Raw genomic sequence first — 57,671 nt, 5'->3', positions numbered from 1 at the left:
TAAATGGGACTTAATGCTTAAGTCCTATTACATTGCCGTCGTGAAGTGGGAAAGATGCGTCACTTCTAGTTTTATTACCGATAGCAACTGAAAAAGCCTGTCGATTGCGGTCCGGTGAAAGATTGTTTTGTAGTCATCCCTCACCGTTGAATGCAGTGTAGGCTTTCCGGTTTCAACAATAAAGTAGTAAATTAGGAATATACTATTGTGGAATGCGAAACAATAAGGGGCTTGAAAAATGGATAGGCTGCAATCAATGCGACTTTTTTCCAAGGTCGTGGAACTGGGCAACTTCGCCAAGGCAGCACAGGCAATGGAGATGTCCAATGCCGTGGTGACCCGCTATATCGCTGACCTCGAAGGCCATTTGGGTACGCGTTTGCTCAACCGTTCCACCCGTAAATTGTCGCTGACAGAAACTGGCCAGATCTATCTGGAGCGGGTACGCCAGATATTGGCCGACATTGATGACGCCGATGCCGTGGCCTCATACGCGGCCAAAAAACCCAGCGGCACCTTGCGTATTTATTCTGTACCACATTTCGGCAAAGCGCAACTGGCACCGCTGATACCCCAATATGCGCAAGAATTCCCAGATGTGGTGCTGGACATTAAAATCACCGATCACCATGTTGACCTGGTGGAAGAGGGGATTGATGTCGGCTTCTTTCTGGATTTGCAAAAAATCGATGGCAACATGATTTCACGCAAGCTGGCCACATCCGAAGTAGTCTTGTGTGCTTCGCCCGATTATCTGAAGAAGCACGGTACACCCAAGACACCGGATGATATCTCCAAACATCGGTGCCTGAATTTCAGTTATGAATTTTTGCGTGACAACTGGATGGTGCGTAATTCTTGTGATGGCCCAGAGCTTGGCAGACATATCCCTATCCACAGCACGGTCATTTCCAACAATGCCGATGTGCTGCGTGTGTGTGCATTGGCTGGTATGGGCCTGGCCTTGCGTACCTCATTTCAGTTGACCGATGATGTGGTCAGTGGCCGTCTGGTCAGGCTGTTTCCTGATCAATGTTTTGGCCGGGTATCGATTTCCATGGTCTACCCCAGCCGCCGCCTGCTGTCGGCCAAGGTACGCAGTTTTGTTGATTTTATCCTGGCGAAATACCCTAATCCAGAAAGTGATATCTGGCTGGGTTGAAGCACTGGTGTGTGCAGATATGTTTCCTCGGCTTAATCAGGTGGTGTTGAGATAGAATAGCGATACAGCCCACCAGATAGATAAGGATAGATGGATGTCCCGCAAGAATGAAATCACTGTCATCATGGCCAAGGTCTTGCTCGCCCTGATGACAGCGTCCAGACAGGAATGGGATCAGGTGATGTGCCGCTTCCAGGCTGCAGACAAAATACAAAATAATTTCCAGTTCATCAGCCGCAAGGGCAAACAGTTAAGTCCGCAGCACGCCAGTGCAGAATACACCGACTTGCTGGGGCCGCTCATGCACAGCCTGTTTGACGAACTGGAAAAAGAAGGCAAAACCCGCCCGCTGGTGGCTGTGCTGGCTGTCGATACGACCAAAAATTATCACCTCAAACTCGATTTCAATGACCTGCACGCCCACGACATCAGTTTGGCTGGGGTGGGCACGGATGGGTCCTATTTTGTGAATCATGAAGTTGATTTGCCGGGATGATACTGGCGATAATCTGTAGGGTGCGCCGTGCGCCCCGCCTCCAGAAAAATGGGTGTGAAGTGTTTGACGACGGTGCGCGGCGCACCCTACTGCTTTTGCATATTGTCTTCCAATCGCCAGGAAACCTGCCATGAGATTTGATGTCCAGTTGCGAAAACTACCCTTGCTTGTTCTTGCCGGTGTCTTGTCCTTGTGTCTTTCAGCGCAGGCGCAGGTGCCACGATCCAATAACAAGCTCGACGACGTACTGATGCAAAGGGATCGGGACGAACACCCGGATCTGCGCAGTGTCCTCGTCATGCAAAAGGGTGAGATCGTCGCTGAACGCTATTACAACGGCGAAACGGCAGAATCCCTGCATGATGCACGCTCGGTCGGTAAAAGCATCACGTCCTTGCTGGTGGGGGCCGCGATTGATCGTGGTCGCATACAAAAAACCAGCGACCCGGTATGGCGTTATTGGCCCGCCAGCAAAGGCAGCGCGGCAGGCGATCCGACCATCGCACAAGTGTTGAGCATGCGTTCTGGCTTGGCGGCCTTTGATGAAGACCCGGCATCCCCCGGCCATGAAGACAAACTGGATGCGGCACCGGGCCCGTTGGCCTTTATCCTGTCTTTGCCGCATGAAACTAGCCCGGGCACGCTATATCACTACAATTCTGTCACCGCCTATCTGGCTGGCCTGGTAGTAGAAAAATCGACCGGTCAGGATTTGGAAGCTTTCGCCCGTAGCGCCTTGTTCCAGCCATTGGGCATCACCCACTGGCAGTGGGGCCGTGATCTGGAAGGGCACCCCAAAGGGCAGGGAAACCTGTCGCTGACTACCCGTGACTTTGCCAAAATCGGCCAGCTGGTGCTGGACAAAGGTGTGTACCAAGGCCAACGCGTCATCAGTGCCGCCTGGATTGATGCCATGCTGACGCCACAAGTAACGATTGCGGATGTGGATACCTATGCCGACACTTATGCCTATTTTTGGTATGCAAAAACGCAGACAATCAACGGGCAGGCTGTCCCGGTCTTTTTTGCATCTGGCAATGGTGGTAATAAAATCTATGTCATTCCATCTCTTCAAGCAGTCGTCGTCATTACCTCCAGCGCCTATGGAAAAGGTTATGGCCAGCGTCGATCCGAAAATATATTGAAATCGATTTTGGTAACAGAAATGAACCAATGATGTGGATGGCAGTCCACTAGTTGACTAAAATCAGCTAGAGGCAGCCCATGCAACACTGGAACAGACGACACTTCATGATAGCCAGCGCCGCTGCGCTCATGGGCAGACACGCCTTTGCCGACAACAATACAGATGCGGTTGGTGCTGACAACCCTGTTGTCAATGCCTTTGTCAAAGCCCAGCCATTCTATGGCGTGGTCATGCTGGGTAAGCGTGGCAAACCGACTTATGTACGTACCTTCGGTATGGCCAATATCGAAGAACAAAAGCCATTGCACTCAGATACGCCATTTGCCATTGCCTCCATTTCCAAATGGCTGACATCCGTCACCGTCTTGCGGCTGGTCGAAATGGGCAAGCTCGATCTTGATACGCCAATCAAGCGCTACCTGCCGTCGCAGCGCGCCGATACTGGCAGCAAGGTCACGCTGCGGCATTTGCTGTCTAACAGTAGCGGTATTCCCAATCAGTTTACCAACATGATCAAGGCGGATCGTTCCTTGTTCACCGCCAGCATGAGCACCGCACAAGCCATGCAACAGTTTTGTCAGGGCGAATTGATTTTTCAGCCCGGCAGCAAATTTGATTACGCCATGACCAACTGGATCATCGTGATTGGTATTGTGGAAGCCGTCACCGGTCAGCCTTTCCAACAAGCCATGCGCGACATCACACTTGGCCCGCTCAAGCTGTCAGCCACCCGTGCTGACCAGAGCTATGCCGACGATGCTGCCACTGCTGTACCCTATGCCACCATCAAGCCGCCAGCTCGCAAAACCGATGTACGCCAACCCTATATGGCTGCCGCTGGTGGTTATTACAGCACCGCAGACGATTTGATGAGGGCGGCACAGACCGTATTCAATCACAACTTCCTCACATCCAAATCACTGGACCAACTGACGCATATCGAAGTAGAAAGTGAAAGCTATGCCCTGGGTGGTCGTGTCAAAACCCTGCAAATCGCTGACCAGACGCACCACTTCGCTTGGGAAACTGGCCGCACCACGGGCTACCGCTCCGTACTTGGGCATAGACTCGATGGTGAAGACACCGTCGTCATCCTCAACAACACCGACATATCACAAAAGACGATGGATGAATTTGCGTATAGCCTGTTGGGGGCGAGTCTGGTGCCCGCGGCATAGTAAAATGGCAGATGAGCTTTCGTTTGAACGCCACAATTTACCAGAACCAAAGTATGAAACGTCCATTCGCAGCCGTGCCCCTGTATCGATTTTGTGTATATAGCCTGACTTTTGCAGGTATTCTGTTTTCCTTGAATGCTTGTACTGTCGCCAAAGTTGCTCGCGCTTACGTCCAGCCAACTTCTTCATTTTATAAATGTACTGCCGATGCAAGAATTGAATGCCAGCCCGGATCAGAAAACCTGGCTGCAGCGATTCTGCCCGTCATCGATCAGGCGCAAAAAACGGTAGAGGAAAAGCAGTACTGCCAATTTACAAAACCCGTTGTCATTCGCACGTATGTTTCGCGTGATGAATTTTCTCTGTTCAGTGGTGCCGCCAACTATGCCGAAGGGGCGGTGTCGTTTGGCGTTCTCCATTTGTCACCAAAACTGCTGACCACGCCAGAGCGTATTTCCGGGATTGTCACCCACGAGCTTTCTCACCTCAATCTTGCCTTAAAGCTTGGTACGTGGCCATGGGCCAAGCTACCCGGGTGGTTTCATGAAGGTCTGGCGACCTGGGTTTCTGGCGGTGGCGGGGCAGAGACCGTGACCAGAGAAGATGCCTTGAAAAGCATCAAGACTGGACACAGCTTTTTACCTGAAGACCACGGTTCCCCACTCAGCCCAAAAACTGCGGGTTCATATGGTCTTCATCCCCATATGTATTATCGCCAGGCCGAGATTTTTGTTGGCTATCTGCATGATACAAACCCGACGGCGTTTGAGAAAATGCTGCTGGCAATTGAGCGGGGAGACAGTTTTGCGCTAGCCTTGGAAGGCGCTTACGGCGAAAGTCTTGATATTTTGTGGCATCGCTTTTCCGCTGATCCGAAACCTGGTTCAACTTGAATTGGTTTATTCGCTGCGTGCACCCATGTCAAATTTAAAAAACAGGTCGTGATACGATTAGCGAAGCGTAATCGTACACATGTCCGCCACGACTTGTTATCTTCGACCGCTGATTTGCCGAAGAAAATACGAAAAGTGAAATTCTTCCGGCGGCATAAAAGACAAGAAAATGTGAAGCATCGTCGTCATTGCCCGGCACAACATACGTACGATTACGCTTCGCTAATCGTATCTACGCAGAGCTACGTGCTATTAAAAACCGTAAGGTTCAATCCATCTGGTTCAGACAGAGACTACTGAAATATCATCAGCAGCCTATGCATTGGCAGCTTAAACACCAGCACGGAAGGAATTCTGTCCGGTAGCGTAGCAAATATACATGAAAGTTTTCATTTTAATACTATAATGATGTCGTGACATTTTTATAATCGCGTAGCATTTTGTCTTGAAATGGAGCAGCACATGCCTGACATCAATCGCACTACCTGGGATTTTCTGACCGACACCTACTGGTACGTCACTTCCCCTGATCTGCCCGCTTTGGGGTTTGCAGCGAGCGACAATTTGCTGAGCTGGAAAGTCGATCAAACCGTCTGGCATATCTCTGGCTATAAAAACGGCTATTTCTGGGGCGTATCATCCGCCCTGATTGTGGATGCTGACCAAGGCCGCAGCGCATCTGGCAGCCCACAACAGCGCAGCATGGTCGGTACCGTTACCGCCAATGGACAAGTACAAATCAGCTTTATCCGTGGCAGCGGCCTGCGCGAATCCATCGTCACCGGCTTTGGCCACATGAGCAAGCTTGACCAGCAATGGGTATTCCAGATGCAAATGGCCACTTCAGGCGGCGGCGAAGAAACCCTGCATTGGGCCAACATGGTGGAAACCAAACCGGGCGACCCCAGCTGGAACAGCCTGCCAGGTGTGAACTGTTCAGTGCAGTCGATGCTGGAAGGGGCGAGTTATCCGCAGTTTGGACAAGAGTAAATGGTGCTGGTGTTCCCGATGTGCGTTTCTTCGGGAACACGACTTATTTTTTTACGAGTATTGGTAGTAGAACGAAACGTTATCTTCGCTAGCCGCAGAGCGGAACGAACCTGAACTGGACATACCGACGGAGATCACGCGACGCGAAGAGCGTCTGAAGGTGATCCAGGCCGCACGTGAGCGCCCGATCGATGGCCAGAAGGAGGTCGACCTGGCCAAGGGGCGGAGCGAGGGTGACCGTCATTGACAGTACACCTCAGTACAAAACCACGGATTTTATTGAACACTTGACAGGTCAATACGTATCAGCGCTTCGATTGAGGGAATTTAAAGGGTTAGCCTATTTGAGTCATTCCACTTGCTTGGGGATGGGCACTTGTTAGCAGGGAATGAGTAGCAGAATCGAACGTGCCACTGGGTTGGCGGCGGATGAAGCCATGTTGTTCAAGGGCCTTATTCATTGATGTGGACGCTGCTGCATAGCCTTCGAACTGATAGGTCAGCTTCCTACTCGCTACGCAGCGCTTGTCACTCCGAAGTGCCGTTCAGGCGCCAGGTATTGCGCCCGGCCTCCTTGGCCTTGTACAGCGCCAGGTCGGCCGCTTTGTAAAGGGTGTCGACACTCTCCTGACCGGCGAAGTTGGCGCCGCCGATACTGGCGCTCACGTGCATCTCGATCTCGCGGAGCATGACTGGCCGCGCCATGTCGTCGACAATGCGCTGGCAGATCATGCCGATGACTATCTCATCAATGCCGGGCGCAAGCAGCACGGCAAATTCGTCGCCGCCAAGTCGTGCCACGCGGTCCGCCTGACGCACCGCCTGACGCAACCGATCGGCCGCTTCGACCAGTAAGGCGTCGCCGGCGTCGTGGCCGAATGTATCGTTGATCTCCTTGAAATGATCCAGGTCAATCAGCAGCAAGGTGAACGGCACGCCGTCGCGTTGGGCCTGGGCCACCATACGTTGGATTTCGTCGGTAAACAGGCGACGGTTGGGCAGCCCGGTAAGCGGGTCGGCGTAGGCCATGGTTTCGAGGTACCTCTGGGCGTCGCGCAGTTCGGTGGTGCGCTCAGCCACCATAGCTTCCAGTTCGCGTTTGTGGCGCAGCAGCAGTACGGTACGCATTTGTATAAGGCCTGCGACACAGGCCACTAGCGCCAGCGCCGCCAGCCCACGTACCCAGCCCTGTTGGTGCCAGGCGGGTAGCACGCGTACCGGCACGTCGAGCTGTACCGGTGCCCCGCCATCCGGACCGCTTTTGCGCAACTGCAGCGTGTAGTCGCCGGGCGCGAGGTTGGTGTAGCTGATTGGGCGCGATGCGTTCTCGGTGTCGATCCAGTCGCGATCGAAGCCAGCCAGGCGGTAGCTGTGGCGCTGTTGGCCGGGCGCGGCGAAATCGAGCGTGTTGTATTCAAGCGAGAAACCGCGTTCGCGGTCGTCCGACGCGAGCGTCAGGATGGCCGGTGCTTTCGCGCCCGGATTGAAGGGGGCTTCGGGCAGCTTGCGCCCACCCAGCACGATGTCGGTGACGGCAAGCGGCGCGATGTCGTGGCGCTGAAGCAGGCTGGCCGGCCGCACGACGGTGATGCCGGTCAGACCGCCGAACAGGATGTCGCCATTGGCGGCCAGCGCGCGTGAGCCGAACCAGTAAGTCGGGATGTGCATGCCGTCGGCCGCCCCCAGCTTGCGTACCGCCAGCGTGTCCAGGGCGATGCGCGCCAGACCATTGTCGGTGCTGACCCAGATGGCGCCGTCGCGCTCGGCCACGAGCGCGTTGACGCCGTTGTCCGGCAATCCCTCGGACACTCCGAAGCGGCGGAACCAGCGCCGCCCGTCAGCGTCGGTGCGCAAAAGCATGGCAACGCCGGTACCGTACGTGGACATCCATAGCCGCCCCTGGCTGTCCAGCGCGAGCGAGGAGATGTAGCCGGGTGCAACGCGGGTGGGGTCGCGCGCGTCGGTGGGCAGCAGTTCGACTGGACCGCCGTTGGGCGGCAGGCGCGCCAGGCTGCCGCGGGAGCCGATCCATGCGGAGCCATCGGCCAGCGGCAGGATAGCGCTCATGCGCGTGTCGCCCAGCAGCGTGTCTTCGTGGCGGAGCAGTGCGGTGGTGCCGACGCAGTCCAGCGACAGGACCCAGACGCCATCGAGGCCGCCTACCCATAGGACGCCCTCGCGGTAGGCCAGTGCCCCGGTCGGCGCATCGGCGGCGCGCTTGGGCACGGCGACGCGCCTTACGTGGCGGCCGTCGCCATCGCTGCGGAACAGCCCTTGTTGGGTGCCGATGTAGACGCTGTCGCACGGACCGTTGACCATCGACAGCACCCGGCCTTTGGGCAGGCCGCCACCGCTGATGTTGGCCTGCGGAACGATCTCGCCGACTTGGCCGCGCAAGGGGTCGACGATTTTGATGGCCCCACCAATCGTACCTATCCAGACCCGCCCGTCGGGCCGCACTAGCAGATGGTGCGCGCTCAATTTCGCGCGATCGGCACTGGTGAAACTAATGGTAAGGAAACCTTGCGGGCGTGGGTCGTGAACGCTCATGGCCTGCGAAGTGGCCACGAATATCTGCCCGCCCCGCTCGCGGAACATGGCGATTACTTCGTCGTCGTACAGGCTGTCGGGGGCATCGGGCTGATGGCGGATGCGGCGGATCTTGCCGTGCGCCGGATCGAGTTCGAGGATGCCGCCGCCCTCGGTTCCGAACCAGATGATGCCGGGGGATTTTTCAACCATCGAGAAAATCGGCTCGCCTTGCAGGGCAGGCCTGCCGTCGGCGGTCAGTACTCGTTGTGGGTGCGCCTGGGCATCGAGCGCGAAGGCGCCATGGGCACGGGTGCCAATCCAGATGCGCCCTTCGTCGTCCTGATACAGCGAGCTTATCGTGGGTTCCGGCGCGCCGGGCGCGACCAACGGTACGGCCTCCAGCGGCAGTTGCTCGTTGGCGCGGCGGTACAGGCCTTGCCGGGTGCCGATCCACAGCGCTCCTGCACGGTCGCGCAGCAGCTTTGAGACGCCGCCTGTCGGCAAGGCAGTGGCGGCAATTTGTGGGGCACCGCTGGTGGCCGCGTACACCCGGCCATCGGCACCAACGCGTTCCAGCCCCCGCCCTGTGCCGACCCAGATGCCGCCACTGCCGTCGTCGGCCAGCGCCGCCACGCGCTCGCGGCTTAATCCTTTGGCGCCGGCGCCGATCGAGACAAAGGCATCGTGCGCGGGATCGTAGCGCGCCAGCCCGCCGCTATTGGTACCGACCCACAGACGCCCATCGCGGTCTACCTGCAGGGAAAGGATGTAACTGTCGGGCAGGGATCCCGGCATGCTGGCGTCGCTGACGTAGCGGCGCATGCGCAGGCCGTCCCAGCGTACCAAGCCGTTTTGGCTGCCCAACCAGATAAATCCGGTATGGTCTTGCGCGAAGACGGTGCCGAAGCTGAAGGGTGTCTCGGTCTGGTGGCGGAATGCGGTGTGGGCCATGCCGGCCCAAGGTTCCGCTGCGTCCGCCGCCCGGCTTGCCGGAGCGTACAGCCCTAGCGCCGCCAGTACGATACTGGCTAGGGCGATGCAGGCGAGACGCAAGAGCATAATCATATAAATAGTTGTTTCCGACAGGGTTTTGTACTTTACCGCGATTTTCCTGTATTCCGGGTGCCACTGCACCAGAAGCGGGGCGTGCGCCCGGAAAACAGGAGTGAGTGTCGGGGATTTTACACAAGGCGAGTTTCATCGCTGCTTTGCCGGGATATGGCCATCGGTTATTTCGTTGACGACATAATGCGCAAAGATGCGAACTCGCTTTTCGGTAATTATGCCGTTTATCCGTCGTGCCGACAACTTAGCTCGGCCGGGCGCGCGTTTCTCACCATGCTGACTGAGCGGATTCGCTCGATCCCGTCTCACACACTGGCGGAGCGGTCTTAGCCCAAATATTTCGTGAGTAGAGGTCGGGTGGCCCTATATCGAAAAGCGTTGTTACTGGCATCTGACGCCAATTACAACCGTAGAACGCGATGCCAAATTGTAGCAATACAATCTGTTCAGTTGCCAGATTAGATGCGCATCTGCAGAGGCAATTTGCAGCATTGTTCTCAGAAGTTTTTTTCGATGAGGCACATTATATTCAAGCCCATACATGGAAAGAATTTTCCTCTTACTGCTCAGGATTTGGAACTGTATTGTTTACAAGACGCACACCAAATTGATTTTTCGCATAGTCGACCGCATCCAGAGAATAGGCTTCTGCGATTTTATGGATGTTTTGATCTGCGCTGAAGCCTTGATTTTCTTTGTCGTCCGCGAAAGCGGAGCTACCGAGAAAAAATAGAATTGTGGAAAAAAGAATTTTGAAAAATTGCATCAATAAAATTTCAATTTGTTGAACGTATCTTGAATTCTAGCCTCACTCCCCGCCAAAAAATCTCACCCACTTCGACACCTCATCATCAGGCCCCACGCTGCGGGATGAACAGATGTTGGATTTGCCCCAGCCGTTGTCTTTCAGCAGACCGTCGTCGGTGACGTAATACGCGGTGTGATAATACTCGGTTTCTTTTTCGAAGTTGGGCTTGTGGATGATCATGGTTTGTAGCATGGTCGGCATGTTGCGGCCGTCCTTGGTCTTGCAATTCCATTTGACGGCAGAGCCGCTGTCATCTACCCGTATCGTGCCATAGTCATTGCTCTTTGGCTGATCCCACTTGATCTGGTACACCACGTAGGGCAGCTTGCTGGCAACGGCCTTGAACTGAGGGTTGTTCTGGTCTGCAGGCACAGTGTCTACCACGATCAATGCCATATAGGCGTTGCGACGGAAGGGCATGCGGCGGTAATTGCGGCTTTCTTTGACCCAGTAGCTGGCATAGTATTTACCGGCACGGGTTTCATACACTTTGCGCAGGTCACGCATGGTAAACAAGGCGGCGCGGGATTCCAGAACCAGTTCGTAATTCAGTTTTTCACCCCTGACGTTGATGGCGTCGTGGGCAAATGTGCGAAACGCCGGGTCGCTGGCCATGCGGCCGTAGATGGGGCTGTCGGCGCGCTGGGTGATGACATCAGTTTTGGTGTCCATGGCAGGCATGTCCGTCCAGGTCTGGGCGTGGCTGGCCATGGTCATGCCAGCTGTTGCCACGCACAAGGCAAGGCGTAAAGTCTTCATATTGGGTATCAAGGCTAAAAGAGAATCAGACGATGGCAATATTGTTGACCAGCGAAAAATGCTTGAGCCTGTTGACGATGGCCTCAGATGAGACCAGCACGGTAAAGACGCTGTAGGCACCATTCCCTATCCAGAAAGTGACGTGGGACACGCCGCCTTGTCGTTGCGTTACGGTTGCGCTGCTTGGCGTATAGGCAGTGGCAGAGGTAAGCGTGGCTTTGATCTCATCACGGGCCATGCCGATTTCCCAGCGCAAGATCTGTTCTGGTTGCAGCGCGATTTGGGCCTTGGTGTTAATCAGGTAAATGGTCTTGCTGTCGTAATGGAGGGCGATGGCGCTGCCGTCACAGATGTCCAGGCAATTGTCGTCGGTGAACTTGCAAAAGGCATGGACTTTTTTCTCAAACTTCTTGCGCTCACGCCGGTTATGTCCCAGCCCATAGATGACATTGCCTGCTATCCACAGTAGCACCGGCAGCCCTAAGATATTTATAATGTATTGGGTGCTGGTGACTTTGCTTATCAGGTAAAGCAAAAAGCAACCGATCAACACGTTCCTGACAAAATTCAGCTTTAGTAAAGACAACATCTTGCATGGACCTCGCGTTTGGGTTTAAAAAAGGGGATTGCTTGCCCAAGCAGGGCGTGTGCCTGCCTCATAACAGGATATTATAATTGTAAGGACATGTTAATTAATCAATTGCGATAGATGATTGTGTAATTAAACGTTACAGGTGTGGTGAAAAGTGTCGGGGAAATTAAAAAAAGGTCTGCATGGATTCATGCAGACCTGGTGCTTTGCTTTTATCTGCGTAATGGCAGGGGAGGTGTTTATCTGTCGTTATCGATCAACTGGATTTGCAGCGTCCCCTTGGCTGCATCATCTACAACGATAGGATAAAAGCGCTTGTACGCAACACGGCTGTTGCCTATGGACATATTGTGTTTGTCCGTGACAGCACTGGTCCCCACCAGCAGGCAGCCCGATGTATCTGCCTGCGTGTTACCGCAGTGGATAAGGATATATTCAAAACCCGGCACATTCAGGATCTGCAACATGCCGCGATGGATATCCGGGAACAGTATTTTGTACTGCTCATTGTGCTTACCCTCGGTACGCAGCCCCACTTTATAAGTACCCGCGGGGATGCGGGTTTCATTCACCAGTTTTGTGACGCGGTATTCGTCTTCCAGACCAAAGCAGACAAAACGGCCATCCACGGTGATATGGCTGATGGTGGTTTCATCGTCAGAGATGAAACGATCGACTACTATTTTCATGTATTTCTCCAGAATAATGGTATTCAGTTGGAAAAGGCATAACCCACTTTAAGCGCTAGCCAGGGTTTGCCATTGTCTTTGTATCCGGCATCTGAGTTGACACGGTCTGCTCCCAAAATCAGGCCCATGTGGAATTTGTCTTTTAAGGTACCGAGTAAGCCTATGCCATAACTAAAACCTGTCAGATTTTGCGTTTTGTTTTGACCATTGACGCTCTGTGTTACTGGAATCTGGCCGGCTCCCACGAAGCCTATAAATTGCAAGCCTAAACCCAGGCCGGATTTTTCTTGTCGGTAGTCCGCATAACCACCGATTGAAGTTGCTCCGCTGAAGTTTTTGGATCCCACATGATATTTATAGGGCACCATCAGTGTTCCGTATGTTAAACCATAGCGGTCAGGTGGCGTGGATGCAATTTCGTTCGGCGAAAAAATGACCACTTCCCCAAGCTTAATTTCGGTTGCCCCTTCACATAAGGTTTTGTCGACTTTTGTGATCGAGGGCTGGTTCCGCATACGATTTGCCCATTTTCCGGGACGCCCCAGAATCGGCAAAGATCACTTGTGCTGTCATTGGAGGTGTGTATATAATTCGTATATGTTTCATGTATGGAGTGTATTATGGGCATTGTGAATATCGACGATGATTTGCACGATCAACTACGCAAGGCGAGCGCAGTGTCGTGTCGCTCAATCAATGGACAAGCGGCCTTCTGGATCAAGATTGGCATGATGTGCGAAATGAATCCGACGCAGAGTTTTAATGAGATCGTTGATCGTGAACTGCGAGCTGCGGGCATCGTGGCGCAAGCTGTCAGGGTGGCGTAGGCATGACCAAGCGACCAGAAGAAATTAGCTTGCTGGCAGAGTCCGGCAAGTTGCTGGCGGATGTGTTTGGCTATTTGGACAGTCTGCATCTGATCGGCATGACTACCATGCAGGTCAATGATCTGGTCGATAGTTTCATCGTGAATGAGCTCAAGGCGCGCCCGGCAAGCAAAGGGCAGTATGGCTATGCCTACGCGCTTAATTCTTCCCGCAACAGCGTGGTGTGCCACGGCGTTCCATCCGTGACAGAGATATTGCAAAGCGGCGATATCGTTAATTTCGATATCACTTTAGAGAAAAATGGCTACATCGCCGATTCCAGCAAAACTTATCTTGTTGGTGAGGTACCGCCACTGGCTAAACGGCTAGTGCAAGTGACCTATGAAGCGATGTGGAAAGGAATCAAGGCCGTTCGTCCCGGTGCCAGGCTTGGCGATGTGGGGCATGCGATCGAGCGGCACGCCCGCAGAAACGGTTATACGGTCGTCAAGGAATATTGCGGGCATGGCATTGGACGTGAAATGCATGAGCCTCCCCAAGTGCTGCATTGGGGAAATCCGCGAACGGGCCTGATGCTGCAAGAAGGAATGGTGTTCACCATCGAACCTATGCTTAACCAGGGGCGGCGTACCGTTGAGACCGAAGAAGATGGCTGGACGGTCGTCACGCGTGACGGAAAACTGTCAGCGCAATTCGAACATACCGTCGCCGTAACCCGAAACGGCGTGCGGGTCTTGACCTTGCGCCCCGAGGAAAAGATGCCGGACTGAGTTGATGAAAAGAGGTCGGTGAAATGACGCCTCAGCCATAAAGTTGCCACGCTGATTGACGCAAGTTCGTCATCTCTTATTACGTCACAATTGGTGCTCTCAGCACTCCCACTGCTGGCCCCTGGTTGGCCCAGGTCTGGTTCAGCTTATGATCAGCCCCGGCTGTCACTTGATTTTCTTAGCAATTGCTAAAAAATGGCCAAGTGCCTACAATGGGTTCACATACCCCGACTATCCGCAGTAGATCGCCCATTTCGAGACTAGCAAGCCCTTTTGGGAGTTCATGGCAGACCCCGGACCTTGAGCAAGGTTCGTGCATTTAATTTCATTGGGAGAGCAGATGGCGCAGTTTAGAGCCGCGCGGCGCATCCTGTTGGGTATCGCCTGGCTGATGCCGGTATTGTTCGCGCCGATAGACAGTGCGTCGGCCAAGGATACGATCACATGGGGAATGTTCAACATCCCCCCGCTCTGGATCAGCGACGGACCAGATACAGGACGCGGTATTCAAGATCAATTCACCCGTTTTCTGGAAAACCGCCTGACCGGTTACGAGCACCAGGAAGTCACTGTCCCCATAGCACGTGTGACAGCAACGATGCAGAACGGCTACCATTGGTGTACACAGTTCATCCATATGCCCGAACGCGAAGAATGGGCTTATTTTTCGATGCCCATGCTGATCGTGTTGCCAAACGCAATTGTCATCCGGAAAGACCAGCGCGCACAATTCGAACAATTCGGAACCCCTCTGGCACTCGAATCACTGCTCGCAGACCGGTCGTTGCGGCTGAGCCAGGAGCTTCGGCGATCCTACGGCCCTATGGTCGACCGACTACTGAAAAAACAGACATTGACGCCGTCGCATCCGAACACGCGCCAAGCCGTGAAGATGTTGCTGGCCAATCGGTTCGACTACCTGATCGAGTCCCCCGTCGTGGCCTCCTATACAGCAAGGCAGTTGGGTCAGCAAGAGAAGGTGATGACGCTACCCATCCGTGAAGGAGGGCACCCTTACATAATCCGGGTGGCATGTCCAAAGAACGACTGGGGCAAGCGCGTCATTGAAGATATCAACGCCATACTTCGTGCAGAGCGTACGAAACCGGAATATCGTGAAATGATGGAGAAATGGTACGACGAAGACGGCGTGCGCGAAATCCGCAGAAACTACGATACCCTGTTTCAAGATGAAAAGTAACCTTCATGGCTGAATCGCAGCCTTTCGCCTGCCGTGTTGATCTGCTCCCTTATTTTGTCACAATCAACGCCTTCAACACTTCCACCGCTGGCCCCTGGTTGGCCCAGGTTTGGCTCAGGTCCAGGTCGCCGTTGGTGCTGACCAGGATGAGGATGTTCTGGGTTTGCAAATCTACCAGGTTGAGGATGCGGACGCCAGCGGCGTAAGGGCGATTAGCAAGGTGTAATCGCCCGCAAGCTGGGAAATGCATGAAGTTAAACTATGACCTCGCTGTTTTAATAAACTACAATAAATGGAGTGTCGATGATGGTTTTTTTGAAGCCAGAAGTAATTGACGAATTAAGAAAACTCAGGACATCAGGCAAAAAGCCCTCTGAGATGCTTCGGTATATTAAGAGTCAATGCGAAGATGAGGGGCTTGGATTTTTTGCCATGAAATATTTTATAGAAGCGTTTGATTTGTCTTTGAAGCAGGTTTTACCGATTCCTGGATGGGCAAGCGGTGAAATCCCTGATGAAAGAATTGATGAGTTTATTTTGCCGGAGCTAAATAAAAAAACTGTAAAAATGTCAGTGTGAAAGCAGACGCAACCATTTGTAACCCCAAGTACAATTCGCACGTAGTCGCTCGCAGGGTCCAAAATGCGTGAATGTTAGACCTGACTAGATCACTGAAAGGAAGCAATGAAAACAATAACTGCCATCTTGGTCATGCTGACCGCATTCGCCCCGGCATGCGGTGTTGCGCAAACCATGTATAAATGTGTGCAGGACGGAAAAACCGCTTACCAATCCGAACCCTGTGCAAACAGCGCAAAGCAGGACGCGCTTAAGCCGCGAACCGATGCATCTGCGTCTATCTCTACTTCAGCATCAGCTTCTGCCGCACCTAGCGCCGAGGTCAATCGCATGATCGAGTTCATGTCGACCTATAGAGCATGTGCGGACGCTATTACAATATGGCGAAACGAGATGGCCGAACCCTATGATGTGTGGCGCTCGCACAACTTGCCAATGATATCTCGCATTGAGAGCGACCCGCAGCTTCAGGCTCTTTTTCAGCGGCGCGTTGATGCAAAGCGCAACGGCAAGGCTGGCATGTGCCGCGAAGTCGCACTCGAACTGCGTGGTAAAAATCAATAATCGGAAATGACATGTTCACCGGAAATCAAACTCAATCGAGTCTTTTCGCTTGTGAGGCAGTAAGGTGAAGTTGCAATGCATTGTATGTTGGGTACTAGCCTTTTTGCGCACAGGTCTAAAAATGTACACATTTCAAACCTGCTACTTTATGGAGTTTTCAAATTCCCGTCATACGGTTCTTTTTGAGCGAAACTTCTGGGCAAATAAATATGCCATGGTTCTTCTCTCAAATCACAACTTACGCTGCCAACTTTTTTCTTATTTCTGAAAACATTTACGCCTGCGTAATTGTCAGTGTCTGCATCAGAAATGCTATACACAACATAAGTAAATTCGTCATTTACAAATCGCAACCTATCCTCTCTGCCTCTGGCAGATCGTTTGTCACTAATGAAAAATTTTCCCTGTCCATTCTTTGGGTATTGAAATTCAAGCTTAAATGAATTGTCACCTAGTCGATATTTTAGTATCGGTTGTTTGGATGCTACGTCGTCGGCAATGCATATTGCTAACCTCTTCTCTTTTGAATCACAACTAAAGACGACAGTTTCATCTTCTCCGCACATTGTGACTATTGAATGAGCATTTGCATGTGTGAAACAGCTTAAAATTGCTATTAAAAAAATTATTCTTACGGTCATGAATTTTCTTTACGTAATCGCACTCGCGGTTGGGAATGTAGGAAAGTTAGTGTTGACTTCTAGCCCTTGAGTGCTATTTACCCAAACACCCAAATAGCCAACAAAGTAACTTTGAAATTCCTGTACTTCAAGATTGTAGACCGGCCAATTTCTGTGGGTATCTACCTTCGTGCCAATTACTGTGGCTTGCCATCTTTCGCTGGTACGAGCTGATTCGGTGTTTTTTGATCCTCGCGGATTGCAAATTTCCAGTTCATAACCTGGCAGTAGTTGTCCAGCTGCCACCCAACCAATCCCGTTTACCCAAAATAGTTGCTGAGATGTTGTGCCCACTACTTCAATATCACCTTTCTCATTCCTCCATTGGACATCTATCACCTCATTATTTTCATACGCAGCGCACTTCATTACTGGGCGATACGCTTGTACACCAGTTTTTTCGCAACGGGATAGCACAAGCAAACCGACTTCAATGTCTTGAATTTCTGACCAACCATATATGGTATGTACATATGTACCCAATAAGAAGCAGGCGCGGGACATGGGATCATTTATTTTCAAGCTTGCGGGATTAGTTGTAGTAGGCGTCCCAAATTCTGAATCTTTTTCAGTCCCATTATTTGAACCTTGGCGAATGCATACACCAAGTTCACCAACGTAAAATGTTTGAAATTCCTCAACTTGAATATTAAAAATCTGTTGGTTCAGATAAGGGCTTCCACTTGAGTAAATTTCAATATTTTGCACACCTTCATCACCAAAACATATTTGGTTATTTCGAAGATCGACAATATCGCCGCTCCAATCGTTTGCTTTGACACCATGAATTCCCTGTGCCCAACCAACATTCTCTTGTTCAGTGCGAAATATTGGGGCAACACAAAAAACAAATACTGTCAAACCATCGGCTAAGATCAATAAATCACCGGACTCAAGATTCCTTGCATTTGTCCAACCTTTACTAACTACGAAAAATGGTTGATTCCCGGTTACAGCAAGCTGATCAACAAAGTTTGCTGTCGCGAATCTTAAGAGAAAAACTTCCTTTTTATTAAAGGAAAATGTTTTAACAACCTTCTTACATGCAAGTTCATCGCCTATCTCTGATTGAGATAAAACCAAGTCGCCAACTCGAAGACTTTCAATTGAAACCTTGCCATTTACAGTTTGAACTAAGGTACCTGCAACAAAACCGCAATTAACTGATTTTGGAAAAACATAAGACAGATCTAACACATTCGCCCCGTCATCTCTGTCCTCGTTGATCATTGGCTGGAAGTCAGAATTTTCAGCTTTCTGCATTTTGTCGACGCCTTCAACAAGTAGAGTTCAATGTAATTTTTTTCGTTCAATTGCACGCTACTGCGGTGCCTGATTCGGCACGGCCACACACTCTTTAAACTGCCCATCGTCCATTTTCTCAACGCTGCCGACTGAGTATTGGTTATCTTCATTGTAGCAATGATATCTGGTGTTTGACTTTTGGTCGTCGTGCTTTGACGAAGCGGGCAGCAAGCGTAAGGGTGATTAGCAATCGCTTACTTGCCATAATTTTCTTTCTATAGATAAACGCATCCTCGCAATTTTTTTTACGTCCTGCAACTTAATTTTTCAACGATTTTTATGGCAATTGCAATGGAATAGAGTCCCAATTCCCTCTACTTCGCCACAATCAACGCCTTCAACACTTCCGCTGCTGGCCCCTGATTGGCCCAGGTTTGGCTCAGGTCCAGGTCGCCGTTGGTGCTGACCAGGATGAGGATGTTCTGGGTTTGCAAATCCACGAGGTTGAGGATGCGGACGCCAGCTATCCAGCCCTGGCGTTCGACGATGATGGTGGGGTTGCGTTCATCCACGCCTTTGAATGGATAAGACCAGACGCCGATGGCACCACCGACGGCATTTGGTTTAACCATCTCGTCACGGCTTTTTTGCGATAGCAATTTGTTGTTGATAAAGGCCAGGTCAAAGGCGTACAGGTCCTTCAAGGTGCCAAAGCTGGAACCGGCCGGGCCGTAGCTGGCAAAGTTGACTTCGGGTTCGGGCTTGCCGCCCAGGTTGCCATGGATATGCTGTTTGGCGTCGGGCAGGGCGGCGGTGTAGTAGCTGGCGTTGTTCATGCCAGCGGGGGTGAAGATGCGTTGTTGCAGCAGCGTGACAAAGCTTTGCTGGGTGGTTTTTTCCAGCAATGCACCCAGTACAATGTAATCGCAATTATTGTAATCAAACTTGGCACCGGGGGCGGCATTGCTGGGGCCAGCGCAAATACCAGTGGCAAATTTCTGGATGTCGTCGCCGCTGTTGGCGTTGAGCATGTGGAAAGCCGGGGTGGTCATGTCGTTGTACAGACCCGAATAATGGGTCAGTAGTTGCCGCAAGGTGGCGGCACGTGCCTGCGGGTTGGGGTAGTCGGGCCAGTAGGTACCCAGTGGCTGATCGAGTTGCAGCTTGCCAGCTTCGACTTCCTGCATGACGAGGATGGCTGTCATTTGTTTGGTGATGGAGGCAAAGCGGAAGGTTTGCTTGCTGTCCTTGACGGCCCCCAGACTTTTTTCCAGCAAGATTTTATCGCCGCGTGCAGCAAAGACGATGCCCTGAAAGCCACTGTTTTTCAGGTTTTTGACTGCCACTTCCAGGCTGGGGGTGTTGCCATTTGGGGCGGCAACACTGTGGGCGGTGGTGAACTGTGCGGCCAGCAAAACGAGGGCAGTCAGTATTGTCCGGGTGGTTGTGCAAGCGTTTGTGCGAATGGATGACATGAAATGTTCCGTGCAAGAGACTGGTTTTGGCAAGATAACTACGGCATTAGCTTGGTGTACAGTGTAACAAAAGTGCAGGCTCAATGGGCTATGGAATGATGACTCACTATCTGGCAACCGATTAAAAGTGAAGTCATCACCTTGTACAATAATTTATATGCTTGATTACCAGCCAGGTATTTTTGAAATTTCTACAATCCCTTCAGCCTGAACTGCCAGAACTCATTTCATAAATAGTTCAGGTCATTGGCACATCTGTGTCAGGTGCTTTGGTGAGTGTGATAGATCTTGCTGATCACCGTCCACTTGCCCTGTACCTTTAGCAAATTGAAAAAATCTGTGAAGCAAAAGCCCGAGATATTATCGGTATCAATGCGTGCGCTGGCAGCCGTGCCCACAATGTCAATACGAACGATAGCCGCACTGGATTCAGGCGATGGACGGAACACGCTATCAATCGTGTCGAACAAGCCCTGAATAGGACCTCCTGTCAGTTTGTTGTCATCGTCAACGCCGAAAATGGTGGCCTGCTCATTGAAAGCTGGCTTCATGATGCTGCTGTTTGCCATGGCCCCGCCTGTATTGTATTTGTTTAGCACTTCAATGATGGCGTTGTATTCTTCCACGTAGGTAGATTTGTTCATGATTTAATCCTTTGTAAATTAAAAACTGGAAAATGTTTCCCTTGCATTGATATGCCGGAATTGGATAGATAGTGGCAGTTTTGTAATGACTGCACATCAAAGCATCGTTTCGCTGCCGACTCGACTCAAACCAGGCCGGCTTATCTCTTCCTTCTCCCACCAGGCAATCACCAGGGGGGCAATGGCGTTTCCAAGGACATTGAGAGTCGTGGTTCCGCTGTCAATGATTCTGAATATTCCGGCAATCAATGCAACTCCGTCCAACGGAAGGCCAGCGGATGCCAAGGTGGCCGAAAGAATGATGATGGCAAAACCGGGCACGCCTGCGGCTCCCTTGGATGTCAACACCATAGTGATGACCAGCAGCGCCTGTTGTGTTGCGGTCAGGTCGATGCCGTACAACTGCGCGATGAAGATGGTCGCAACCCCCAGGAAGATCGATGCGCCATCCAGATTGAATGCGTAGCCGACGGGAACAACAAAGCTGACGATACGACGCGGAACGCCATACGCTTCCAACTTGCCCATCAACTGTGGCATGACTGCGGCTGATGCTGCACTTGAAAACGCGAGCAGTAGTTCGTGTCGGAAATAACGGATCAACTTGAACAAGTTTTCACCGATCAGATAACATATGCCGCCCAGCACAAGCACAGCAAAAACGATGAGTGCGAGGTAGACGACACCTATCAGCTTCAACAGAGGAAGCAGCGAGGCAAAACCGAAGGTACAAACAGTGGCACCTATCATGCCGAAGACACCGACCGGCGCATAGGCCATGACGATGCCCACTACCTTGAACATTGCGTCCAGTGCGCCTTGCAGCACCGCTACAACCGGGGTACTCTTCTCTCTCGGCAGAGAATTAAGGGACAAGCCGAACAGGACGGCGAAAAAAAGTATGGAAAGCAATTTCCCTTCTGACAGCGCCATAAAGATATTCTCCGGCACGATGTTTTGCAGGATGACCAGTGCGCCCTTGGTTGGTTCTATCTTCACTGCGGACCCGCCGTGCACCATACCTGAAATGTCGGTGCCAATACCTGGCTGAAGCAGGTTCGCCAGCAGCAAGCCGATCACTATCGCCAGACTGGTAATAGCGAAGAAATAGCCCAGCGATTTCGCTCCCATGCGACCAAATGATTTATTGTCACCGCCTGCGATGCCCAGCACCATGCAGCAAAAGACGATGGGCACAACGATCATCTTCATCATCCTGATAAAGATGTCGCCCAATGGCTTCAATACTTCGGCCGTTACCCATGCCTGATGTAGTGGATTGGTGTTGAAATACCATCCGACGAGGATGCCTAGCACCAGTCCCGTGAGAATTTGAACAACCAAAGAAATTCGTTTCATACTTGTCCCCTTTTTTTTATAGTGAGAATGGCACGAGTTGATGCTCGTGCCATTCAATTCATTTCACTTTGCGAAAAGCTGGTCGATATGTTGGAAAGCCTTGAATTCAAGAGCGTTTCCACAAGGATCAAACAGGAACATGGTGGCCTGCTCGCCGACCTGGCCCTGGAAACGGATGTAGGGTTCGATCACGAACTTGGTGCCGAATGACTTCAGGCGTTCGGCCAGGGCTTCCCATTGTTGCCACCCCAGTACCACACCGAAATGCGGAACTGGCACGTCGTGACCATCAACGGGGTTGGAGTGCACCTGCTCTTGCGAAGCTGTTTTAGGATGTTCGTGTATGACTAGCTGATGGCCGAAAAAATTGAAATCCACCCATTGCGTGCTGGATCGGCCTTCCTCCAGTCCGAAGACTTCGCCATAAAAGCGCCGTGCAGCCGGCAGGTCGTAGACGGGGATGGCCAGGTGGAAAGGTGACAGATTCATTGATGTTCTCCGGGTGGTGGTTTATTGGGTTGTGCAGTGACAACGGTCAGATGTGCATGTCGCTGATACCTATTGTAGAAGTCCAGATTAAGAAATAATATCAATATATATTTTTGAAATACACAAAAAGGATTGATGAATGATGCGTGAGCTGAAAACCCTGGTGGCCGTTGCGCGGGAGGGTACTTTTGCCGCCGCGGGCGACAAGATAGGGTTGACACAGGCAGCAGTCAGCGCGCAGATGCAGCGCCTTCAGGATGAACTCGGCTTCCCTTTGTTTGACCGGGCAGGGCGCTCGGCCCGCCTCAACAAGATGGGTCACCAGATACTGGTACAAGCACAAGAATTGATACGTCTTTACGACAATCTGGGTTCAACCACGGCAGGTGGCCCGGCGACGGTGGTAAATGTTGGCGCAATCGCCTCTGTGCAACGCTCTCTGTTGCCAGATGCGTTGGCAGCGTTGCATCGCCAATGCCCGGGGTGCCGCACGCGTGTTTTGCCAGGCTTATCCATGGCCTTGCTCAACATGGTGGATGCAGGTGAAATCGACATGGCAGCCATCATTCGCCCACCGTTTTCGCTACAGAGCGATTTACGCTGGACGACACTAGCGCGTGAGCCGTTCCGGCTCATCGTTCCGCGCGATACCCCGGGGGACGACTGGATGGAATTGTTGTCGCACCAACCCTTCGTTCGTTATGACCGTGTTTCATTCGGCGGGCGACAGGTAGATCGTTTCCTGCGAAAGTTGCATCTGCCAGTACAAGAGGTATGTGAGGTGGATGAACTGGATGCGATCGTTAAACTGGTCGCCAACCGCGTTGGCGTGGCCTTGCTGCCACAGACGGCAGCGCAAAAGCGCTGGCCGGCGGCGGTACGGGCCATTGATCTTGGGGCGCACACCTTTCATCGCGACATCGGGCTCGTGCACAGGACGCAGGCTAACCTGAGTGCCCCTGCGCGCACGTTGGTGCAACTGATCAGCGACCTTGCACCAGATTCCCCCGAATCCCGCTAGCAGCGATGACAAACCGGCAGGCTATAATGTCCAGCGCCATGACATTATTTGAACAGGCCCTCTTGCATGAACCCAGATACTGACACTGCCGCTACCGCCATCACTGCCGAAACCCTGTTTTACCAGGCCAATGACCTGATGGCGCAAGGCCAGCTGGATGCTGCTGAAGCCGCTTTCCGGCAAGCCCTGCAACTGGAGTCTGATCTGGCTGAAGTGCATGCCAATCTTGCCTGGTTGTTGGTACAGCAAAGACGATATGCGGAGGCAGAGCCAGCGTATCTGCAGGCCCTGCAACTGGCTCCTGACAATCTGCACATTGCCTTGAACTTTGCCGTCATGCTGGCCGCGCAAAAGCGGTTTGTGGAGGCAGAACAGGGGTATCGCCAGATACTGGCGCAAGACCCAAACAGGGTGGCGGCCTTGTCCAATTTTGGTGTCATGCTGGTCAGCATGCAGCGTGAAGACGAGGCTGAAGCCTGTTACCGGCAGGCGTTGGCGCTGGCACCGGATTATCGCAAGGCGGCATACAATCTGGCATATCTGCTGCTGCGCCAGGGGCGCTATGAAGAAGGCTGGCACATGCTGGAAGCGCGTGACAGTCTGGAGATTTTGCACAATCTCCTGAAAAATCATTTACCCGATCAGCCATCCCAGCCATCCATACAGCACTGGCAGGGGCAAGACCTGGTCGGTAAATCCATCCTCATCCTGTTTGAATCTGGTCATGGCGACATGATACAGTTTGCCCGCTATGCCAGCCTGCTGAAGCGGCGTGGCACTGCGCGTGTCGGTTGTGTGTGTCACCCGGCATTAAAAAGACTGTTCAGCTCTTTGGATGGTCTGGATAATGCATGGGCCTTTGATGAAGACCTTGCCATCAATGACTGGGATTATTGGGTAGCACCATTCAGCTTGCCCAACCTGTTTGGTACTCGCCTGGACAATATACCTGCGCAGTTGCCGTATTTGCATGCTGATCCACAAGACATGCAAGACAATGCCGACATCATCAGTATGGCAGGAAGCGATTTGCGTGTTGGGGTGGTGTGGCAGGGCAATGTGCAATTTGATAACGATGCAGATCGTTCTATCCATGCATTGCAAGTGTTGCAGCCGCTGGCTGCTATCCCCGGTGTGCATTTCTTTAGCCTGCAAAAGGGAGCAGGGGAGTTGAGTGCAAGGGAGAATGCAACAACTACCGCAACAACTACCGCTGCCATGCCCTTGAAACTGACCGACCTGGCCCCGCGCATCCACGATTTTGCTGATACTGCCGCCATCATCACGCAACTGGACCTGGTGCTGACTGTGGATACCGCCGTGGCACATCTGGCAGGGGCATTGGGCAAGCGCTGCTGGATCATGCTGCCAGCCTATCAACCAGACTGGCGCTGGCTTAAACAGCGCGACGACAGCCCCTGGTATCCGGGCGTGGTACGCCTGTTCCGGCAAGACACGGCAGGTGACTGGGCTGGGGTGATACAGCAGGTTAGCAAGCAACTGGCTTTGCTGGCGGCAAGCGCTGACAAGGCTTGAATTGTTGATTTGGTATTAAAAATAGACTCATATCTGCCCTCTATGCGGTCATTTTTCATCCCCGACGGCATGACAAAGTATAATGCCGGACCATGAATTTATTAAGAACCCTTGCTGCCATCAGTGGCATGACCATGCTGTCACGGATCACCGGTCTGGTGCGCGACGTGCTGATTGCCACCCGTTTTGGCGCCGATGCCTATACGGATGTCTTTAACATCGCCTTTCGTATTCCCAACCTGTTGCGGCGCATGTTTGCCGAAGGTGCGTTTTCGCAAGCTTTTGTGCCCATCCTGGCCGAATACAAAGAAAAGCAGGGCGACGCTGCCACCAAGACCCTGGTAGACCATGTATCCACCATCATGACCTGGACGCTGGTGCTGACCTGTGTACTTGGCATTGTCGGTGCGCCAGTACTGCTGTATTTCATGGCCAACGGCAAAGTCGGTGAGCCAGAGGTGTTTAATGCCGCCATCGTCATGACACGCATCATGTTTCCGTATATTGGTTTCATGTCCATGGTGGCGCTGGCGGGCGGTATATTGAATACCTATCGCGAATTCAAGGTGCCCGCCTTTACGCCGGTTCTGTATAACCTGGCATCGATTGCAGGTTCCCTGTTTTTGGCACCGTTTCTGGATCAGCCGATTTATGCCTTGGCGATTGCCGTCTTTGTTGGTGGCGTGTTGCAACTGGTGGCGCAGGTGCCAGCGCTGATACGGCTGGGCATGTTGCCTACCCTTAGCTGGCGTGTCGGCACTGCCTGGCAAGATGAAGGCGTGCGCCGCATCGTACGCAATATGGTGCCGGCCATTCTGGCGGTATCTGCTACACAGATCAGTATCGCCATCAACACCAGTATCGCCTCCAGGCTGCCTGCAGGCAGTGTCACCTGGCTGGCCAATGCTGATCGGTTGATGGAATTCCCCACAGCCTTGCTGGGTGTGGCGCTGGGCACGATTTTGCTGCCGGGCCTGTCCAAAGCCAATACCGATGGCGATACCGCAGAATATTCATCCCTGCTGGACTGGGGTTTGCGCCTGACGTTCTTGCTGGCCATGCCTGCCGCTGTTGGTCTGGCCACCATCCCTGAAGCGCTGACAGCCACCCTGTATCACCATGAAAAATACAACGCCCATGCCGTGCAGATGACATCTCACGCCCTGGTCGCCTATGGCCTGGGTTTGCTGGGTCTGATCGTCGTCAAGATTCTGGCACCCGGTTTTTATGCCAAGCAAAACATCCGCACTCCGGTCAAAATCGCGGTTGCCGTGATGATCGTCACCCAGTTGCTGAACATGGTATTCGTGCCTTACTTTGCCCACGCTGGTCTGGCGCTTTCTGTCGGTTTGGGTGCTTGTGTGAATGCCGTCTTGCTGTACACGGGCTTGCGCAAACGCGGCATTTATCATCCGCACAAAGGCTGGCTGATGTTCCTGGTCAAACTGTGTGCTGCCCTGTTCCTGATGGCGGGTGTGGCCTTGTGGACATCGCAGCAATTCCACTGGCTGGCCATGCGTGGCACACCCATCTTGCGTGCTGGTGCATTGGGTCTGGTGCTGGTTTCCAGTGCTGTCACTTATTTTGCAGCATTGCTAGCCATGGGTTTCAGGCCCAGGGATTTCAAGAAAGTGACCAGGGTATGATGATGCATAACCCCTGTCTGCACTTTGCTCCGTGACATATCACTCATAGAAAAACAGCGTGCGATGAATACAAGGTACAAACGTAATCCCTGGCTGGCTATGATGCTGAATGTCATTGTGCCCGGACTGGGTTTTGTCTATCTGAACCGCCTGGTACTGGCGGTGGCCAATATTCTTTTATTTCCCTTGTTGTTGCTGGTTGCGGGTCGTGCTGGCCTGGTTTTTTCTGCGGCTGGTTTTTTTCTGGTGACACTGCTGCTGACCTGTCTCTGGTTTGCTGCGGCCATCATGGTGTTCAGATTGGCGCGGCGTCATCCGCTGGCAGAACGTGGGTGGTTGCAGCGCTGGTATGTGTTACTTGCTATCGCTCTATTCGGGTACGCTGCCGTGCAATTTTGCATGTCGCTACGCGGCACCCTGTTTGGCTACGACATCTTTAATGTGCCGGGTGCATCGATGGAAACCACGCTGCTGGTTGGCGACAAGTTCATCGCCAATACCCTGGCCTATAGTGGGTCAGGGGAATCTGGTGACGCTGGTGGACATGTACCGCAACGTGGTGATGTGGTGGTGTTGCAGAACCCTGCGCAGCCGGATGTCAAATACGTCAAACGCATCATGGGTTTGCCGGGTGAACAGGTAGCCATGCGTGATGGCCGGGTGCTGATCAACGGCAAGGCGATTCCTGATCAGCATGCCTTTCGTGATCTTAGCAAGCCTGATCAGGCAAGTGATCAACAATTTACTGTGCCACCAGACAGCTATTTTGTGCTGGGTGATAACCGTAATAATAGCCTCGACAGCCGCCACTTTGGCCCGGTACCCGTCGAGAAAATCTATGCCCGTGTGGAACTTGTCTGGTTTTCATATGGGGTATCGTCTGTGCGCTGGGACAGGTTGGGCCTGGTGGTCAGATAAATGACATCTATCGATAGAATTCACTAGTGCCGCAGGATAAAAGAATCAGCAAGATGATTGGAAAAGCGGGTTAACTCCGTACAATTTCGGCGATATACGTTCGATAATGCGCTCAAGGATCACCAAGAATCCTTAACGCATTCACCTCAAATGTGTGGATGTATATCGTTGATGTATAAAGAGGAGACACGCAAGATGAATAAAAAACTCATACTGGCAAGCCTGATGTTGGGCTTATCTGCCGCAAGCAATGCCGCCACCTATTATGTGGCACCCACTGGTAACGATGCTGCTGCCGGTACCAAGACCGCCCCATGGAAATCCATCGCCCGCGCCCAGACAGCCGCAGCCGCTGGCGATACCGTCTACTTCAGGGGTGGTAACTACATTTACACCGCGGGCATCAACACCTGCGCCACCCGCACCGACATCGTCAACGCCATTACGCTGGACAAAAGCGGCAGCTCTGGCAGCCCGATTCGTTACTGGGCTTATCCGGGTGAAACACCAGTGTTTGATTTCTCGAAAATGACGGATGATTGCCGCGTTAAAGCCTTCAATGTGGTTGCCAACTGGGTGCATTTGAAAGGGCTGGAAGTGACCGGTGCGCCGCAACAACCTGGCAATCGCCTGAATCATGAATCATGGGGCGTATGGATCAACGGCAGCAATAATACTTTTGAACAGCTTAATGCCCATCATAATATGGGGCCGGGTTTGTTCATCCAGAATGGTGGCAACAACCTGGTTCTCAATAGCGATTCCCACCACAACTACGACCCTTACACTTCGAACGGTGCGGGGCAAAGTGCAGACGGTTTTGGTGCCCACGTCAAAGCCGGTAACCCTGGCAATGTCTTCCGTGGCTGCCGCGCCTGGGACAATTCGGACGATGGTTTTGATCTGATCAATTCGTATTCGCCAGTGCTGATAGAAAATTCCTGGACCTGGTCACAAGGCTATCTGCCAGGCACCACGACACCTCTGGCTGCGGGTAACGGCAATGGCTTCAAGCTGGGTGGTTACGGTGGTGTGTATGTATCCAATGCTGCCAAGCACACCATACGTTTCTCGGTCGCCTTCAATAATAAGGCTTCTGGTTTCTATGCCAATCATCATCCTATAGCGAACGACTTTTTCAACAATACCAGCTATGGCAACGGTGTTGATTTCAATATGCTGGGGATAGATGTGAACGGCAATGGGGTTAATCTGGGCACCCTGCGCAATAACATCGCGTTTGGTGGCACATTGCTGGCCAATATGACGGGCGCAGATGATCAGTTCAATTCCTGGAACTTGCCTGTTACCGTCACCGCAGCAGATTTCCAGAGCATAGCTACCACCGGTTGGGATGCACCAAGGCAGGCCGATGGCAGTTTGCCCGTGTTGAACAAGTTCCGCCTGGTTGTTGGTAGCGACCTGATCAACAAAGGCACTAATGTTGGCTTGCCTTTCAATGGTTCTGCGCCTGACCTGGGTGCGTTTGAAAACTGATGGACCTTAAATAGTATTGAAGAGTGCAAGGTATAGGTCGTCGCATATACCTTGCCTCTTTTAAATCATGGAAGTGCTCAAGAGGTAAACGCAAGATGAACAAGCAAATCATAGTAGCCAGCCTGATGTTAAGCCTGACGGTAAGTCTTTCAGCAGCAGGTCATGCCGCGACGTATTATGTGGCACCCACGGGTGACGATACTGCAACCGGCAGCAAAGAAGCACCATGGAAAACCATCGCCCGCGCCCAGACAGGTGCTGTGGCGGGCGACACCATCTACTTCAGGGGCGGCAACTATCATTACGCTGCGGGCGTCAACACCTGCGCTACCCGCACGGATACCGTCAATGCCATTACCCTGGACAAAAGCGGCAGTGCTGGCAAGCTGATTCAGTACTGGGCTTATCCCGGTGAAACACCGATCTTTGATTTTTCACAGATGAAAGATGATTGCCGCGTCAAAGGCTTCAACATCGTTGCCAACTGGGTACATCTGAAAGGGTTGGAAATTACTGGCGTGCCACAGCAGCCAGAGAACCACCTCAATCATGAATCTTGGGGCGTGTGGATCAACGGCAGCCATAATATTTTTGAACAGCTCAATACCCATCACAATATGGGGCCGGGCGTGTTCATCAAAAACGGTGGTGATAACCTGGTTCTCAATAGCGATTCCCATCACAACTATGACCCGTACACGTCCAATGGTGCAGGGCAGAGTGCAGATGGTTTTGGTGCTCACGTCAAAGCCGATAATCCCGGTAATGTATTTCGTGGTTGCCGTGCATGGGCCAATTCGGACGATGGTTTTGATGTGATCAATTCTTTTTCCTCCATACTGATAGAAAATTCATGGACCTGGTCGCAAGGCTATCTGCCGGGCACCAACATACCTCTGCCAGCTGGTAATGGCAATGGCTTCAAGCTGGGTGGTTATGGTGGTAAATATGTGCCCAACGCAGTCAAACACACCATCCGTTTTTCAGTCGCGTTCAATAATAAGGTTTCAGGTTTTTACGCGAATCACCATCCGTTAGCGAACGACTTTTTCAACAATACCAGCTTTGACAACGGTATAGATTTCAATATGCTGGGCATCGATGCAGACGGCAAGCCAGTCAATTTTGGTAACTTGCGTAATAACATCGCCTTCGGCGGCACCTTGCTATCCAATATGAACGGTGCTGACGATCAATTCAATTCATGGAACTTGCCGGTCAGCGTCACCGCAGCCGACTTCCAAAATACCTCCGCCACAGGTTGGGATGCACCCAGACAGGCCGACGGCAGTTTGCCCGTACTCAACAATTTCCACCTTGCACCAGGCAGCGCGCTGAAAAACAAGGGTACCAACATCAACCTGCCTTTCAAGGGGGCGGCACCTGATCTGGGGGCGTTTTAAAACTGATATTTAAAACTGATATTTAAAACTGATATTTAAAACTGATATCCGAATCGGTATCAGCAGCAAGCAAAATGTGATTGGATTTCAGGTGGACATGTGGTTAGCCTTTATTCTCTATGGGTAGGAGCACCCAATAAAATAATAGTGGAGAAAAAATGTCCCCTTGCGTCCGGCCTCTGGGCATCGCCATCCTGGCGTTAGCCACATACGGCAATCCTTTCATTGCAACCGCAGCCGAGCCATCGGCCAACACGAACCAGGCGATATCATCAGTCACCATAACCAGGACGCCAACGGGCATCGTTGCTCGTACAGCACAAGGCACGATGACGCTGGAACCCTGGTCAGCAAGGGATATCCGGGTCAGATTTCATCAGGATGCCGCCTGGCCTGGCACCTATAATCCGGTTGTGATCGCTCAGCCAACAACAGTCAAGTGGACCGTCAGCGAAACGCCGTCCCTCTATCAAATTGCCACAGATTTACTGCAAGTTCGTATTGACCGTAACAAGGGCACACTGTCTTTCCACGATCAGTCTGGTAAGGAAATATTGAATGAACCCGGCAATCCGCGTGTTTTGGCAGACCAAGCAACTCCCACATCGGCAGTCAGTCAGCAATTCGACATTCATGATGGCGTTGCAATTTATGGATTGGGCCAGCATCAGAATGGCTTGATGGACTATACGGGTAGTTCAGTTCATCTGCAGCAGGTGAATACCGATGTCGGCGTCCCCATGCTGATGTCGTCAAACGGCTTTGGCATACTGTGGAACAATGCATCGGTCACCGATTTTGATGTGCGCCTGCCACAGAACCATAGCTTATTGGGCATCCGTTCAGAAGCGGGTGGCGGTATTGATTACCATTTTATTTACGGCCCAGATGCTGACCAGATCATAGCCGAATACCGCAGCCTGACGGGGGATGCCCCCATGATGGCGCGCTGGACCTGGGGCTTGTGGCAATCCAAAGAACGCTATAGCAGCCAGGCAGAAATATTGGGCATCGCCGCTAAATATCGCGAGTTGAAGATCCCTTTTGATGCCGTGGTTCAGGACTGGCAGTATTGGGCACCAGGTAATTGGGGTGGCCATGTCATGGAGGCCAGTCGCTATCCAGATCCCAAGGACATGCTGGCTACATTGCATGGTCAGAATGTCCACGCCATTATTTCCGTCTGGCCGCGGTTTGATATCGGCACAGCCAATCTCGCTGAACTGGACAAGGCGGGTGCCATATTCCCACCGGTTTATCCCAACGTGTATCCGGCAGGCAAAGGCAAATGGTATGACCCATATGGTCCCAAAGGCCGGGAAATTTACTGGTCGCAGATCATGAAGAATTTAGGTGGCATCGGCTTTGATGGCTGGTGGCTGGATGCCAGTGAAGGCGAACTGGGTGGCAATTGGGGCGAGCTGCGCAAGGTAGAAACAGCGGCAGGCCCTGGCGCTGAAGTGTATAACGCCTTTCCATTGATGCACACCACCGCTGTGTTTGACGGCATGCGAAAAGACATCCCCGAAAAACGCCCGATTATCCTGACCCGTTCTGCCTATCTGGGTCAACAGCGCAATGCCGCCATCACCTGGTCAGGAGACGTGAAAGGCACTTGGGATGTATTGCGTCGCCAGATACCGGCAGCGTTAAACTTTTCCATCACCGGCATACCTTACTGGTCGGTGGATATTGGTGGTTTTTTCGGCGCGGGGAAGCTTGATGCTGCCTATGCGGAATTATTCACCCGCTGGTATCAGTTTGCTGCGTTTAATCCGATGTTCCGTATTCACGGCACGTCCGCTGGTAAAGAAATCTGGAAGTTTGATACTGCGACACAAAAAATATTGATAGATTACGACAAGCTGCGCTATCGCCTCATCCCTTACATCTATTCAACATCGTGGGATGTGACCCACAACAAGAGCACCATGATGCGGCCACTGGTGATGGATTTCCGCAGCGACGTGCAGGCACTCAACATCCCCGATCAATACATGTTCGGCAAGGCGCTGATGGTCGCACCCGTGACCACACCCAACACCAAAGCCAGAAACGTCTACTTGCCCGGTACTGATCCCTGGTACAACTTCAAAACCGGCCAACGTCATGAGGCCGGGCAGACCATTACTGTAGCCGCTGAGATTGATACCATCCCCTTGTTAGTACGCGCGGGCAGCGTCCTGCCCTTGGGGCCGGTGATTCAATACGCCGACCAGAAGAGTGAGGAAGCGACAGAAATCCGCGTCTATGCAGGCAAGAGCGGCCAGTTTGAATTGTATGACGACGCCGGAGATGGCTATGCCTATCAGGCAGGCCAGTTTTCACTGATCAAGTTTGTGTGGCATGACGCAACACACAGCCTGAACATTTCACCACGCGACGGGCAGTTTCCTGGCATGAGTAAAAGCCGGGCTTTTCGAATCACCTGTGCTGGTTCCTCTACTGTGTCAAAGGCAGTTCAGGATATAAAATATACGGGGCAGAGGGTGACAATTGCTTTGCCGGGGTGCAGGTAAGCTTCAACATGCCCGGAGACATTTTTGCTATTCGACGACCAGTCAACATGGGGTTGCTGAATGGCAATCCCATCTTCAATGCGATGATCTAAATGTAAAAATTTGAAATAATCCTATCCTGGCATGGCTGGATTTTAGATACTCCCAACTTGTTAAAAATGCATTTGGAAGTTCTATTTAACCTGCCCAGGAAGCCAGACATGCCCCAGACACAACTACAAGCAAGCAGTACTAGCGCAGGTGAGCAGCTTGCTGCCTTCAGCAATGCTTTTCCCAAACGACGCCTGTCGATTCTTACAACGGGAACACAGGGCTTACTCACCTGCATAGGCATAGCTCTGGGTGGGCTGGCATTTTTGCTGGGGATACTTTATACCACGCTGCCCGGTTTGCTATACGACTATAAAGTGTCAAAGGACCCGGTTGTGGACAATCAGGCGCAAATCACTGGGGAGTGCAAGCGACGAAAAGCGATCTTTATCAACTGCGATGTCACCATCAAATACTCGGCCACACCCGGGGATACCGCCTTCAAAGAAATCAAACACGACTTCGGGTTTGTCAGTTTCAGTTCTTCGATGTCGACCGAGGCAGTCAGGTCGGCTTCCAATCCAGACATGATCACTACCACGATGGCGACTGAACATTTGCTCAATCGTTTTTTGATCGTACTTTTTTCCACTTTGCTTTTCGGTATGGTGTTCCTGGGCTCTTGTTACGCTGCCTGGGTGACCCATGTCTTTAACGGCGTCATCAAAAGCAAGCCTGCTCTTCAACCTATCCTGGTGAACATTACACAGATAAAAAATCAAAGAGTCGTGAACTTCGAAACCAATATTGATGGCATCAAGAAAAGGCGCACGCATCTCTTGCGCAAGGACCAGGCCCCCTTATTCTTGCCGCGTCACGATGGCCTGGCTTTAGGCATAGTCGCATCGGGCACACAATATGCCATGTTACTCACCGACGACCTGACATCACTGGATTTAACAGACGCAGAAAAAACTGATCTCTGGGCGGCAATACGTGCTTGATGCGTAACAATTAAATTCAAAGTCAATGCATGCATTTAAGTAGAACTCATCCCTATTTATGAAATGAGTTCTAGTAATGAGGGGCTGATGGCGGTTTGAAAAAAGTCCTGCCTTCTCATTGCGGTGAATCTGGAGACTTCTTCAAGCTCTCCAGCAAGAGTTGAAATTCTGGTGATTGGCGTAACACTTCACGTCCGGCTGTCTGCAACTGTTCGACATAATCGGGCGTAATGGTGAATGCGGTGGGAACTTGCAATAGCGTGCGACGCTGGCTGCTATCTTTGATGTCGCGCAGGCTCACGCTGATCAGGTGAAGTTCTGCGTCGGCAGAAAAGGGGCTGTCTTTGGTGCCACGATGTTCAATAATTTCACGTTTCCAGCGGGCGATATCGTCGTTCAGCATTGCCAGCGTGACTTTGGTGTCGCGTGAGCCTACGCCAAACAATAAGCCATCTGCCACTTGCCCCGTGGTCGGTATCTTGTCGTTCTGATCTAATCTTTCTGCCAGATCACGTTCTGAATTGATCGAAATTAACACCATGCGACGTATGGAGCCTGGCGCTGCCGTACGAAAGCTTTCCTGTACAGAGCCGTCAGCGATAATGCGATCCAGCAGCATTCTGATGCCCAGGTTATCTGTCAAGCCACCATCCACCAGATGAATATAAGGGCGCTCGCTGGCGTCTTTATAACTGTCTTCGTTGGCTTTCAATATGCGTGACCGATAGCTATTATCACGTTTGCGCCTGTTGTCTGCGGCACTTGCATCTGATTGCCGGGGGCAGTCATTTGCATAGTTTCGCAAGGTCATAGGGGTAAGAACAATCGGTACGGCAGAAGAAGAGGCAACGGCAAATGACAGCGGTACTTTGTCCAGATCAGAACAGATCAAGGCAAATTGCTCTTGTGTATATTCAAAAGCAGCGCCCGTGGTCAAATCAGTGGCCGTAACCAAAAGATCTGGTCCCCGCTGTTTCTTTTGCAAATCACCAAAGGTCTGGCCACGATAAAGATTGTTCAGGCGTTCATTCAAAATCTGGCTACGGCCATACCAGGGCGACGTCAGGTTGTATAACTGTCTGGGTGATACAACGGTTTTAAGCAGGTTGTTTTCGAAATTGGAAAGTAAAAACTCTGGTTCAAATCGGGTAAAGGTTTCATCCCCAAAAGCTGCATAATAGGTGGCAAGGATACTGCCGCCTGACACGCCACTGATCAGGTTGACGTTATCCAATATCGATGTCGGCTTACCTTCCCACGTAAAATTAGTGTCTTTTAATTCTCGCAGCACACCCAGACCAAAGGCTGCCGCACGTGCACCACCACCCGACAAGGTGACGGCAGCGACGATGGATTGTTGTTTGGCCAGTTGGTTTTCCCGCACAGAATTTGTCGCGACAGGCTTGGCCACCTCGTTATGCCACGGATGAACTGTCGAACAAGCGCTTAATTGTGTTATCAACAGCGTTGTCAATACGGTGGTCAGGGACTGTGTTATTTTCGGGAGCTGCATCATCATTAATTTAATGTGTTTTTGCAATTCTACTTCTTTTATCCAAATGTATTGAAACACATTCTGCTGCCAGATTGGGTCGACATGTTTTATTTCGCCAGACGGATCAAGCTGCGATGGTTGCGCCGGGAAATTTCTTTGGCTTTCCTTGTGCTGATCTGTTTGTGCACTTACTTCCAAACCTGCTTGTGTGAGGTTTATTGGCCTGCAAAATCGCCTGGGGCAACCGTACCAGCTACTGTGGCATCTTTGGGTGGAGCCGGATAAAGCCAGCAAAACACCAGCGTCGCCGCAGCCGCTCCCAGCAATTGGGCGATGATGAAGCCTGGCGCATCGGCGGGCCGTATGCCAGCAAAGGTATTGGTCGCTGCCCTGGCTAGCGTCACAGCCGGGTTGGCAAAAGATGTTGATGAGGTGAACCAGTAAGCAGCGGTGATATAGGCAGCCACCGCAAATGGCGTTACAGAAGGGCGGCTACGCGAACAGCCAATGATGACAGCGATCAAGCCAAAGGTCGCGACAAATTCACTCCACCATTGTGACATGCCGGTACGTACATGTTCTGATGCAAAGAACACCGGGTCTTCAAACATGCCATGGGCTGCAGCGACACCGACAAAGGCACCCAGCACTTGCACCAGGATATAGGGCAGCACTTCCTTGCCGGGCATATTCTTCAGAAAAGCTTCTGATAGCGTCACAACAGGGTTGAAATGCGCGCCCGATATCGTGCCAAACATCAAAATCAGGGCGATCAGACCAGCACCAGTGGCAATCGCATTCGCCAGCAGGGCGACAGCGACATTGCCGCCAGCAAGGCGTTCTGCCATGATGCCAGAACCCACCACCACGGCCAGCAAAAATGCCGTGCCCAGACCTTCAGAAACCAAACGTCGTGCAATAGTCATAGTCAGGTCGCCCCTATCTGGTCAAGCGTTTGCTTGAACTTTTGCTTGTCTTGCACCAGCGTGTCCAGCGGCAGTGCCAGGAAAGCCTCAATACGGGCTCGCAATATGCGGTAAGCAGTCATGAACGCGGCATCGATTTCTTCATCAGTGCCTGTCGCATGGGCAGGGTCTTCCACCCCCCAGTGCGTGCGCAACACTGACCCCAGATAAGCCGGGCAGGTTTCGCCCGCAGCACTGGCACAGACAGTAATGACGATATCCGGTGTCGCTGGCAAATTGTCCCATGACTTGCTGAAATAGCCTTCAGTCGAAATACCTTCGCGTGCCAGCAGTGCCAGCGAGCGTGGATGAACCTGACCCGTGGGTTTGCTACCCGCACTCATGGCTTTCCAGCCAGCAGGTGCCAGGTGATTGAATGTGGCTTCGCCAAGAATGGAACGGCAAGAATTGCCAGTACACAGAAATAAAACGTTCATGAGTCGTCTCAATAGTGAAGAAAGGGTAAATGCCGGTGTTTTTATTTAGTGGAGGCGCATTGCTGCGCCTGAACTGGTGTGCATGGATTGCCGCCACAGCAATTCTCAGTCAAAAATCCCAGCATCTGGTTCATCGTGGCGATATTCGCTGAATAGATGACAAACCGCCCAGCCTGGCGCGATTCCACCAAATCGGCATGCGACAACTCTTTCAGATGGAAAGACAGGGAAGACGGCGGTATGCCCAGTTGCTCGCTAATCTTGCTGGCCGCCATGCCTTCCGGGCCAACCTGTACCAGCAGGCGGAACACGGCCAGGCGCGATTCCTGCGCCAAGGCTGCCAATGCCAATAACACATCTTTTGTTTTCATGAATTTAATGAAGGTTTTTTGATTTAATTCTATATTTCAATAATAATGGAATTATAGAATTAAATCAAACTAACCACTTTGCGAGCAGAGGAACCGGCAGGATCGGAAAAATTGCGATCCTTGATTCATCAAATCAATACTCTCCTGGACGGATAAAAAATCAGACGGTCATGTGGACCGGTTCCGATATAACTTGCGGTTTCACAACCAGAAAGTGCGGGTATCGTCGTTTTCTAACATCCCTGGTGCTGATGGTACTGGCCGTTCTTGCGCCACTCGGCGGATGGTATTTTTTCAGCGCATATTGATTGACCAGATGATGTATATTTTGAAAATTGCCGACTGGAGAACTGTATGAAGATTTTGGATCCAAACACTCTCCATGAGCATTACAACGCACTTTTCAGAAATGGTGACCTTGAAGGGCTGGTCGATTTATACGACCCCAACGCCATCCTTTTTCGGCACCTGACAGGCAACTTAAGGGGCACGCGCAGATCCGGGGGCAAATGAAAGCGCTGCTCACTTTACAGGGGACATTGGAAGCGTCTCAATTGTCATGTATGGAGCAAGACGACCTGGCAATGCTGCATGCCACATGGAGCTTTAAGGGTAACGATGCGACAGGCAACAAAATAGATATTGGCGACATTTCTTCCAAGGTAGCCAGACGTGGGTCAGATGGGGCGTGGCGTTATGTCTTCGATTTGCCGTCCGTGCCTTCGTAAGTTCTGTAAATAAGACTGATGCAATTCATACAGCAATTTTCCAATTCACACATTTTGTGAGTTATATACGCAGCTGATCCCAGCCAAGTAATAGTGCAACTCGGTGCATGATCCACTTGCTCTCAGTTTCTGACGTCCACCCTGATTTTTGCAGACGCATATAATATTGAGAAAGAATGTCGGTATTTGAAATATGGGATCTTCTTTGGGCCCTGAATTCAAGTGATCTGGTTTTTAAATGTTGTACTAACTCTTCGCATTTTTGCCAACGATGAAATCGCTCTGAAGGAGCAGAGCCAGGTAAATAAAATTTACACTGATATTCAACTAGCGGTAGTTTCGACAGTTCTCCTGCAATTGCAGGTACCACTTCAGTGCATGGAAAATCGTCGGGTATCTGGTCAAATTTCTCGTTGTTGCTCATTTTCTAGCTTTCTTTGCTCATTACCATGGCAGACATCTTATCTATCACGTCAACTTCAGAAATCGAAACCACCGCGTCGAAGGCAGCTCGGAAATCTGAATGCAACAGTGATGTGTTCAGTTGTGTCATGCAAGCATGTAAAGGTACTGATTGTTCCCACCATTGGGCGCTCTGCTCAAAAATAGCGCTGGATGTTGCTAGATGTTGCGCGTTTCAAGTAAAAGAATTTTATAAAATAATATGTTTAAGATCGGCCCAAAAACGAAGTCCATACTTGAACCGAACCGCCTGCTAAATCAGCTTGATCTCGCCGATTCCGTTTCGCAGTTCAATGTGCGTGCCATATGCTGCTGACAATCGTTGCAAGCGAGTTAGTATTCTCCAGCCATCTTCAATCGACGCCAACCGCGGGATACCCCGGTCTGCATCCCGTTTTTCACTCCAATTCATCTCAATGGGATGGAGGAGAATTTCGGTGATGCATCCGTACTCGTTATATTTATTGACGGCTATAACACTCTCATACCAGACTTGCTCTTTAAAGACCCCATGCACGCGGCGATGTTCCATGAATTCTGCTTCGGTCATTGATCCTGGGACGACTTTGTCCTTATCGAACTCGTCTTTAGTAATTGGCTGTTGTGTATTCTCCATGAAGAAGAAATTGCCCAGGGAATAGTAGATTGGTTTTCCTTTGTAAATCTCAATGCCTCGCAATTGGTGAGGTCCATGGCCGACAAAGGCATCTGCCCCGTTATCAATGCTCTCTCTGGCGACTCTCTGCATGAAATCGGGAGGTGCCTCGCTGTAGTTGCCTGGTTCGTGGGTATGCATCGACACGATTGCAAAATCTGAGGTCTGTTTGCCCTGGCGAATGTTGAGACAAATTTCTTTCATGTCTCGCTCGTCGACGGTAAACGTAAAGTCAACATTCCCCTGGAAATTGGGGTTGGGTTTGTATTTTTTGTCGAATAGAGTAACGGTGCCATTTTTGGTATCCGCGGTCAGTATCGATTTCCTCATGGCCCCTTTGGGTAGAGCATCGCGGATACTTGCTAGTGTCGCAAGCTGTTCGGGTGAAACAAGTGCGTAGCGTGTAGTTCTTAATGAGTTGAGTCCTGGACGGCCAGGGATTTGCCCTAGAGGATCGACTGCCCGTGCGTTTTCTTCATACCGGGAGGCTAGCGCGACCAGGGCAATACGGCCAGCCGGGCTATTGAAAAATTTCGGAGCCCTCGCTTGGGCAAGTGTTTCACCTGTTCCTGCATGTACGATACCGGCCTCATCTAATAGCTTGGCCGTGTAGCGCATGCCTTCGACGCCCCAGTCCGTTGTATGATTGTTAGCAAGACTGACGCAGTCAAACCCCATCAATCTGATGTCTTTAGGCACCTGAGGTGTACTGATCAGCCAGGACCCGCCTGACAGTGCAGAAGGATAACCGCCAAATTTTTGCAAATCGATCGCGGTACCCTCAAAATTTCCGAAAGTGACATCGGCACTTTGAAGAATTTGTATGAGCTTGGGGGAATCTCTGCGCAGCTGCAAGTAAAGCTCATCCGAAAGAATCAGATCGCCGACTGCAACCATGGTGAACCCCTTCCGGACATTTGCAGTCATCCAGGAAGGAGATAAGTCGCCATCTTTGCTAGGGATAAAAGGGGATTGCGCTTGCATATTCGTATCCATTTTACTTCTCACTTGTGTTTCAATTTAAGCCTGTGCGGGCAGAGGCCAGGCTTATCGCATTGTACTTGTCAGCGTTTGGTCATTCTAACGTTCCCGGCCCTGGAGCTGCTTACAATCGTCGGCGATCAGGGCTCAATCATGTCCCAGCAACTGCGGGCGAGGCGCCCCATGGTGTTAAACACAGAGACATAACCCGGCATGCCATCAGGCATGTCTTTTGGAACCTGGTCGGTGTAGACAGTAATAATGAATAGTGGTTTTCCGTCCCGGAATACAATCCCGCCGTCCATTCTTCCGCGTTTGCCTGTGCCACCCTTATGCGCGACCTTGGCATCAGCCGGCAGCATGGATGCAATTTTATTGCGAAGCTTTTGCCAACTTAATACGTCAATTGCAAATGCACATTGCTCTGTCGTGCAGCCTAGCAACTGGGCTGTAGCGGTATCATGCGTTCCTTGCAAGATCAGATCGTATAGCAGCCCCTGGTCTTTCGCTGAAATAGAGGTAACCTCGTCGATTGGATGGTCTGCCGGCATGTCAGGATTTGGGATGGATGTCCGGTGAATGCTGTTCTTCATTCCTATCGATTGGCAAAAATCATTGATTTCAGCCAGGCTGATGCGTTCCATGACCATACGGGTACAGACGTTGTCACTAATGATGATCATCTGTACCAGCGCATCACGTAAGGTAATGGTGAATCCTGGTGTTAGAAATTTAAAGGTACCTGAAACAACACCTTCTCTCAGATTTTCTTGATATTTAATCGGGTCATCCAGGTTTAATTTTCCTTGATTCACCGCTTTGAGTACAGCCATCATGATGGATGTTTTACGTGTACTTCCTGATGGAAATGGGATGTCTCCGTTACGGTCAGCCTGCTCCCCGGTTAGCAGGTTTTTGACATACCACGCAGTAACATAAGGTTGTTCATCGCAAATTTCATTTAGTTTGTTGGCTAATTTTTCCATATCTTGGTTCCTATAACATGATTCAAAAATTCCCACTATTTCGACAAGCCATCACAATTCTCTACGTCAGCTGGATGGTGATGCTTACATTGAAGCGACACGCGTCATCAAATGGATTGGTTTAGTTGAAACGGCAGGCTGATCATTGAGGTGACATGCGGACCAATGTGCTGGCGCAATTTCGACCAGGTTCGGGCGTTCGATGTTACAGCGCTCCATCGCATGAGGGCATCGCGGATGAAATGTACAACCTGATGGTGGATTCAAGGGGCTCGGGAGCTCACCTTGTATGGGACGATGTTCTACAATCTTCGAGTCTAATCTTGGCGCGTCTGCGATCAGCGCGAGCGTGTACGGGTGATTGGCAGATGAAAAGATTGTTTTGGTGTCCGTCACTTCAACTATTTTTCCGAGGTACATAATTGCCACGCGGTCGGCGATGTATTCGACAACAGCCAGATTGTGGCTGATAAACAGGTAGGTCAACTCTTTCTGTTCTCGCAGATCCATGAAAAGGTTGAGAATTTGTGCCTGTACCGAGACGTCGAGTGCAGATACGGCTTCATCGCACACCACAAATTGGGGATTGAGGGAAAGTGCCCTTGCAATCGCGATCCTTTGCCGTTGACCACCAGAAAACTGATGCGGGTAGCGAGTGGCATAAGTAGTGTCCAGCCCGACTTGTTTCAGAAGGTCGGCGACAAAAGTATCGACATTCTTTTTATCGACTATGCCGTGGTACACCGCGGCCTCGCTAATGAGCTGGTCTATACGCTGCCGGGGATTGAGCGACGCATAAGGGTTTTGAAAAACCATTTGCGTATTCAGGTGGTTTACCACTCCCGACTCGCTTACTTCTTTTCCTTCAAATTTAATGGAGCCCGATGTTGGTGGCAGTAAACTCGCCACCATCCGGCCGACGGTCGATTTGCCGCATCCCGATTCTCCAACAAGGCCGAGTATTTCTCCTTTTTTGATCTGCAGGGAAACACCACTTACCGCATAAACTTTTTGGTGCGTATCTTTTGTCAGGCCCATAGCGGCGGCGCCACGGGATATCATGCTTCGTTTGAGGCTAAAGCTTTTACTTAAGTCTTGAGTTTCGAGTATGGTATTCATGGTTGGCTCAACGGGTTAAAGCACCGATATTCTCGGTTGTCAGAACTGATGACCGGTGGTACAGCATTGCACTCTTTAGTCGCATGCGCGCATCTTGGCGAAAACGCACAGCCTGACGGTAACGAGAACAGGGGAGGCGCCGACCCCGGGATGGAGTGAAGGCGTTTCCCTTTGCTCTCTGAGTGAGGCAGTGAATCAATCAAGCCTTTTGTGTAAGGATGTATGGGGCGATGGATGACATCGGCAACCGGGCCTCGTTCAATTACTTTACCGGCATACATCACGCACAATTCATCAGCCAAATCTTTTATAACGCTGATGTCATGAGTGATCCAGATGAGAGCAGTGCCGCTTTCCCTCACTAATTGTTTCATTTCATACAGAATTTGCGCCTGGATCGTCACGTCCAAGGCGGTGGTCGGTTCATCAGCAATAATGACATCTGGCTTATTGATGATGGCATTCGCGATGGCAACACGTTGGCGCATTCCACCCGACAGCTCATGGGGGTAGACTTTCATTCGCTCCCTGGGTGCAGGAATCCCAACACGCTTTAAGGCTTCATGCACCAATTCCTCAACCGCCTTGTTTCCCATTCTTTTGTGGATAGTCACGGTTTCGGCAAGCTGCGCGCCGATTTTCATCACCGGGTTGAGCGACATCATTGGGTCCTGGAAGACCATTGCGATTCTGTTCCCGCGTAGCTGGCCCCATTTCTTTGCGGAGATCTGCCGTATATCTTCACCGTTGAAAATGATTTCTCCGCTTGCAATCCGGCCAGGCGAATCTACCAAATTCATCAGTGAGTAGGCGGTGACCGATTTTCCAGATCCAGATTCGCCGACAATACCGAGAATTTTGCCGCGTTCAAGCTTAAATGACACATTATCTAAAGCCTTTAAAACGCCGGCACTAGTATGAAATTCTGTCACCAGATTTTTAACTTCGAGCAATGCCACAATGGTCTCCTTTAGGCTTCTAGTTTTGGATTGAGTACGATGCGTAACTGATCGCCAACCAAACTAATCGCTCCAACGAGTAGCACAAGTGCGATGCCGGGAAATACGCTAATCCAGTATTCGTTCGAAAGCATGTAATCGAATCCGTTTGAAATGAGCAGGCCTAGTGAGGGCTTGGTTTGAGGAAGGCCGATACCCAGGAAACTCATGGTCGCCTCCAGAGTAATGGCGTTCGCCATTTGATTCGTCGTTGTCACAATCAAGGGGGCCATGCAGTTTGGAAGGACATGTCTGAACATGATGCGGCTGGCCGGGAGCCCCTGGCCAAAGGCTGCCTCGATATATTCTTTGCCGCGCTCTACCATTGCAGAGCTACGAACATTTCGCGCGAAGGTAGCCCATTGCACAAGGATCAGCGCGAACAAGGTCTTGTCAACGCCTTGACCAAACACTGCGAGCAGCACCAAGGCAACAAGGATAGTGGGAATACTTAATTGAACATCCACCATGCGCATCAAAAATGCGTCGACTTTCCCTCCAAAGTAGGCGGAAACCAGACCAACACATGTCCCAATTGCCAAAGCAGCAAGTGCGCTGGCGATACCTATACCCAGACTGATTCTTAAGCCATACAGAATGGCACTTAATATGTCCCTGCCTGCACCATCCGTTCCCAATAGGTAGATCATTTTGTTGTCAGAACTTGACACACCTGGTGCCAGCTCCGCCTCGTTGATTGAAACTGATCCAAGGTCATAAGGGTTCTGTGGCGCGAGAAACGGTGCGGCCAGAGCGACGATGACAAGAAGAACCAGAAATGCCGCTGCGGCAGTTCCAACGCGGTTCTTCAAATATCTGCGCCATAACAGCCGCATCGGTGTCTCTGGTGGGGCAATCGAAGGTGGAATCTCTTCAGGCACTAAGGAGGAATTAGTAGTTTTCATTTTCAGTTTATGGCTTTCAGCTGCAACTGCTAGTTATCTATGAATCAGGTCTTTATTTTTTATTCAGGCCTTTAAATTGAAGCCTCTTATACGGATTTTGTCCGCAGGCGAGGGTCGAGCACGAGGTAGAGCATGTCGACAACGAAGTTGATAGCCACGTATAACAGCAGCACAACCATCAAGTACGCGACAACGACAGGTCTGTCGAGTTGAAGTACCGAGTCAATAATCAGTTTTCCCATGCCGGGCCACGCAAATATTGTTTCTGTTATCAATGAAAAGGCGATCAGATGCGCGAATTCCATGCCCATGACGGTCACAATAGGTATCAGTACGTTTGGCGCGATATGCCGGAACATCAAACGCATCGATCCTGCCCCTTTTGCACGGGCAAATCTTACGTATTCTTGCGTTGCGACTTCTCGGGTGCCAGCTTCGGTGAGACGCATGATGAGCGCCACGTTATGAAGTGCAAGTGTGAGTGCGGGGAGTAGCAGAAACTTGAGGCCTTGCAGATTAAGAAAACTTACTTCGACACCCAAAAAACTGGAGGTAGGGCCCCTTCCTCCAGATGGCAACCAGCCAAGGTTGACTGAAAAAACCAGGATGAGAATCAAACCAAGCCAAAACGCAGGGACAGTAACGCCGAGAATAGACAGGCCCATCGTTATCTTATGAAATTTGGTGCCCGGCCTAATGCCGGCCCACAGACCAAGTGGAATGCCGATGACGGCAGACAAGAACAGGGCCACCACCGCCAATTCCATTGTTGCCGGCATTCTTTCCAGGATCAGGCCGATTGCAGGTCGGTTGAATATGAATGAATTGCCCAAATCGCCGTGCAGCGCATTGACGACAAAATGCCAATACTGCTGATAGATGGGTAAGTCTAGCCCTAATGCATGGGCGGCACGGGCGATTTCTTCTGATGAGGCGTCGGGAGGGACAAGCAAATGAATTGGGTCGCCGACAACGTTGATCCCGACAAATGCAAGAACCGACATAATTGAAACCACCAGAGCGCTTTGTAGGGCGCGTTTTAACAACATTTCGAACATTGCATCTCCGCTTTTGAGTTCTTTCAACTAAGCACAATTGAGTTTTTGAATATGGTTTGACCCAAGGTTTTTTTGATGCTTCTTAAATAGTGAGTGATATTTAAAAATGCCTTTGGTTCGATAGATAATACACCATCTCATTCAGTGGAACAATAATTCCCGAATTTGTTTAGTCATTTTTCCGACAATCTCGATCAAATTACTTGCAGTCGCCCATAATTAGGGAGTTTTTTGGGACAACTTCCTCGTAGCTTGCTACTTATGCAGCATATTAAAATCCAGGGAACGTGAATATTATTTATATCAATAAATTGGGGAAGCGACGCGAAGATGAATAACCCAATTTGATGTTCATGGTGCTCCCCCAATTTTTAAAGAATTAAATTACTCGTTTTCCGATTCAGCTTTGCGACTTGGTGTGTCTCTGCGTTTGGGAATAATAGGCAGTGTTACGTGTGAAGGGCGATTTTTATCAAAGTAGATATGATTGGTAGCAACTAACGTTTTGGTTGCGCAGCCTTCCGGTTCGCCAGTATTGGGATTGCAATCGAATTTTGGGAAATTGCTGCTTGAAATATCGATCCTGATGCGATGGCCTTTTTTGAATAAATTACTCGTAGGAAAAGCGTCTATCTGGATTTTATAAACGGTGCCTGACGACATTAGTTCCGGGTTCTCCCACGATTCACGATAACGTACGCGCAATATTCCATCAGTGAGGTTCATGGCATATCCATTCGGATAGTCTTTGCTTGAAGGGTAAACATCAATCAGCTTGAAGGTAAAATCTGTATCTACACAATCAGAAGAGATCCACAGTGTTGCACTAAGGTCTCCAGTGACCTCGATATCGTCGTCAAGGGGCTGGGTCTGAAAAACAAGTACGTCTTCGCGTTCACTTAATGCCTTATAAGGCTCTACTGCGGCGAAGACCGTCGGACCTTCCCTTTGATCATATGCGCCACCAAACATGAGCGGCTGGCCAGATGTCACTGCACCACCTATTGTGGGAACCGGACTGGTGGGGTCATATTTATAAGATAGACTATTTTCTGATTCGTCGGGCTGTAAAAGCGATAAGTGTTCTTCTGCACCAAGGTAGTAATGAGTGAGGCGAGTGTCAGGGATTGGCCATTCAAGCTCGCTTCGCCATGCGCCGCCGTGATCCAGTCTGCCTGCATTATTGCGGCACCCGCTACCGCCACCCATGACAAATATTGTCACAGGGGGAAGGGGAGATTGTGCACTTGGGTCTTGTTTCAACCATTTGTCGAACCATCGTAAGCGCAGCTCCAGGAAACTTGGGGCCAGGCTTTCATCCAGAATGGCAGCAGTACCGAAGTCCACATCACCTGAGTAAGAGATGCTGCGATTACCATGTGTCCACGGACCAAGTATCAGACATACCGGCCCCTTTTTGTACTTTGTCAGCCCGGCATAGTTGGCGCATGCTGTCCTTGGATAAGGATCGTACCAGGACGACATATGCACCATTGCCGCTTCAGGGAAGGACTGATGATAGCCTTCCGCGTATAAGCCGACTTGCTTCCAATAGTTGTCGAACGAACCGTGCCGCCATTGATCGAACAGATAGGATTCATAGTCAGGGGCGAGGCTCAGTGGCGAATATCCTGGTTTCCAATCCGTTGTGTGCCGGAACCACTCCGCGATATCGACTTTGCTTAATTGGGTAAATTTCTCTTTGTCGGCGCGTATTGCCGGGCTTTCCAGTGCCTGCCTGAGTGCCCAGGTTGCCTGCTTCATTTCAAATGCGCCGCCCTGGCGGATTCCTCCTTGAAATGCATTTGAAAATCCACCTGAATCCAAAAACATGGCGACAACACCTGGCGCATTGAGGCTAGCCAATGCTGCCTGAGTGTGTGCTGCATACGATAAACCAATGGTTCCAATTTTGCCGTTACTCCAGGGGCGCGCAACTATCCATGCACAGGTGTCATAACCATCTTCGCCATCGCTCGTATATTTGACAAAATATCCCTGTGACCGGTAGCGGCCCCGGCAATCCTGGTAAATGACAATATAACCTTGGCGAACGAAGAATTCGGCAACTTCATCGCGCGACAGAGTTGCCTCGCTTTGTGCAGTGCGTTCACTGCGACTAGGCAAGTGCTTACCGTAGGGAGTGCGTTCCAGAATAACAGGAAATTGCTGTTTTTCAGAATTGATGTATGTGGCTGGAAAATAAATGTCTGTTGCCAGTAAAACACCATCACGCATTGGAATCATGGCATCCCGTACAACCGAACAATTATCGCGACGTGAGATTGATCCGCCTGGCGGTAGCGTTTTTTGCTCCATGAGTGACATAACAAGATTTGGTCTTTTTAAATGATTGATAGATCGCATAGAAATACTCATTGGTTTGGTGTAAAACTCGCCAATATCAAGATTTTTGAATGTGGCGATCCCTTGCTGATCTGAAATCAGCTTGGCTTTAGCTATGTGTTTTTAAAACGTGTCCACTAAATCTGTTGGACGAAAGGCATCTAAGAAATGAGATGAATGCAATGAATGCCGATTTATTATTGGCAACTGCGGAGGTAGCGAAGTGACACAAATCTCATCGCATTCAACATGAGATGAGATTTTCTGAATTCGCTAGTTTCTTTAATACAAAACGAATATCCAGGATAAAATTCGCTTACTTCGCCCTGATATCCATTGCCATTGTGAATCCGTCGGCGCGTGGTTTGATAGTCAATCCTTTTTTCATCGCCCAAGCTGCGTTGAGGTGAATGAGTGGAATGATAGCGACATCATCCAAAGCCAACTTGGTAGCCTGTTTTTGCAGGGCCTCGCGGGCTTTTTCATCAGTGCTCTGCGCAGCTTTGTCGATGAGTGCGTCCACTTGCTTGTTGCTATATCGCCCGTAATTGCTGACACCGGCAGACGTATTTTTATCGGACGTGTGAATCGTTGACATTAAGCCCGTGAGGGAATCACCGGTGACGGCCCCATAACCAACCATGAACGCGCTGAACTCGGGTTCCCCGTTCGGACCGCCGCCAAATGCTCGGCCGACAAATACGGAATACGGCATCGTAGATACTTCTGTTACCACACCAATCTGACTAAAGGATTGCGCTACCGCCTCACAGAGCTTGGCATCATTGATATAACGGTTGTTTGGGCAATGAATCGTCATCTGGAAACCGCCAGGATATCCGGCACTTGTCAGCAGTTCCTTTGCCTTTGCCAAATCATGGGCGGGCAGTTTTAACGTCGAATCGAAACCAAAAAATTCTTTCGGCACCAATTGTTCAGCCGCTGTTCCGTCGCCTTTCATCAGATGCTTGATGATGCCCTCCCTGTTGGTCGCAGTCATCAATGCCAGGCGGACCTTTGGGTCCCGCAAGGGATTCTTTTTCAATGGATTTCCGTCTGGTCCACGTACGAAAGGGGAGACATCTCTGAATTGGTCAAGTGCGATATAGTTCAACATGTATGACGTAATGGATGTTATGTCGAAGGCTTTTAACGAATTCAGTATGTTGGCATTCACGTCATTGATGATGTCGACAGAACCGGATAGCAGCGCAGCTGCTCTGGATGGCTCTCTGGGTATGAAATTGAATGTAACGTTATCCCAGGGTTCTTTTGTTCCCCAATAGCCAGGGTTGCGTGCCAGTACAATTTTCTGGCCGTTTGCCCAGCTCACAAATTTGTACGGTCCTGTTCCGATTGATGATTTACCGTTGGCGAAACTTGCCTCGGTGATGGTAGTTCCAAGGGATTTGGGAATGATTGCGATGAGACCCAGATTGTCTGGGATAGTAGGGCTTGGGGCCTTCGTCTTGACCTGGAGAGTCAGTGGGCCTGTCACATTCAAAGATTCGACATCCTTCAGATAGGTCCGAAAAGTTCGTGGTCCCGTTAAATGCATTGCACGTTCAATGGAGTACTTCACATCTTCTGCATTCATGATTGCGCCATTCTGGAATGACACATTTGGCCGCAGCTTGAATTCCCATGTCTTGGGATTAATCATTTGCCACGACAGCGCCAGACCAGGTTTTGGCCTTAATTGCTGGTCTTGAATCACCAGTGATTCATAGACATGCGCCCAAATATTCCGGTTCGCCCCGTTTAAAACGTGGGGATCCGCTGAAGTGACTTCAGCCTTGAAGCCGATTTTAAGATCCGCGGCACCAGCACCTGTGGAAAACAAGCACCCCACCAAGCATGTGAGAGAACAGACTTTTCTTAGAGTTGCTAACACGATATCTCCTGTCAAATATTGAATACGTTTCACTGTAAGATACAGTATATCGATAGTCGAAACCGTGTCAAGTTTTTTGTATGTCGAATTAAAATCGTATTGACACAGTGTGACTATGATAGGGCGGTGAATAAGAACCTTGGTTAATTAGTCTTCGTCATGTGTTGCTTGCAGTGTGTCAAATGGGAAGTAAGTTTTCTTACCAAGCCATTGGAACTTGAAGGAAATGCAGAGTAGAGTGTGTATGGGAAATGAGTTCTGGCCGTGCATTTATAAATCCCGCGAACGGGATTTATTTTTATTATCAGGCCATTATTTAGAAATTATGCATGACTCCCATTAACAGCGCATTTTGGCTATTGTCCGCCCCCGGCGCTCCTGCCGCGCCGGTCAAGCCTGGGCTGTACATATCGGCAGCACGCATGTTTGCCGCCATCACGTACAGGAGTGTTCGGTTTGATAATTTATAGTCGGCTCCTAAGGCTACCATTGTCAGTGTCCCCTTGTTCGTAGCTCCAACGAAGTCATATCGCGACTGTACAAGGCTTCCTTTCAGCAGCCAGTTGCCAGCTATTGAATAGTCTGCCCCGATATCAATTATGCTTGCTTTCGTATTGTTTGAACCGCCGGTCGTAAACGCCCCTGATCCCACCGCACTGGTAAAGACTGCTGCGAGATTGGGTGCAGTACCTGCAAAAGAATTGATTAGCGGTTGTTTTACACTTGAGTATGCGCCACGCAACAATAGATTCCCCAGTTGATAGCTGCTGCCAACCGTCCATGATTTGACGCAGATGTCGCCGGGATTTCCGAGTCCAACCGTGTTGCAGCCTGCGTTTGTGGTTGCGCCTTGATCGCTACTACTATTTGCTGAAGCGGTAACGATGCCAAGGCTTGACTGCCAATAGCCAAAACCAACTCCAAATGGGCCGTTTGTATAATTCGCACCGAAACCTAACGACTGGCCGGTTTTCATTGACCCTGCCGTTTCACCTAAGCCGTAACTGACATTTGCTTGAAGACCTCCAATTGTTGGCGTCGTGTAGTACAACATGTTATTGATGCGTTCGCCGGTCGAGCGATCCAGGTTGTTGGCGTGAACTCTGCCTTCAAAGGGAAGCATGCGATCCTTCGTAGTATAGAGGCCGGTAATTAAATCAAGATAATCTTTGCGTCGCCCTAACTCTATCGTTCCAAGATCTCCCGATAAACCAATTGTAGTGCGTCGGCCAAAGGCTTTTCCTTCTACGGAAGCACCATTATCAATGGTTAAGCCTCCTTCAATGACGAACACTGCCTTGAGGCCTGAACCCAGGTCTTCCGTGCCTCGAAAACCAAGACGCGACTGCGTGTACTGTCCTGAATCCAATCCTAAGCGGCTGCCGGTTGATCGGGGACCATTCGTTGGTGTCGCCACTTTGTCCACGTAACTCGTACCTGCGGTCATAATGCCGTAAATTTCCACATTGCTTTGAGCTTTGGATTCACTACTGAGCAAAATACACAAACAAAGCACCGAAATTAATAGTTCTTTCATGTCATTCCCTTGTGATAATCACATTCAATTATTTGTATTTATAAAATGAATCAATGTATCGTTAGATAAAACAATGTAACGATAGATGATATTTTGTATTTGAATTTAATTTATGTCAATGACGACGTGTCGGAATTAAATTTTTTAGGACTTACGCAAAACCGCCCCAGCTGAGTTGCAGCTCCTAGCCGTACTGTTCGTACTGTCTTCGTCGCTACGCCTTGCTGGGACAATGTTGCGTAAGTCCTATTTTTAAATTCTTAAATTGAAAAATGAAAGAATTTTTGTGGTGGATTGGTTATTCGGTGAATGAATGTGGTTCGGCTTAGAACCTGACCAGCTTGGAGTGCTCAAATTGAGTTTGACCGACTCTGGCGAACTCCAGCAGGGTGATTTGTAGACGACTCGGTGAGAAGTTTGGGGCGAATGTTTGACTACTGCTTTTTATCAATGGAGCATGGGAGGAATACCTCAGTGTGTTGCTGAAAAAGGAGTGAACTCAGTCCTGTAATGTTCCGTTGCACGTGTTAATGACGCGCCATCGAAATCTGTAGTGATCCGCACTGCTCAAGTTCTTGGCAGTAAAGGAAGTACGTGCTGGAACGTGATCGTCCACGATTTTAAAATTAAAAGTATTAACAAAGACGATGGGAGCAAGCCGGTAAGCTACAATTTTTTCATGCTTGCCTCGTACAATATCAAGCACTCTTGTCACTGAGACACATATAGAGCTTAAGGAATAACCAAATACATTAGATAGCGGTTGGTCAATGGCAACACCAATAAATAAAATCCCGGAGAATGGATTATATTCTTCGGGATCTTATTTATTGATGGCCATATGCTGTGGCTCTTACCAGCCAAGACGCTTCTAGCGATATCCAAGACTGTTAGACAGGTCTCGCGCAGATTTGGTGACGATAGCAATTAATCCAGGAACATTGTCTTCCTTGATCCGGGTAGCTGGCCCGGCAACGCTAATTGACGCGACAACTTCAGAATTCGCGTTATAAACGGGCGCTGCAATAGCAACAACATCTTTCGACTTTTCGCCATAGGATACGGCATAGCCATCGTCCAATATTTTAGCGAGAGATTGTTTGAGACTGCTTTTGCTGACCAGTGTAGCGCCAGTAAAGCGTATCCGTTCGCCGTTGATCACTTCATTTTTTATTTCTTCCGGGGCGTAAGCTAACAACACCTTGCTTGAAGCGCCGACATACAGAGGGCGTCGATTTCCGACTTCGACTTGAACGCCGCCGTGATGTGAAGATTCCCATCGCGCGACGCATACTGAATCGAGCCCATCGCGCACACGAATTTGAACATTCTCATTACATGCTATGCCCATATCCCGCAAAAAAGTTTTTGCCAGTCGCGCCAGTTGAATCTGGCTTTCAGCGGCAACGCCCAGGTAAAGGGAGTTGTAGCCCAACAGATAGGTGGGATTATCGCCGTCACGACAAAGTAAGCCAGATTTTTCCAACGTAAAAAGCAAGCGGAATGTACGAGCTTTCGTATTTCCAGAACGGAGCGCAAGTTCTGTTGCTCCTAATCCAGGGCTCTTGGCCACCAGCATGAGTAGGCCAAGTGCTTCTTCAACGGCTTCAACGGTGTAGTCAGTCATCGCTATTTCTATCAAAATTATTAATCACGCAGTCGAAGGCTGTAACTATGTACGACCTTACCAATCTCATCTTGTAACTATCTTGTAATTGTTAACGCCGAACTTATTTTCAGTCGCCCACGGTTCATTTACAACTGGATTTCGGCGCAATGTTAACGCATTTATTCAGATGCACGCAAACATGCTATAGCACCTCTGGTTTTGTTTTCACCAGAAATGAATGCTCTGCAGCGTGCTTTCTTCACAAGTGAGCTGGAGGTATTAGTACTTCAGCCATTCAACTGCCAGGTTATTGTAGCTGGCAAGTGTTATCAAACGATACGCTGTATTGTCAGAAAAAACAATATTTTGCCTGTTTTTTAACGAATTTGTTCGCATGTTCCTCAGATTAGCGGCCAAAAGGGCAGGCGCCATCTCTCAAGCTACCTCTGGAATTCAAATTTTTAATCGTGTCTCAAAACGATATTTATTCCATTGACTTCGTATTTCTTTATCTCTGCTTTCAAGTAAGTCATGCATTGTCTTTAACAATAGTATCAAATTTTATTAATATTGTTGGTTTCATCCAACAATACAATGGAACGTCTATCGAAACAATATTGACGATTTTTATTTTCAAGCCTAATATTGTATCAACTGTTGTAACATGGTATCAAACAGTGAAACAAAGTGATTCTTTTAAAAAGAAACTACCAATTGCAATGATCGGCATTGCACAATTGACTCAAGGAGAAAAAATGAAAAAGAAATTATCCGTGCTGCTGATTTTGGGCGCGTTTACAGGAATCGCGAGTGCTCAGTCGGACGTTCAGGTTTACGGCGTTTTGAACGCAGGAACGAGTTACGTTGATACTGTTGCTACGCCATCAACAGCTAGCCCGCGAGCAACTGGAAGCAGATCGTCACTCGATTCGGGTCAATACACGCAATCCCGCTTTGGTTTTAAGGGGACGGAAGATCTGGGTGATGGCCTGAAGGCTTATTTCACCTTGGAAGGTGGTATTGGATTAGATACTGGTGCGTCTAGTCAAAATGGCTTAACTTTCGGCCGCAAAACAGTGGTTGGTCTTTCTGGCAAATTCGGTGACATCGAATTGGGCCGCCGAAAAGATTTTAGTGATGATATAGCAGGTATGTATTCCAGCCAAAATCGTTTGCTGCCATTCGTCAGTAAAGCGCACGGCAATAACCTGGATCGCGCCTCAGGTGAACGTGGCAACAATATGATCTATTACAGCTCTCCAACAATGTCAAACTTTCGCGCAAATCTGGCATATGGCTTTGGTGAAACAGCGGGAGACAATTCAACAGGGCAGTCTATTGGCCTGGGCGTCAACTATGATAATGGTCCGTTCGGTATTGGCTTCAGCTATTGGCAATCGAAGTTGGGTGTTGTCACTGCGACAGCGAATAGCAGTAGCGATGCTGGCGCAACCGCTAACGCTGGCTGTAATACAGTTGGTTTGGGCAAACCAGGTGATACATGTACTGAAACATGGATGCTTGGTGCGAATTACGAAACAGGCAACATCGTATTCCGTGGCACTGTGTCTCAAGCCAAGCAACCATTGATTACGGCTGCGGGGCCTCTTGCTCCTAATTTCACAACCACATTTACCAGCACAGCAGGCACGGGCTTGTTTACTGCCGGTGGTATAAATAATAGCAAAGCCACTATTGTCGATGTTGGTCTGGACTATACGATTGGCTCATGGAAGTTGAAAGGCAGCGTCATTCATTCCCGTTATGATTTTGTGAATGCAACCAACCGCGGCCGTATCACTGCTCTCGCCGCTGGCGCCGATTACAACTTGTCTAAACGTACGTTACTTTACGTGATGGCGGCGAACATGCAGGTATCGGACATGTATAGCCCAGGTCTGACAAGCAATGGTGCTCCTGGAATTGATAAGAGCCAGAATGTTCTTATAGGCGGCATCCTTCATAAATTTTAATCACTAGAAGCGCTTGCTTCGCCAATTCTGTAAGCAGGATTTTTTTAGATTTAATGCTGTACGCATTGAAATCCGTGTCATATCGCGGAAATCAGGCATGGATAGTTTCCGCACACGACGCTGAATTCGGCTCCATACACGCATTGAACACCCAGGCGAGTTTGTATCTTGGCCCCGGATATGTCTACCACCACTCAAAGCTGAAACATGAAACCAATTGTCTCAAAAAAAATAGTCCTGTTGTTGATGGCAATGTTGACCATGACCGCAAGCCACGTTTATGCGGATAATGAGCAAATAGTGAAGCGCCCGACAGAACCTGTGCCGCAAATAACTATCCGTGTTGGACAAGTGATTGACGGAAAAGGCGGCAAACAGAATAACGTGCTGGTTGTCGTGAGTGGCTCCAAAATCGCCAGAATTGAAAGCGCCGACAAAAAAACTAAAGCTACCTACAATTTTCCCGGGATGACGCTGATGCCGGGTTTCATTGATACCCATGTGCACATTGACTCCCATTTTGGCAAAGACGGAAAAATTGCCAATCCGCTGGAAGCGCCGGGCATTCGTGAGCTCTATGCGTATGAAAACGTTTATCGCGATTTCATGGGTGGCTTTACCACGCTCCAGGGTCTTACTTCTCCTTCAATTGGTTCTCCATCAGATATTAATCTGCGAGATGCGATCGCAAGGGGGGAAGTTCCTGGTCCAAGGATTGTCGCCTCTGTGGGACTGATCAACGAAAAATCTGGAACGCCGGAAGAAATAAGGGCGAAAGTGCGAGATATGGTCGCTCAAGGTGCCGACGTTATCAAACTGTTTGCGGCCAAAAGTATTCGTGAACGAGGGCTGAAGACAATGAGCGACGAACAGATAGAGGCCGCATGCAGTGAAGCAAAATTATTGGGTAAGCGGACTTGGGTACATGCCCAGAGTGCGGATTCGGTAAGGTCTTCCGTGCTTGGTGGCTGCTCAGCGATTGCCCACGGTAGTTTCGCCACGGATGCAGAATTCTCATTGATGGCAGAGCATGGTGTTTACTTTGAACCGGATATCGGCCTGGCGGGCACCAGTTACCTGGCCAATAAAGACAAATTTCTAGGTACCTCCAACTACACGGCAGAGGCATTCAAACTTCAGGAAGAGTCGATTGCATTGAAGTTAACCATGTTCAGGCAAGCAATCAAGCATAAAAACCTGAAAATATCCTTTGGCACGGATGCGGTCGCCGGGTGCCATGGCCGTCTTGCTGAAGAGATCGTTTACCGGGTCAACGTTGCGGAGCAACCGGCAATGGATGCCTTGGTGCAGGCGACGTCCGTGCCTGCTGAAGCGATTGGTTTGAAAGACACAATCGGCACAGTAACACCAGGACTGGAAGCTGACCTGATTGTTGTGAATGGTGATCCCCTCAAGGATATTAGTGCTGTGAATCGAGTGCTTTTCGTCATGAAGGGCGGGAAAGTATACAAAAACCTGAATCCATCCGCTCAGTAGGATAAAGGAGACGTCATATAAAAATCGATAAGGTCTTCGTCTAACAAATCTTTGGTGCTGGATGTCGAAATTCAGGGCCTAAATGTACAGGCGAAAGTGTCCATATTAGATCTGAGCAATGTTGTACCTGGATTGGTCTATACGTAGCAAAACCTTGCGTATGTTGAAAATGCTTTTATTACCCAACATCAGAGGTACTAAATCTGGTGTTGTGGGATTTCTAATTTGGGAAGATTTGAGAAATGTTCACCAACTATAAAATCGGTAGTCGTCTCCAGTTAGGGTTTGCATTAATCCTGATTCTCTCAAGCATTATCACGGCGATCTCATTATTGAATTTGAAGAAGGTAAGTGAGGAATCTTCGGCAATGATGAAGAGGCCACTGTTAAAGGAACGACTGAGTAGTGACTGGTATCGCTCGATCGATTCCGGGATTATGCGAACCACCGCCATTGCAAAAAGCAGCGATCCGTCACTGGTGACATTCTTGGCCACTGACGGACCTAAAAAATCAGGGGATTTGCAGGAAAATATTGGTTCATTGCTGGAAACGGAAGAAGAGAAAATTCTTTTCGCAAAGATCGGAGATCAAAGAAAACTATATTTGACGGCCCGTGACAAGATAGGAAAGCTCAAAGCAGAAGGAAGTGCTGATCTTGCATCTGAGGTGCTTGAAAAAGAATACGTTCCGGTTGCGAGTAAATTTCGCCAACTTTTGCAAGATCTGCTGAAAATCCAGCGTGACCAAATCGACGCGATCAATGCCAACATCGAGCAAACAGCTCAAAAAAGTATGCGCGTACTCGTCATCCTGGAAATACTGGCGATTCTATTTGCGATCGGAATTGCCTATTTCCTTACCCGATCCATCGTTAAACCTTTGCAAACGGCGGTTTCTGTTGCCGGGCAAGTAGCCAGGGGCGATCTTACTGCACATATTGAAGTCAGATCCAAGGATGAAATTGGTCTGCTGATGATGGCGCTTAAAACGATGAATAACAGTTTGCACGACCTGGTAGCCAACATACGCTCAAGTGTGAACAACATTGCGGTTGCGTCGTCTGAAATAGCCATTGGCAACCAGGACTTGTCAGATCGGACCGAACAACAGGCTTCCTCGCTGCAGGAAACAGCTTCGGCGACTGAAGAAATAACTTCGACGATCAGACAAACTGCTGAAAACGCAGGGCTAGCGAAAACGACAGCAGTTGCGGCTAGTCAGGCCGCAGCTAATGGCGGACAAGCTGTGTCAAGAGTTATTGAAACAATGAAATCGATAGACGAATCATCGCAAAAAATTGCCAGCATTATTGGCGTGATTGATGGCATTGCCTTCCAGACGAATATATTGGCACTGAATGCAGCGGTTGAGGCAGCAAGAGCAGGTGAGCAAGGACGCGGCTTCGCGGTCGTCGCTGCGGAGGTCCGCAATTTGGCTCAACGTTCGACAAGCGCTGCAAAAGAAATCAAAACCTTGATCATGGATTCTGTCGAAAGGACCAGTGCTGGTAAAGACCTGGTCGGTGTTGCCGGTGAAAAAATTGGTGAGATAGTACAACGGGTTGAAAGTGTTTCCGAAATAATTGCCGAGATCAGCTTGTCTAGCCAAGAGCAGGCGACAGGTATCACACAGATAAGTGAGTCCATCAACTTACTTGATGATGTCACACAAAAAAATGCGGCACTAGTCGAACAAGCATCGGCTGCTGCCTCCGCAATGAAAGACGAAGCGGCTGCGCTGGCCAAGCTCGTCAGTATATTTTTAATCAACGATGAACAAAAGATCGCCACTAAGGCTGCGGCATTGCCTGTCAGAAGTATTGTTCGGCTGATTCCAAGCTCTTAGTACCTGGTGGTAGAAATTTGTCCTCGTGGCGACTCTCTAAGTCGATGGTTTACTGCGCGAGTATTGTCGTTCCAAGGAGAAAGTAATGCG

At 50.3% G+C, this 57,671-nt stretch carries 52 protein-coding genes and 1 pseudogene (1 of these 53 running past the window's edge); 25 read left to right on the top strand and 28 right to left on the bottom strand.

Going from position 1 to position 57,671, the window contains the following annotated elements; all coding sequences use genetic code 11:
• Positions 1 to 238: 238 nt before the first annotated feature.
• From AC1RVX_RS07705 to AC1RVX_RS07675, 7 genes and pseudogenes are all read left to right on the top strand, one after another.
• Positions 239 to 1,162, top strand: coding sequence for a LysR family transcriptional regulator (locus AC1RVX_RS07705; RefSeq protein WP_493215981.1), 924 nt, complete (start codon positions 239 to 241; stop codon positions 1,160 to 1,162).
• Between the two features lie 94 nt (positions 1,163 to 1,256).
• The gene (locus AC1RVX_RS07700) at positions 1,257 to 1,658 is read left to right on the top strand and encodes a hypothetical protein (RefSeq protein WP_493215980.1); all 402 of its coding nucleotides are present in this window, start codon (positions 1,257 to 1,259) and stop codon (positions 1,656 to 1,658) included.
• A 130-nt stretch (positions 1,659 to 1,788) separates the two neighbouring features.
• Complete coding sequence (locus AC1RVX_RS07695) at positions 1,789 to 2,835, top strand: serine hydrolase domain-containing protein (protein ID WP_493215979.1); 1,047 nt, start codon at positions 1,789 to 1,791, stop codon at positions 2,833 to 2,835.
• 47 nt (positions 2,836 to 2,882) lie between these two features.
• Positions 2,883 to 3,983, top strand: coding sequence for a serine hydrolase domain-containing protein (locus AC1RVX_RS07690; protein ID WP_493215978.1), 1,101 nt, complete (start codon positions 2,883 to 2,885; stop codon positions 3,981 to 3,983).
• A 53-nt stretch (positions 3,984 to 4,036) separates the two neighbouring features.
• Positions 4,037 to 4,876 (top strand): gluzincin family metallopeptidase, encoded by an 840-nt coding sequence (locus AC1RVX_RS07685; protein ID WP_493215977.1) that lies wholly within the window; start codon positions 4,037 to 4,039, stop codon positions 4,874 to 4,876.
• Between the two features lie 462 nt (positions 4,877 to 5,338).
• Entirely contained in the window at positions 5,339 to 5,866 is a 528-nt protein-coding gene (locus tag AC1RVX_RS07680) for a hypothetical protein (RefSeq protein ID WP_493215976.1), read from the top strand.
• 97 nt (positions 5,867 to 5,963) lie between these two features.
• Positions 5,964 to 6,104 (top strand): annotated as a pseudogene (locus AC1RVX_RS07675) (IS5/IS1182 family transposase); the annotation flags it as partial.
• A gap of 290 nt (positions 6,105 to 6,394) precedes the next feature.
• On the opposite strand, the gene AC1RVX_RS07670 reads toward AC1RVX_RS07675, so the two are convergent.
• The 6 genes from AC1RVX_RS07670 to AC1RVX_RS07645 all read right to left on the bottom strand — a co-directional run bounded on the left by AC1RVX_RS07670 (position 6,395) and on the right by AC1RVX_RS07645 (position 12,826).
• Entirely contained in the window at positions 6,395 to 9,349 is a 2,955-nt protein-coding gene (locus AC1RVX_RS07670) for a diguanylate cyclase domain-containing protein (RefSeq protein ID WP_493215975.1), read from the bottom strand.
• Positions 9,350 to 10,022: 673 nt separating this feature from the next.
• Positions 10,023 to 10,229, bottom strand: coding sequence for a hypothetical protein (locus AC1RVX_RS07665; protein WP_493215974.1), 207 nt, complete (start codon positions 10,227 to 10,229; stop codon positions 10,023 to 10,025).
• A gap of 42 nt (positions 10,230 to 10,271) precedes the next feature.
• Positions 10,272 to 11,030, bottom strand: a complete 759-nt coding sequence (locus AC1RVX_RS07660; RefSeq protein WP_493215973.1) for a hypothetical protein — start codon at positions 11,028 to 11,030, stop codon at positions 10,272 to 10,274.
• Positions 11,031 to 11,055: 25 nt separating this feature from the next.
• Positions 11,056 to 11,502 (bottom strand): hypothetical protein, encoded by a 447-nt coding sequence (locus AC1RVX_RS07655; protein ID WP_493215972.1) that lies wholly within the window; start codon positions 11,500 to 11,502, stop codon positions 11,056 to 11,058.
• A gap of 359 nt (positions 11,503 to 11,861) precedes the next feature.
• Positions 11,862 to 12,311 (bottom strand): DUF5675 family protein, encoded by a 450-nt coding sequence (locus tag AC1RVX_RS07650; protein ID WP_493215971.1) that lies wholly within the window; start codon positions 12,309 to 12,311, stop codon positions 11,862 to 11,864.
• A gap of 23 nt (positions 12,312 to 12,334) precedes the next feature.
• Positions 12,335 to 12,826, bottom strand: a complete 492-nt coding sequence (locus tag AC1RVX_RS07645; RefSeq protein ID WP_493215970.1) for a hypothetical protein — start codon at positions 12,824 to 12,826, stop codon at positions 12,335 to 12,337.
• 105 nt (positions 12,827 to 12,931) lie between these two features.
• Here AC1RVX_RS07645 and AC1RVX_RS07640 point away from each other — a divergent pair, with 105 nt between their 5' ends.
• The 3 genes from AC1RVX_RS07640 (at position 12,932) to AC1RVX_RS07630 (ending at position 15,109) form a co-directional block, all read left to right on the top strand.
• A complete protein-coding gene (locus tag AC1RVX_RS07640; protein WP_493215969.1) occupies positions 12,932 to 13,138 on the top strand; it encodes a ParD-like family protein in 207 nt (68 codons plus the stop codon).
• A 2-nt stretch (positions 13,139 to 13,140) separates the two neighbouring features.
• On the top strand, positions 13,141 to 13,908 hold the full coding sequence (map, locus tag AC1RVX_RS07635; protein WP_493215968.1) for a type I methionyl aminopeptidase: 768 nt from the start codon (positions 13,141 to 13,143) through the stop codon (positions 13,906 to 13,908).
• 340 nt (positions 13,909 to 14,248) lie between these two features.
• Positions 14,249 to 15,109, top strand: a complete 861-nt coding sequence (locus tag AC1RVX_RS07630; RefSeq protein WP_493215967.1) for a TIGR02285 family protein — start codon at positions 14,249 to 14,251, stop codon at positions 15,107 to 15,109.
• Positions 15,110 to 15,158: 49 nt separating this feature from the next.
• Here AC1RVX_RS07630 and AC1RVX_RS07625 read toward each other — a convergent pair whose 3' ends face one another.
• Positions 15,159 to 15,359, bottom strand: a complete 201-nt coding sequence (locus AC1RVX_RS07625) for a hypothetical protein (RefSeq protein WP_493215966.1) — start codon at positions 15,357 to 15,359, stop codon at positions 15,159 to 15,161.
• 53 nt (positions 15,360 to 15,412) lie between these two features.
• Between AC1RVX_RS07625 and AC1RVX_RS07620 the strand changes: the two genes are divergently transcribed.
• Together AC1RVX_RS07620 and AC1RVX_RS07615 are read left to right on the top strand one after the other, a co-directional pair.
• A complete protein-coding gene (locus AC1RVX_RS07620) occupies positions 15,413 to 15,688 on the top strand; it encodes a hypothetical protein (RefSeq protein WP_493215965.1) in 276 nt (91 codons plus the stop codon).
• A 105-nt stretch (positions 15,689 to 15,793) separates the two neighbouring features.
• A complete protein-coding gene (locus AC1RVX_RS07615; protein ID WP_493215964.1) occupies positions 15,794 to 16,252 on the top strand; it encodes a hypothetical protein in 459 nt (152 codons plus the stop codon).
• A gap of 146 nt (positions 16,253 to 16,398) precedes the next feature.
• Here AC1RVX_RS07615 and AC1RVX_RS07610 read toward each other — a convergent pair whose 3' ends face one another.
• The 6 genes from AC1RVX_RS07610 to AC1RVX_RS07585 form a co-directional block, all read right to left on the bottom strand.
• Positions 16,399 to 16,893, bottom strand: coding sequence for a hypothetical protein (locus AC1RVX_RS07610; protein ID WP_493215963.1), 495 nt, complete (start codon positions 16,891 to 16,893; stop codon positions 16,399 to 16,401).
• 9 nt (positions 16,894 to 16,902) lie between these two features.
• The gene (locus tag AC1RVX_RS07605) at positions 16,903 to 18,195 is read right to left on the bottom strand and encodes a polymorphic toxin-type HINT domain-containing protein (protein WP_493215962.1); all 1,293 of its coding nucleotides are present in this window, start codon (positions 18,193 to 18,195) and stop codon (positions 16,903 to 16,905) included.
• A 356-nt stretch (positions 18,196 to 18,551) separates the two neighbouring features.
• Positions 18,552 to 19,652, bottom strand: coding sequence for a serine hydrolase domain-containing protein (locus AC1RVX_RS07600; RefSeq protein WP_493215961.1), 1,101 nt, complete (start codon positions 19,650 to 19,652; stop codon positions 18,552 to 18,554).
• 260 nt (positions 19,653 to 19,912) lie between these two features.
• Positions 19,913 to 20,296, bottom strand: coding sequence for a nuclear transport factor 2 family protein (locus AC1RVX_RS07595; protein WP_493215960.1), 384 nt, complete (start codon positions 20,294 to 20,296; stop codon positions 19,913 to 19,915).
• Positions 20,297 to 20,392: 96 nt separating this feature from the next.
• Positions 20,393 to 21,655, bottom strand: coding sequence for a cation:dicarboxylate symporter family transporter (locus AC1RVX_RS07590; RefSeq protein ID WP_493215959.1), 1,263 nt, complete (start codon positions 21,653 to 21,655; stop codon positions 20,393 to 20,395).
• A gap of 63 nt (positions 21,656 to 21,718) precedes the next feature.
• Entirely contained in the window at positions 21,719 to 22,144 is a 426-nt protein-coding gene (locus AC1RVX_RS07585; RefSeq protein WP_493215958.1) for a VOC family protein, read from the bottom strand.
• A gap of 139 nt (positions 22,145 to 22,283) precedes the next feature.
• Between AC1RVX_RS07585 and AC1RVX_RS07580 the strand changes: the two genes are divergently transcribed.
• From AC1RVX_RS07580 to AC1RVX_RS07545, 8 genes are all read left to right on the top strand, one after another.
• A complete protein-coding gene (locus tag AC1RVX_RS07580) occupies positions 22,284 to 23,165 on the top strand; it encodes a LysR family transcriptional regulator (protein ID WP_493215957.1) in 882 nt (293 codons plus the stop codon).
• 66 nt (positions 23,166 to 23,231) lie between these two features.
• Positions 23,232 to 24,701, top strand: a complete 1,470-nt coding sequence (locus tag AC1RVX_RS07575; protein ID WP_493215956.1) for a tetratricopeptide repeat protein — start codon at positions 23,232 to 23,234, stop codon at positions 24,699 to 24,701.
• Between the two features lie 92 nt (positions 24,702 to 24,793).
• The gene (gene murJ / locus AC1RVX_RS07570) at positions 24,794 to 26,347 is read left to right on the top strand and encodes a murein biosynthesis integral membrane protein MurJ (protein WP_493215955.1); all 1,554 of its coding nucleotides are present in this window, start codon (positions 24,794 to 24,796) and stop codon (positions 26,345 to 26,347) included.
• 63 nt (positions 26,348 to 26,410) lie between these two features.
• Positions 26,411 to 27,265, top strand: a complete 855-nt coding sequence (gene lepB / locus AC1RVX_RS07565) for a signal peptidase I (protein ID WP_493215954.1) — start codon at positions 26,411 to 26,413, stop codon at positions 27,263 to 27,265.
• 195 nt (positions 27,266 to 27,460) lie between these two features.
• Positions 27,461 to 28,762 carry a right-handed parallel beta-helix repeat-containing protein gene (locus AC1RVX_RS07560; RefSeq protein WP_493215953.1) on the top strand — a complete coding sequence of 434 codons (1,302 nt, stop codon included), beginning with the start codon at positions 27,461 to 27,463 and terminating at the stop codon, positions 28,760 to 28,762.
• Between the two features lie 95 nt (positions 28,763 to 28,857).
• Entirely contained in the window at positions 28,858 to 30,165 is a 1,308-nt protein-coding gene (locus AC1RVX_RS07555) for a right-handed parallel beta-helix repeat-containing protein (protein ID WP_493215952.1), read from the top strand.
• 158 nt (positions 30,166 to 30,323) lie between these two features.
• Positions 30,324 to 32,684: a glycoside hydrolase family 31 protein gene (locus tag AC1RVX_RS07550; protein WP_493215951.1), complete on the top strand. Its 2,361-nt coding sequence runs from the start codon at positions 30,324 to 30,326 to the stop codon at positions 32,682 to 32,684.
• Between the two features lie 200 nt (positions 32,685 to 32,884).
• Positions 32,885 to 33,718 carry a hypothetical protein gene (locus tag AC1RVX_RS07545; RefSeq protein WP_493215950.1) on the top strand — a complete coding sequence of 278 codons (834 nt, stop codon included), beginning with the start codon at positions 32,885 to 32,887 and terminating at the stop codon, positions 33,716 to 33,718.
• A gap of 115 nt (positions 33,719 to 33,833) precedes the next feature.
• On the opposite strand, the gene AC1RVX_RS07540 is transcribed toward AC1RVX_RS07545, so the two are convergent.
• From AC1RVX_RS07540 to AC1RVX_RS07525, 4 genes are all read right to left on the bottom strand, one after another.
• Positions 33,834 to 35,129 carry a patatin-like phospholipase family protein gene (locus tag AC1RVX_RS07540; RefSeq protein WP_493215949.1) on the bottom strand — a complete coding sequence of 432 codons (1,296 nt, stop codon included), beginning with the start codon at positions 35,127 to 35,129 and terminating at the stop codon, positions 33,834 to 33,836.
• Between the two features lie 299 nt (positions 35,130 to 35,428).
• Complete coding sequence (locus AC1RVX_RS07535; RefSeq protein WP_493215948.1) at positions 35,429 to 36,139, bottom strand: MIP/aquaporin family protein; 711 nt, start codon at positions 36,137 to 36,139, stop codon at positions 35,429 to 35,431.
• Between the two features lie 2 nt (positions 36,140 to 36,141).
• Complete coding sequence (locus tag AC1RVX_RS07530) at positions 36,142 to 36,615, bottom strand: arsenate reductase ArsC (protein ID WP_493215947.1); 474 nt, start codon at positions 36,613 to 36,615, stop codon at positions 36,142 to 36,144.
• A gap of 41 nt (positions 36,616 to 36,656) precedes the next feature.
• Positions 36,657 to 36,986, bottom strand: a complete 330-nt coding sequence (locus AC1RVX_RS07525; protein WP_493215946.1) for an ArsR/SmtB family transcription factor — start codon at positions 36,984 to 36,986, stop codon at positions 36,657 to 36,659.
• A gap of 509 nt (positions 36,987 to 37,495) precedes the next feature.
• Between AC1RVX_RS07525 and AC1RVX_RS07520 the strand changes: the two genes are divergently transcribed.
• Positions 37,496 to 37,714 (top strand): Cif family virulence factor, encoded by a 219-nt coding sequence (locus tag AC1RVX_RS07520; protein ID WP_493215945.1) that lies wholly within the window; start codon positions 37,496 to 37,498, stop codon positions 37,712 to 37,714.
• Between the two features lie 61 nt (positions 37,715 to 37,775).
• On the opposite strand, the gene AC1RVX_RS07515 is transcribed toward AC1RVX_RS07520, so the two are convergent.
• The 11 genes from AC1RVX_RS07515 to AC1RVX_RS07465 form a co-directional block, all read right to left on the bottom strand.
• The gene (locus AC1RVX_RS07515) at positions 37,776 to 38,138 is read right to left on the bottom strand and encodes a hypothetical protein (RefSeq protein ID WP_493215944.1); all 363 of its coding nucleotides are present in this window, start codon (positions 38,136 to 38,138) and stop codon (positions 37,776 to 37,778) included.
• Between the two features lie 291 nt (positions 38,139 to 38,429).
• Positions 38,430 to 39,815 (bottom strand): CapA family protein, encoded by a 1,386-nt coding sequence (locus AC1RVX_RS07510; protein WP_493215943.1) that lies wholly within the window; start codon positions 39,813 to 39,815, stop codon positions 38,430 to 38,432.
• Between the two features lie 137 nt (positions 39,816 to 39,952).
• Complete coding sequence (locus tag AC1RVX_RS07505; RefSeq protein WP_493215942.1) at positions 39,953 to 40,798, bottom strand: serine hydrolase; 846 nt, start codon at positions 40,796 to 40,798, stop codon at positions 39,953 to 39,955.
• A gap of 84 nt (positions 40,799 to 40,882) precedes the next feature.
• The gene (locus tag AC1RVX_RS07500) at positions 40,883 to 41,917 is read right to left on the bottom strand and encodes an ABC transporter ATP-binding protein (protein WP_493215941.1); all 1,035 of its coding nucleotides are present in this window, start codon (positions 41,915 to 41,917) and stop codon (positions 40,883 to 40,885) included.
• Complete coding sequence (locus tag AC1RVX_RS07495; RefSeq protein ID WP_493215940.1) at positions 41,914 to 42,876, bottom strand: ABC transporter ATP-binding protein; 963 nt, start codon at positions 42,874 to 42,876, stop codon at positions 41,914 to 41,916. The genes AC1RVX_RS07500 and AC1RVX_RS07495 overlap by 4 nt, the downstream gene beginning before the upstream one ends.
• A gap of 11 nt (positions 42,877 to 42,887) precedes the next feature.
• Complete coding sequence (locus AC1RVX_RS07490) at positions 42,888 to 43,820, bottom strand: ABC transporter permease (protein ID WP_493215939.1); 933 nt, start codon at positions 43,818 to 43,820, stop codon at positions 42,888 to 42,890.
• Positions 43,821 to 43,906: 86 nt separating this feature from the next.
• On the bottom strand, positions 43,907 to 44,878 hold the full coding sequence (locus AC1RVX_RS07485) for an ABC transporter permease (protein WP_493215938.1): 972 nt from the start codon (positions 44,876 to 44,878) through the stop codon (positions 43,907 to 43,909).
• A 384-nt stretch (positions 44,879 to 45,262) separates the two neighbouring features.
• On the bottom strand, positions 45,263 to 47,245 hold the full coding sequence (locus AC1RVX_RS07480) for a CocE/NonD family hydrolase (RefSeq protein ID WP_493215937.1): 1,983 nt from the start codon (positions 47,243 to 47,245) through the stop codon (positions 45,263 to 45,265).
• 295 nt (positions 47,246 to 47,540) lie between these two features.
• Positions 47,541 to 49,118 carry an ABC transporter substrate-binding protein gene (locus AC1RVX_RS07475; protein WP_493215936.1) on the bottom strand — a complete coding sequence of 526 codons (1,578 nt, stop codon included), beginning with the start codon at positions 49,116 to 49,118 and terminating at the stop codon, positions 47,541 to 47,543.
• Between the two features lie 316 nt (positions 49,119 to 49,434).
• Complete coding sequence (locus tag AC1RVX_RS07470; RefSeq protein WP_493215935.1) at positions 49,435 to 50,655, bottom strand: porin; 1,221 nt, start codon at positions 50,653 to 50,655, stop codon at positions 49,435 to 49,437.
• 871 nt (positions 50,656 to 51,526) lie between these two features.
• Positions 51,527 to 52,282, bottom strand: coding sequence for an IclR family transcriptional regulator (locus AC1RVX_RS07465; RefSeq protein ID WP_493215934.1), 756 nt, complete (start codon positions 52,280 to 52,282; stop codon positions 51,527 to 51,529).
• Between the two features lie 449 nt (positions 52,283 to 52,731).
• On the opposite strand from AC1RVX_RS07465, the gene AC1RVX_RS07460 reads away from it, so the two are divergent.
• From AC1RVX_RS07460 to AC1RVX_RS07445, 4 genes are all read left to right on the top strand, one after another.
• Positions 52,732 to 54,237: a porin gene (locus AC1RVX_RS07460; protein WP_493215933.1), complete on the top strand. Its 1,506-nt coding sequence runs from the start codon at positions 52,732 to 52,734 to the stop codon at positions 54,235 to 54,237.
• A gap of 207 nt (positions 54,238 to 54,444) precedes the next feature.
• Positions 54,445 to 55,734 carry an amidohydrolase family protein gene (locus AC1RVX_RS07455; protein ID WP_493215932.1) on the top strand — a complete coding sequence of 430 codons (1,290 nt, stop codon included), beginning with the start codon at positions 54,445 to 54,447 and terminating at the stop codon, positions 55,732 to 55,734.
• Positions 55,735 to 55,976: 242 nt separating this feature from the next.
• Positions 55,977 to 57,581, top strand: a complete 1,605-nt coding sequence (locus tag AC1RVX_RS07450) for a methyl-accepting chemotaxis protein (RefSeq protein WP_493215931.1) — start codon at positions 55,977 to 55,979, stop codon at positions 57,579 to 57,581.
• Between the two features lie 85 nt (positions 57,582 to 57,666).
• Positions 57,667 to 57,671 carry the beginning of an ABC transporter substrate-binding protein gene (locus tag AC1RVX_RS07445; protein WP_493215930.1) on the top strand. The gene runs 1,135 nt beyond the window's last position, so 5 of the gene's 1,140 nt are visible here — the first part of the coding sequence; it begins with the start codon at positions 57,667 to 57,669; its stop codon lies off the right edge, out of view.

The organism is Undibacterium sp. GW821-FHT11B02 (genome assembly GCF_058808955.1).
Note: the sequence above shows the minus strand (reverse complement) of the source record. Positions and strands in the feature narration are given on the sequence as shown.

Excerpts from the sequence above, each read along its gene's own strand:
- AC1RVX_RS07520 (WP_493215945.1), top strand. The coding sequence starts at position 37,496 with ATGAAAGCGCTGCTCACTTTACAGGGGACATTGGAAGCGTCTCAATTG.
- AC1RVX_RS07505 (WP_493215942.1), bottom strand. The coding sequence starts at position 40,798 with ATGGAAAAATTAGCCAACAAACTAAATGAAATTTGCGATGAACAACCT.
- AC1RVX_RS07650 (WP_493215971.1), bottom strand. The coding sequence starts at position 12,311 with ATGAAAATAGTAGTCGATCGTTTCATCTCTGACGATGAAACCACCATC.
- AC1RVX_RS07600 (WP_493215961.1), bottom strand. The coding sequence starts at position 19,652 with ATGTCATCCATTCGCACAAACGCTTGCACAACCACCCGGACAATACTG.
- AC1RVX_RS07450 (WP_493215931.1), top strand. The coding sequence starts at position 55,977 with ATGTTCACCAACTATAAAATCGGTAGTCGTCTCCAGTTAGGGTTTGCA.
- AC1RVX_RS07690 (WP_493215978.1), top strand. The coding sequence starts at position 2,883 with ATGCAACACTGGAACAGACGACACTTCATGATAGCCAGCGCCGCTGCG.
- AC1RVX_RS07560 (WP_493215953.1), top strand. The coding sequence starts at position 27,461 with ATGAATAAAAAACTCATACTGGCAAGCCTGATGTTGGGCTTATCTGCC.
- AC1RVX_RS07680 (WP_493215976.1), top strand. The coding sequence starts at position 5,339 with ATGCCTGACATCAATCGCACTACCTGGGATTTTCTGACCGACACCTAC.
- AC1RVX_RS07525 (WP_493215946.1), bottom strand. The coding sequence starts at position 36,986 with ATGAAAACAAAAGATGTGTTATTGGCATTGGCAGCCTTGGCGCAGGAA.
- lepB (WP_493215954.1), top strand. The coding sequence starts at position 26,411 with ATGAATACAAGGTACAAACGTAATCCCTGGCTGGCTATGATGCTGAAT.
- AC1RVX_RS07610 (WP_493215963.1), bottom strand. The coding sequence starts at position 16,893 with ATGACCGTAAGAATAATTTTTTTAATAGCAATTTTAAGCTGTTTCACA.
- AC1RVX_RS07615 (WP_493215964.1), top strand. The coding sequence starts at position 15,794 with ATGAAAACAATAACTGCCATCTTGGTCATGCTGACCGCATTCGCCCCG.
- AC1RVX_RS07470 (WP_493215935.1), bottom strand. The coding sequence starts at position 50,655 with ATGAAAGAACTATTAATTTCGGTGCTTTGTTTGTGTATTTTGCTCAGT.
- AC1RVX_RS07585 (WP_493215958.1), bottom strand. The coding sequence starts at position 22,144 with ATGAATCTGTCACCTTTCCACCTGGCCATCCCCGTCTACGACCTGCCG.
- AC1RVX_RS07490 (WP_493215939.1), bottom strand. The coding sequence starts at position 43,820 with ATGAAAACTACTAATTCCTCCTTAGTGCCTGAAGAGATTCCACCTTCG.
- AC1RVX_RS07695 (WP_493215979.1), top strand. The coding sequence starts at position 1,789 with ATGAGATTTGATGTCCAGTTGCGAAAACTACCCTTGCTTGTTCTTGCC.
- AC1RVX_RS07670 (WP_493215975.1), bottom strand. The coding sequence starts at position 9,349 with ATGGCCCACACCGCATTCCGCCACCAGACCGAGACACCCTTCAGCTTC.
- AC1RVX_RS07555 (WP_493215952.1), top strand. The coding sequence starts at position 28,858 with ATGAACAAGCAAATCATAGTAGCCAGCCTGATGTTAAGCCTGACGGTA.
- AC1RVX_RS07580 (WP_493215957.1), top strand. The coding sequence starts at position 22,284 with ATGATGCGTGAGCTGAAAACCCTGGTGGCCGTTGCGCGGGAGGGTACT.
- AC1RVX_RS07685 (WP_493215977.1), top strand. The coding sequence starts at position 4,037 with ATGAAACGTCCATTCGCAGCCGTGCCCCTGTATCGATTTTGTGTATAT.
- AC1RVX_RS07535 (WP_493215948.1), bottom strand. The coding sequence starts at position 36,139 with ATGACTATTGCACGACGTTTGGTTTCTGAAGGTCTGGGCACGGCATTT.
- AC1RVX_RS07550 (WP_493215951.1), top strand. The coding sequence starts at position 30,324 with ATGTCCCCTTGCGTCCGGCCTCTGGGCATCGCCATCCTGGCGTTAGCC.
- AC1RVX_RS07455 (WP_493215932.1), top strand. The coding sequence starts at position 54,445 with ATGAAACCAATTGTCTCAAAAAAAATAGTCCTGTTGTTGATGGCAATG.
- AC1RVX_RS07705 (WP_493215981.1), top strand. The coding sequence starts at position 239 with ATGGATAGGCTGCAATCAATGCGACTTTTTTCCAAGGTCGTGGAACTG.
- map (WP_493215968.1), top strand. The coding sequence starts at position 13,141 with ATGACCAAGCGACCAGAAGAAATTAGCTTGCTGGCAGAGTCCGGCAAG.
- AC1RVX_RS07625 (WP_493215966.1), bottom strand. The coding sequence starts at position 15,359 with ATGCATTTCCCAGCTTGCGGGCGATTACACCTTGCTAATCGCCCTTAC.
- AC1RVX_RS07700 (WP_493215980.1), top strand. The coding sequence starts at position 1,257 with ATGTCCCGCAAGAATGAAATCACTGTCATCATGGCCAAGGTCTTGCTC.
- AC1RVX_RS07530 (WP_493215947.1), bottom strand. The coding sequence starts at position 36,615 with ATGAACGTTTTATTTCTGTGTACTGGCAATTCTTGCCGTTCCATTCTT.
- AC1RVX_RS07605 (WP_493215962.1), bottom strand. The coding sequence starts at position 18,195 with ATGCAGAAAGCTGAAAATTCTGACTTCCAGCCAATGATCAACGAGGAC.
- AC1RVX_RS07620 (WP_493215965.1), top strand. The coding sequence starts at position 15,413 with ATGATGGTTTTTTTGAAGCCAGAAGTAATTGACGAATTAAGAAAACTC.
- murJ (WP_493215955.1), top strand. The coding sequence starts at position 24,794 with ATGAATTTATTAAGAACCCTTGCTGCCATCAGTGGCATGACCATGCTG.
- AC1RVX_RS07515 (WP_493215944.1), bottom strand. The coding sequence starts at position 38,138 with ATGAGCAACAACGAGAAATTTGACCAGATACCCGACGATTTTCCATGC.
- AC1RVX_RS07480 (WP_493215937.1), bottom strand. The coding sequence starts at position 47,245 with ATGCGATCTATCAATCATTTAAAAAGACCAAATCTTGTTATGTCACTC.
- AC1RVX_RS07500 (WP_493215941.1), bottom strand. The coding sequence starts at position 41,917 with ATGAATACCATACTCGAAACTCAAGACTTAAGTAAAAGCTTTAGCCTC.
- AC1RVX_RS07595 (WP_493215960.1), bottom strand. The coding sequence starts at position 20,296 with ATGAACAAATCTACCTACGTGGAAGAATACAACGCCATCATTGAAGTG.
- AC1RVX_RS07510 (WP_493215943.1), bottom strand. The coding sequence starts at position 39,815 with ATGCAAGCGCAATCCCCTTTTATCCCTAGCAAAGATGGCGACTTATCT.
- AC1RVX_RS07630 (WP_493215967.1), top strand. The coding sequence starts at position 14,249 with ATGGCGCAGTTTAGAGCCGCGCGGCGCATCCTGTTGGGTATCGCCTGG.
- AC1RVX_RS07485 (WP_493215938.1), bottom strand. The coding sequence starts at position 44,878 with ATGTTCGAAATGTTGTTAAAACGCGCCCTACAAAGCGCTCTGGTGGTT.
- AC1RVX_RS07640 (WP_493215969.1), top strand. The coding sequence starts at position 12,932 with ATGGGCATTGTGAATATCGACGATGATTTGCACGATCAACTACGCAAG.
- AC1RVX_RS07465 (WP_493215934.1), bottom strand. The coding sequence starts at position 52,282 with ATGACTGACTACACCGTTGAAGCCGTTGAAGAAGCACTTGGCCTACTC.
- AC1RVX_RS07660 (WP_493215973.1), bottom strand. The coding sequence starts at position 11,030 with ATGAAGACTTTACGCCTTGCCTTGTGCGTGGCAACAGCTGGCATGACC.
- AC1RVX_RS07665 (WP_493215974.1), bottom strand. The coding sequence starts at position 10,229 with ATGCAATTTTTCAAAATTCTTTTTTCCACAATTCTATTTTTTCTCGGT.
- AC1RVX_RS07575 (WP_493215956.1), top strand. The coding sequence starts at position 23,232 with ATGAACCCAGATACTGACACTGCCGCTACCGCCATCACTGCCGAAACC.
- AC1RVX_RS07545 (WP_493215950.1), top strand. The coding sequence starts at position 32,885 with ATGCCCCAGACACAACTACAAGCAAGCAGTACTAGCGCAGGTGAGCAG.
- AC1RVX_RS07645 (WP_493215970.1), bottom strand. The coding sequence starts at position 12,826 with ATGCGGAACCAGCCCTCGATCACAAAAGTCGACAAAACCTTATGTGAA.
- AC1RVX_RS07590 (WP_493215959.1), bottom strand. The coding sequence starts at position 21,655 with ATGAAACGAATTTCTTTGGTTGTTCAAATTCTCACGGGACTGGTGCTA.